The following is a 57,671-nucleotide window of genomic DNA, read 5'->3' as shown; positions in this document are numbered from 1 at the left end:
ACCACGCCGACCGCACCTTTTTTGCGTGCAGCGCTCATCCATTGCTGGATTTGGCTGGTATCCACCTTGTGCTGGCTGGCATCCGGGTAGGCGAGACCGTATTTCACTTCGCCGACGGTGTTGTAGAGCGTCACGTCGGGACGTGCCAGGCGCCATGACAGGGCTGATGCGGCGCCCAGGTCATTGCTGAGCAACGCGGTGGCTGGCTGCAGTTCGTGCACGTGATCGATGATGAATTGATCCGGGGTTTTGTTGTAGACCACCGAGTGGGGCAGCGCAGCCGGCACCAAGGCCACGAGCAAGCCACTGCCGATCAGCGGTGCGGCCCACAGTTTCAAGGGGCGTGCGGCCTGCAGCAGGTTGGCGATGATCCAGCCGAACAGGAAGACAAACACCAGCATCAGGCTGAGGGTTTCCTCGCCGTGTTCGTACACTGGCTTCTTCAATTGGAACCAGGTCAGCGCCAGCACGGCCACGACACCCAGCGTCAGGTTCAACCAGCCGTTGATGCGCAGGGCGCGGCTGCGACCCTGCGCAAGTTTGTCGGCCAGGGTCGAGCCCATCAACAAAGCCAGCGGCAACAGGCACGGCATGATGTAGGAGGGCAACTTACCCTTGGCCAGGCTGAAAAACGCCAGGGGCATCAGCAGCCACAACAGCACAAAGCCTATTTGAGGGGCGCGTTTCGCCTGCCAAGCTTGCTTGAGCGTCGATGGCAGCAGGGCAACCCAGGGCAGCGAGAACGCAACCAGCAACGGCAGGTAGTACCAGAACGGCTCAGCATGCTGGGCATCTTCGCCGGCAAAGCGTTGGATATGCTCGTGCCAGAAGAAAAAGTTCCAGTAATCAGGCTCTTGCACGTGCACCGCCAGGGCCCACGGCAGGCTCACTACAATCGCCACGACAACTGCGACCAAGCCATAAGCCAGCAGCTCGCGAAAGCGTTTTTGCCAAACCGCGTAGGGCAGGGCGATCAGCACCGGCAGCAGCCAGGCCAGAAAGCCCTTGGTCATAAAGCCCATACCACAGGCAAACCCCAGCAACGCCCAGGCAGCCAGGCGACCGTTGCGGGTGGTGCTGTCAAAGCAAAACCACAGCGCGACACCGGTCAGGTTGACCCAGAAGGTGAACTGCGGATCGAGGTTGGCATAACCGCCCAGTGCCGCAATGCTGACAAAGCTCATGTACAGCACGGTGCTGATCAGGCTTTTGTGCGGGTCATTCCACAAACGGCGCGATACCAGGTACACCAGCACGATGCTCAAACCGGTGCTCAAGGCCGAGGCGAAACGCACGCCGAACAGGTTCTGCCCGAAGATCGCCTGGCCCAGCGCAATCATCCAGTAACCCGCCGCTGGTTTTTCAAAGTAGCGAATGCCCATGAAGTGCGGCGACGCCCATTTGCCGGTCAGCAGCATTTCCTGGCTGATCTGTGCGTAGCGGGTTTCATCCGGAATCCACAGGCCATGGGTGGCCAGTGGCAACAGGTAAAACACGCCAAAAGCCATCAGGAGCAGGGGCAACGCCCAACGGCGGATCATGCTTGCTGCACTCCCAGCCAGCCCTCGCGGCCAGGTAAGGCGCCACGTACCAGGTGTTGTTGGGGGAGCGTGGTCACATCCGCGGGCAACAGGTCGCCCAAGGGTTTGAAGTCGATGCCGCGCTGCCCTGCCTGGGCGAGCAGTTGGCGAAAATCGTTGGCCATCAGAATCCCTTCCACTTCTGCGTGGATCGTGTAGACGTTCAGCTTCGACGCGGCAAAACGGTCTAGGATGAACCCATTGAAGTCTTTGGCAGCCACCACCGGCCCGACGACTTCGTCGAAGGTCGGCAGGTCTACCGGAATTTGTGGGGTGCCCGCGCTGCCATCGGCCAAGGTTGGACGAAACAGGCGGCTGCCCCGGCAATCGCTGTTGTAGCGAAAGTTAAACCCTTGCTTGGCTTGCACCACGCGCTCATCGGCACGCCAGCCGGCAGCGGCTGAACAGTCGATGGGTTCACCGAGAATGTCGTTTAGGGTGTCAACGCCCCGGCGGATCTGCTCCACCAACTGCGCTTCGCTCCAGCGCCCGGCGTTGGCCTGCCAGCCGTGGTGATCCCAGGCGTGCAAACCGACCTCATGCCCGGCAGCCTTGGCCTGGCGCATCAAATGCCCCAGGTCACGACCAATCGGCTTACCCGGCCACGCCGTGCCGGCCAGCAGGATATCCAGGCCATACAAACCCACTGCGTTGGAGCGCAGCATCTTCCACAGGAACTGCGGGCGGATGAGGCGCCACAAGTGGCGCCCCATGTTGTCCGGCCCGACACTGAAGAAAAACGTCGCCTTAACCGAGGCGGAGTCCAGGGTTTCGAGCAACCGCGGCACACCTTCACGGGTGCCACGGTAGGTGTCGACGTCGATGCGTAGACCTGCCTGCATCAGCGCTTGTCCGCGATTTCGAGCATGGCTTCACGCAAGAAGAAGTCCAGCGTGTTGCCAATGGTTTCGCTCATCTCTACGGTCGGCTCCCAGTTCAACAGGCGCTTGGCGTTGTCGATGCTTGGCTTGCGGTGGGCCACATCCTGGTAACCGGTGCCGTAGAACGCCTTGCTCTCAACATCGCGAAAGCCCGCGAACGGCGGGAAGTTGCCGCGCAGCGGGTGGGCTTCGAACTGACGCAGCAGCTCTTCGCCCAATTGACGGATGCTCGCCTCGTTTTCAGGGTTGCCGATGTTGATGATCTGGCCGTCGCACACACCGTTGTCGTTATCGATGATGCGCGCCAGGGCTTCGATACCGTCGGCGATGTCGGTGAAGCAGCGCTTCTGCTCGCCACCGTCAAACAGGCGGATTGGCGTGCCTTCCACCAGGTTGAGGATCAACTGGGTAATGGCGCGGGAGCTGCCGATGCGCGCCGAATCCAGGCGGTCCAGGCGCGGGCCCATCCAGTTGAACGGACGGAACAGGGTGAATTTCAGGCCTTTGTCGCCGTAGGCCCAGATCACGCGGTCCAGCAGTTGCTTGGAGACCGAGTAGATCCAGCGTTGCTTGTTGACCGGGCCGACCACCAGGTTGGAGGTGTCTTCATCGAAGTACTGGTCTTGGCACATGCCATAGACTTCGGAGGTCGACGGGAAGATCACGCGCTTGTTGTATTTGACGCAGTAGCGCACCAGCTTGAGGTTTTCTTCGAAGTCCAACTCGAACACGCGCAGTGGGTTGCGGGTGTATTCGATCGGCGTGGCGATCGCTACCAGCGGCAGCACCACGTCGCACTTCTTGATGTGGTACTCGATCCACTCGGTGTGGATGCTGATGTCGCCTTCCACGTAGTGGAAGTTGGGGTGGCTGCGCAGGCGTTCGATGGCGTCGGAGCCGATGTCCAGGCCGTAGACTTCGTAACGGTCGTCACGCAGCAGGCGCTCGGACAGGTGGTTACCGATAAAGCCGTTCACCCCCAGGATCAGCACGCGGGTACGGCGTGGCTTGCGGCCAGACTCGGCGCCGCGCAGCACCGAGCCGTCCACCAGGCCCAGTTCATTGGCCAGGGAAGGCCCGGCCAGGTACAGGCCGTTGTCGTTGCGCTGGCCGAACTTGATTTCCAGGGAGTCTTCACCGCAAGCGATGCGCAGCGGGTTGACGCTGATTACGCGGCCTGGTGCCAGGCCGTCGTTGCCCTTGATGACTTCAGCTTGCCACACGATCAGCTTGTGCTCGCCCACGGCGCAGAAGGCGCCCGGATAGGGTTGGGTCACCGCGCGCACGAGGTTGAACAGCTCCTCGGCCGGTTTTTTCCACTCCAGCTTGCCATCGGCAGCGGTACGACGACCAAAACAGCTGGCTTGGCTTTCGTCCTGGGCGGTCTCGCTCAGCTTGCCGGCGGCCAGTTGCGGCAGCGCATCACGCAGCAGGTGGGTGGCGGCGTCACGCAGTTTGGCGTGCAGGCTCAGGCCGGTGTCGCTGCGCTCGATGATGACCTTCTGCTGGGCCAGGATCGCACCCGCGTCGGCACGCTTGACCATGCGGTGCAGAGTCACGCCGGTCTCGGTCTCGCCGTTGACCAGCACCCAGTTGGCTGGGGCGCGGCCACGGTATTTGGGCAGCAGCGAGCCGTGCAGGTTGAACGCGCCTTTGCGGGCGGTGGCCAACACGGGCTCGCTCAGCAGGTTGCGGTAGTAGAAGGAGAAGAGATAGTCCGGGTTGAGCTTGGCGATACGCTCGACCCACAGCGGGTGGTTGGCGTCTTCCGGGGCGTGCACCGGGATGCCGTTGCGGGCGCAGAGCTGGGCGACGGAGCCGTAGAAGTTGTTTTCCTTGGGGTCGTCGGCATGGGTGAACACGGCAGCAATTTCGTAACCGGTGGCGAGCAATGCTTCAATCCCAGCACACCCAATATCGTGGTACGCGAATACAACAGCTTTTGAACTCATGATTGGACCTGATCAGCAGAAGTGGAAATATGGGAAGACGCGAGGCCGTCGACGACGACCGCTGGTGTCGGTGGCGGCGGTGTGTTGCGCAGCACTTTTTCGATAAAGAACCGTGGGCGGGCGCGCACGTCGCTGTACATGCGGCCCAGGTATTCACCCAACAGGCCCATGCCGATGAACTGGCCACCGGTAAACACGAACAACACCGCAAACAACACGAACATGCCGTCGCCGGCCCATTCGGCGCCAAAGGCCAGGCGCAAAATGATCAACGCAAAGGCAAACAGCATGCCCAGGGCCGCCAGGCTAAAACCGACGATGGAAAGCAGACGCAGCGGGGTGGTGGTCATGCACGTCAGCAGGTCGAACATCAGGCTGATCAGGCGCATGGCGCTGTACTTGGACTCACCGTGCTCGCGCTCGGCGTGGTGCACCAGAATCTCAGTGGTGTGGCGCGCAAAGCCGTTAGCGAGGATCGGAATAAACGTGCTGCGCTCACGGCAGGCGAGCATGGCGTCGACGATGGTGCGCCGGTATGCGCGCAGCATGCAGCCGTAGTCGGTCATGGCCACGCCGGTGGAGCGTTGCACGGCCAGGTTGATCAGGCGCGACGGCCAGCGGCGAAAGGCCGAGTCCTGGCGGTTGTTGCGCACGGTGGCAACCACGTCATAACCGAGGGCGGCCTGTTCGACCAGACGCGGGATTTCTTCCGGCGGGTTTTGCAGGTCGGCGTCGAGGGTAATCACCACCTCGCCCCGGCACTGCTCAAACCCGGCCATGATCGCTGCGTGCTGGCCATAGTTGCGGTTGAGGATCACCGCGACCACCTTGCTGCCGTCCTGCGATGCAGCGTCTTCGAGCATTTGCGCCGAGTTGTCGCGGCTACCGTCATCCACCAGGATGATTTCGTATTCGTAGGCCAATTGCTTGCAGGCTGCGGTCGTTCGGCGCAGCAGTTCAGGCAGGCTTTCTTGTTCGTTGTAGACCGGGATAACGATCGACACGCAATGAATAGGGTAGGGTTTCAAAGATTCATGACCTCGGGGGTTAAAGCAACTTGGCGCTTGAAGACAGCAACAATCATGGGGCGAATGTCTAGACCGCAGACTTTATCAACGGTGCCAAAGATAAAGCATAATCAACAGGTTAGCCGGTGTAGCGCGGTTTGCTCTGAAGTTGTGTATTAAGACTAAGCGCAAAAATGTAGAACGAATATGAAAGGCGGATGAAAAACTCGTTTATTTGACCGGTAGACAGCCAGTGTTCAGCTAAGTAATCAGGGTGTTGAGTAAGGCTCTCGTTCGCACCCTGCGCAATACCATTTATTGAAGAATCTTCTCTGCAATGCGCCTCAAGTGCCGGTAAAGTAAGCCGTCTCTTGCCAGGGTACTCGGATGAATAGCGTGCAGCTTTTACGCGGCCAGTTGCGGCCAGTGTTGATGGGTTTGTTGATGAGCGTGGCGTGTGTCACCACTGTGCGCGCCGACGAGGGCGTGGCGCTGACCAGCATCGACCAGGTGCCCGATGGCGTTGAAGTGCGTGGCAAGCAGATCGCGGCCTATACCTGGGACGATCACCAAGGCAAGAACCTGCTGGTGTTGGCCGAGCAGGTCAGCGAGCGTGACGACGACGGCACCCAGTCGGCGTTTGTGTATGCGGCGCAGTACCTGATCGACGGCAACCGCCCTAAACGCGTGTGGATGCTTTATGACGATGTGCAGCATTGCGAATTCGACGCAGCGCTGCGCTTTGACATGGCTGCAACCAAGGTCACCGACCTGACCGGCGATGGCATCACACAGGCGACTGTAGGTTATTCGCGCACTTGTACCAGCGATGTCAGCCCCAACGAATTCAAATTGATCATGCACGTGGGCAAGTCCGAAAAGTTTCGCCTTCGCGGCGTCGACCGCTACGGCGCGAGCTGGTGGGACGAGGATGCCGGCGCACTGCGCGGCATGCCCCTGCCCAAGGATTGCAGCGTCGCCGCGCAGCAGGCGCTGGTCAGCCAATACAAGGAGCAGGGCACCGAGCTGCCGCTGCCGGGTTGTTATGGCGACGAGAAGGATTTTGCCAAGGCGCCGCCAGCGTACCTGACGTTTATGCGTCAGCACTGGTTCGCCCTTATGCAGAAACAGGACAGTGAATGGGGCCAGGCCCAGTCCCAGCCGCAAGAGCCTACCGAGGACGACGACACCGCCCCATGATTTGGTGCCAGGGCCGATCCTGCGTTAGACTCGGCCTTCGCCAACTCACTAAATACTTTGAATAAACAACGGCTTGTTTAAGGTATTTAATCCAAAGGCTGATTCAACTTGACCGAGTCTATCCGCAACCCGCTGACCCTTTATCTCACCCGCCTGGCGCCCTCCAGCCAACTGACCATGCGCTACGTGCTGCAAGACGCCGCCGACCGCCTGGGCTTCGAAGACATCAACCTCGAAGACATCAACTGGCACCTGTTGCAGCCCGAACACGTCATAGCCCTGGTCGCCGCCTTGCGCGAAGACGGCTATGCGCCGAATACTTCATCGCTGTATGTGAACGCGGTACGCGGGGTGATGAATGAGGCCTGGCGCATGAGCCTGATCACCCAGGAACACTTGCTGCGCATGCGCACGGTCAAGCCGGCGCCCGGCACCCGGCTGGGCCAGGGCCGCAACCTGCGGCGTACACTGATTCGAGAGATGATGGACGTCTGCGCCGCCGACCCTCGCCCCCAGGGCCTGCGGGATGCGGCACTGATCGGCATCCTCTATGGCTCGGGCATGCGCAAGTCGGAGTCGGTCAACCTCGATCTGGCGCAGCTCAACTTTGCCGAGCGCAGCCTGCGGGTGATCGGCAAGGGCAACAAAGAACTGCTCAAGTACGCGCCAGACTGGGCGTTTGCGAAGTTGCAGGCGTGGCTGGATTTTCGTCGCGAGCAGCTCAAGGAGGGTGAGCAGGACGATGCATTCCTGTTCAACCGCATTCGCCGGGGGAGCCACATCACCCGAGAGCGCATCACAAAACACGCGATTTATTACATCGCTCGCCAGCGTGGCGAACAGGTCGGCGTGAAGATCATGCCCCATGACTTTCGCCGCTCGTTTATCACGCGGGTGATCGAGGAACATGACCTGTCGATTGCGCAGAAGCTGGCGCACCACACCAATATCCAAACCACTGCCAGTTATGACGTGCGCGACGACAATGAGCGCAGGCGGGCGGTTGATCGGTTTGACCTATAGACGAAGATCAAACGGTGGGAGCGGGCCCGCACCAGGCTTGCTCAGGAGGAGGGCGGGGCGCTCGCCAAGTGCGCCGGCAAGCGCTGCAGGGTCCACATCACCGTCAGCATGGCGGCGAGTGCACACAGGGCAATGCCAATCAGCATCGGCGCTGGGGTGTGATCGGCGTAGATCCCTACCAGCGCCATGGACCCCGCAGCCGTAATCATCTGGATCGCCCCCAGCAACGCCGATGCAGAACCCGCCACCGCGCCGTGATCCTCAAGGGACAGCACCCCGGCCGCCGGCAGCAACAGGCCGAGAAAACCGAAGCCGATAAACAGCAAGGTCATCATCACCGCAAGGCTGTCGACCCACAGTGTGGTGAGTGCCAGCAACGCCATGACTGCAGCCACAGCCACTACCGACCAACGAATCAGCGATGGCAGGCCAAAACGCGCGCTCAGGCGGGCAGTGAGCTGGCTCATGGTGAAAAACGACGCTGCATTGAGCGCAAATCCCAGGCTGAACTGGGTCGGCGTCAGGCCGTAATGCTCGATGTACACGAAGGGCGCACTGCCGATGAACACGAAGAACGTCGCCAGGCCAAACCCGCTGACCACCGCCAGGCCATTAAACACGGGGTCGCGCAACAATGCGCCATAACTGCCGAAGGCGCTGCCCAAGGTCTTGCCCAGGCGCCGTTCGGCCGGGTGGGTTTCCGGCAGTTGCACGGCGGTCATCACCAGGCACGCCAGCGACACCACGGCCAGCACCGCGAATACTTCGCGCCAGCTCCACAGCGAAATCACCAGGCTACCGGCCAACGGAGCGAGAATCGGTGAGACGCTCATCACCAGCATCAGCAGGGCCATCAAGCGCGCGGCTTCATGGCCGGTGTACAGGTCGCGCACAATCGCGCGGGGAATCACCATGCCGGCACAGGCACCGAAGGCCTGCAAGGCACGAAAGCCGATCAGCGCTTCAATAGTCGGGGCCAGCGCACAGCCAATGCTGCCAATCGCAAAAATCACCAGCCCGGCGTAGATCGGCGGCTTGCGCCCAAACACGTCGCTGATCGGGCCATAGAACAGCTGGCACACGCCGATGATGATGAAGAACACGATCAAGCTCATCTGTACTGCGGCCGGCGACGCATTCAGGCTGGTGCCGAGCGTGGGCAGGGCGGGCAGGTAGATGTCGATGGCGAAGGGGCCAACGGCCGTGATCAAGCCCAGCAGCAGGGCGAGGTGGACGATACTTCGAGACATGGGCAGTTCCGGGTGGAGCAAAGGTCGGTCAGCTTAAGGGATCTGCGCAAATCCGCAAAGTTGGGCTTCAATAACAAGCAATGGATGCCGATAACGCTGTAAGCAGAGGCGTTTGCGGTAGGGCTCTCAACCGGCGACCCAGGCACGGGGATAACAGCATGACGATCAAATTGCGCTTGATACTGTTGATTGCGACCGGGCTGATCACCGCATTGATCATGAGCTTGGCCAGTTATGTGGGAAACACCCGGATGGGCCATGCCGTACAGGCCAATGAGGTCAGCATGACGGTGCTGCGAAACCACATGGAAGCCGACATGATGCACGACGCACTGCGCGCCGACGTGCTGTCGGCCATGTTGGTGGGCCTGGGGAAAAGCACCAGCACTCCGGCCGAGGTCAACAGTTCGCTGCAGGAGCATGCCGAGCATTTTCGCCAGGTGCTGGCAGACAACCTCAAGCTGCCATTGGACCCAACCCTCAAGGCCTCTTTGGAAAAAATCCGCCCGAGCCTCGACACTTATATCAGCACGGGTGAGCGCATCGTCGCCCAGGCTCTGGATAATCCCGAGGCCGCACGCGAGCAATTGCAGACATTCAATGTCGCGTTCAGCCAGCTTGAAGACCAAATGGCGAGCCTGAGCGAGCTGATCGAGGACGATACCCAAAAAACCAGTACCGGCACTCGGCAGACCATCAGCACCGCCAACGTCACCCTGGGTGCGGTATTGATCGCCAGCCTGTTGTTGCTGTTGGCCCAGGGCCGCTGGGTGTTGCTGAGCATCATGGGGCCACTGCAAACCGCCAGCCGCATTGCCGCCAGTATCGCCCGTGGCAACTTGAGCGAACCGATTGTCGCGCCTCGTCGCAACGACGAAGCCAGTGCGTTGATTCGCAGCCTCGCCACCATGCAGCGCGATTTGCGCGGCATGATCGAAGTGGTGCGCAGCAACGCCCATGGCGTCAACGGCAAGAGCGAACAACTGAGCCATGGCTGCCATGAAGTCGCCGACAGCAGTCAGCAACAAAGCGCTGCCGCCAGCACCATGGCGGCGGCAGCGAGTGAAATGACCGCCAGCATCGAAGAGATTACTCGGCATGCCGGCCGCGCCTTGGACATGGCCAATCAGGCCGAGGCGCTGGCCAAGGAGGGTGGTCGGGTGATACATCAGGTCGTCGACGACATGGATGGCATCGCTCGCTCAGCGCAGCAGTCGGCTCAGGTTATTCGTACGCTGGACAAAGAGTCCGAGGCGATTTTCAGCATCATCCAGGTGATCAAAGGCATCGCCGACCAGACCAACCTGTTGGCCCTGAACGCCGCGATCGAAGCCGCCCGCGCCGGCGAGCAGGGACGCGGCTTTGCCGTAGTGGCGGATGAAGTCCGCAGCCTGGCGGGCCGTACCAGCGCATCGACCCAGGAAATTGCCAGCATGGTCGCACGCATCCAGCAAAACACCCGGGAAGCGGTGACCAGCATGGAGGAGGGGGTTGCTCAGGTCGACAAAGGCATGGCAGTGACCGCAGAAGTCGAACGGGCAATCCGCGAGATTCTCCAGGCCACGCTCAAGACCACGGAACTGGTGAATGACATTTCCCGCACCATCGGCGAGCAGAGCCTGGCCAGCAATGAAATTGCCCACCAAGTGGAGATGATTGCCGGGATGTCGCAAAGCAATAGCCGGGTGATCGCGACCACAGCGTCAACGACGGACGAGTTGTCGTCGTTGGCGGGGGAGCTGTCGCAATCGGTGGATCGGTTTCGCCTTTGATATAACTAAACTAAATGACTATTTAGTTTAGTTATAATTACATTATATATATAGAGGCAGGTCAGGGCGACTTGTTGTCAGGCTCGTCGCCACCCAAAAAGCGCTTATTGACCGAATAACCCACCACACGCCACTGGTTATCGTCATCACGTAATACGATGTTCTCCATCGCAGGCCCGGTGCTAAACGTCGTCACGCACTCGACAACCGCATAGCTGCCGGCCGGCACATCCGGCATCTGCGTGGTAAACCCGATATTGGCGCTGGTACGTTCGACATAGTCGCCAAGGCCCAGGCGTATGGCCTTGATGCCATTGGTCCACATCAATTCAGACGTTGTCGCTTGAAGCAGCGGACTGGAGGTTGACCAGGTTTGATTGACACGACCTGTATCCAGTAACTGCAGAAACTCAACCGTGGCATTGAACACCTGGCGTTGTTGTTCTTCGGTAGAAGGTTCAGATGCGATGGTTTTGGGCGGCGTTTTATTGAAGCTGACATCGCAGCCTGTGAGCAGCACGGATAAAAGCGCAGCGCAGATAATGTGCTTCATGCAAAACCTCAGGCGGTGGCGGCGTCCATGCAGCGAGTAAAGATGAGGTTTGCCAAAGGCGCCATTGGGCATGGCATCAAGGCGAGGGAGTGAGGTTTGAAATCTACTGTGGACTGACCCTGAATGCGCAATACGGTATTACGCATAATGTATATTATGTTAAACGAGGTGCTATGTCAGATATGTTCATAAGCTACGTAAGTCACTGATTCGACCAATTCGTATTTGACGTCTACTCTCTCAACGGGCCATGTGTTTCGTGTTCATGGCGAGTCCTTGAATGAGGTAGCTGTCGATGAAACTGATCCAGTGCAGGTTCTCTTCAGGTCAACGACTACCGCTGCTTGTACAAGCTGGTGATGCGACGCCGTTGCCCATACTCATTCCGTTCATCTACGTCCAACTCAAACTCAAGCACCGGGCTTACAACACGGCTGCGGCGCACCTGCGCGCGATCCAGGCTTTCTACGCCTATGCCAAAAGCCGAGATCTGGATATCGATGAGGCCATCTTGGCCTGCCACTTTGAGGCGATTCTGGCTTTGCTGGACGGTTACGCTATTTGGCTCCAAAGTGGCCGTCATGCCGATAATCTGATCGCCCGAATCGGCAAAGCTGGCACTGTACTTTTTCAGCAGATCAGTTCACGAACACGTGACCAGTACCTGCGCCTGCTGAAGACACACGCAACGGTGTCCATCCATTTGACGATGAACCGGATGAAAAGCAAGGAAGGTCGTTAAAGCGACGTTACGTCGCCGGGGAGATTGAGCGACTGATCGTCCCGAGGATCCGTGGGCACGCGGCATTGACAGAAAATGTCGGGGGACAAGTTCGTATCGTACTTAGAACCAGCGAAACGCTTGCGATCGCTTTCGACGGCCAATTTCGTTTCGGTGGACGTGAGGCGAATGTGTTTCGTGCGGTCCCGCGTCGGGTCACCCTCGGGGATATCAATCACGCATTAGGTGACGATGAAAAATATACGTCCATTTTTTCGCGTCGTTCATTAACCGAATCCGATGGAACTCCGATTAGGCTAACAAGCCACCAACCTAGACACTGGCGGAACACAATTTACCACTTGACCGGTATGAGCGATGTTCAGCAAGCATTGGCTCTGGGGCGAAAACGCCTCGACCAGAATGTTTATTACCAACACACGAGCATTGAAGAAAACACCGCTGCCCATCATGAGTTTCTGGCGTTCAATAGCTATCACGAGCGCCTCGACTTTCTACATACAGCCATAAGAGGTAAGCGAATTCATGGCGCTTTGACCGATAGTTACCATGCTTTGCTATCAGATAAAGGTACAACAACTGCGGAAGCATTCCTCACCGTACACGCCACGGCGCTGCATGTGACCCCTTTCGGAGGTTGTATCCACGATTTCTCCCAGGCCCCCTGCCCTAAGCATCTTCAATGCTGGAATGGCTGCTCGCATCTACATCTGATGGGCACTCCATCGGAGCGGGTCAACCTTGAAAAACAAGCCAAGAATCTGACGCAGGCAATATCCATCATGCGCGACGCAGGCACCGGGGAGGCAGGCAGCGATGTATGGCTAGCAGACCAGGAAAACAAGCTCAAGAATTTAAAATCTGTCCTTGCACGCGATACCAATGGAGGTGTGCAACGCGTGTTTCCAAACGGGCGTCCAATCACGGTTGTGGACTCGGACAAACGACACAGTTCGGTATCAGATGACTAGGGGCAACTATGGCACGACGACAGACATTGAGGGGCGGCACTCTTGACGAAGCAATAGACGCTCTCCTCGCCCAGATGATTAGCTCAGGAGTGGAGATCGTTCCCATTTCCCGACCGGAGGTGCAGCGCCGGTTGGGCCTGACAAGCCGAGCTACGCTAGGAGGTGACCGTGGAGAAAGAATTGAGGCCGCCCGTATTGTTCAAATGAGAGAAAGCGGGAGGGATCCGGATGGTGCCCGCCGGCGCAGGAGTCTAGAAGAGCGTATTGCAAGTCTTCAAGCGGAGAACGCTGCGTTGGCAAGACAGCGAGACAAGCTTTTCGAGGCTCTGTCAGTAATAGCACACAACTGCCTTATGAACGGTTTGGACGTAGAATCAGTAATGGCACCGTTGAGAGACACCCGATAATCAGGCTGAGTAGTCTTCGTATCGACTACAGATTGCGGCATGGTAACCTGCCCACAGTGCTAGACAGGACTGTCTCAGCTCTGACGACTACACATTACGGTACACATATCCTAACTACTTCGTCCCACACGCAAAGCGTTGACATGTGCGCCAACCGCTCGTAGAGTTTGGCTGGTAGCCCTTGAGGCACTTGAGCTTTATCTTCCCTAGAGGGATCTGCAAAGCCCGGTAACGACCGGGCTTTTGCCTTTCTGATGTGTTGCTCTGAACTCTCATAAGACGTTCCCTCGTATTCACCCTTTTATCGCCGTTGTGTTTTTAGCCAGACGCGGCTTGCTCAGGGCTCCTCGTACTCGATATCAGTTTAAGGCAACGAGGTATTTACAAAACGCAGGGCGGTTCAAACTGATCATTCGAGCAACCATCCAGACAGCGGCTTGCAACATGCCGGCTAGGTGGGCGGCAACTCAGCTGGCAGATCCCTGGCTCGCTCGCGGTCAGCAACGCTCACTACGCAGCGCTCGATGAACTGAAGCTCTTGGGTTAGCTCAATGGCGCGCTTTTCCAGCGCCTTTAACCCGACCTGATGTTCTTGTTGCACCTCTTCCGGTGCCCTGGCGAGTCCTGCCAATTTCCTGCGGCCCTTCTCGATTTTTTCATTCACCTCTGCAAGGTACCTTTCTCCGGACTCCCTCTTTTTGTACATGAAGAGCTGGCATTCCAGAAAGCGGATGGCATCGTAGATTTTCAGGACCTCACCACTTGTCTTGGAGTGTACAAAGTTTAGGCTTCCTTCATCAAAGGCGTGGTGCTCCTGGTTTTGGCCACCCCAGTTCACTAGGTCATTCTTGATGAAATTGAAATGAGAAAGGTCGTAGTCAATGAAGGGCTCCACCAGCTTGAAGGTGTGCTCCAGGCTCACCTGCAGGTACATACTCTTCTTGAGCTGCGATTTGTTGAAGTTCGCGGTGACCTGGACGCCGTTCTCAATGCAGAACTCCAGCACCATGGACTCGAACCAGATCCGGCAATACAGCAATGCTTGCCGAACGTCGAAAACCGACAGCGCCACGTGCACCTTTTTCTGAAAACCACCTGCGTGATCAATGACCACGATACCTTTGTTCGTGTAGCTGAGCACATGGTTTGCGTGCTGGTCGCATTGAGGATGACGGTCAGCGATGATGCAGAAGCGCTCCCAGAAGAGGCGATCATGGGTGGTCACCACCATCTGGATCCGACGCAGGTAAGTGTCATTGAAAAACAGATCAATGATGTTGGATCGGTGATCCGTGTCGATCGCATTGACGACGTCATCAAAGACGATGAGGGGAAAGTTGTTTTTCTCAGCCATTGCCAGAAGAATCGATAAGCCCAATGCCCTCAGATGCCCCTCGCTGAGCACAGCAAACGCATCCAGCTGAGATCCGTCCACATTGGTGATCTTGATCCGGTAGCTCTCCGTGAGCTTTTCAAAGGCCAGGGCCTCTATCTGCTCATGGTCATCGTCATGGTTATTGATCGCTCGGTAATACTCGGAAGCCTTGGCTTCGATCCCTGTAATGCGCGCCTTCTCGAGATCTAGCTTGTAATCCAGCAGGTCGCCATACAGCGTTCGGTATTCAGCCTCAAGATCCTTGAGCAACTGGTTGAAGTGACTGTTATCCACCGAATCGTTGAGCAAAACTGATCTCTGCCCTATCAAGGCAAGCATCCTGTTATTGGCGGTTTTGAACTCGGTTTCTGCACGGGTTTTGATGTCGAACTTTCGCTTCAACGATTCATCTATCTTCTTGAGGTGTTCGATTAGCTCATCGAGACGGGCCGCTTGAACTTCTGCCTGGTCAACCGCCCGCCGCTTACGCTCGCAGGCGCGCAGATAGGTCTCGATTTGGGCTGTACTGTCAGCACAGAGCGCGATGAAAGCATTGAGGACAGACGCCGCCACTGTCGAGCGATCAGTGGCCGTATGGAATTCTGCGAGCACCGCTTCCAACGCGTCCATCGCCAGTGGGCAAGGTACATCAGCGTAAACATTACCTTTCACGGAACTGATCCCAGTAGCGATCCTTGAAGCACACAGGACAACTTGAGCATCATTTTTCAGCTTGGATTGCTTCAGGGCCTCCAATGCTCCGAGCGCTTTGATCTGGTCGCGAGCCCTTTCAAACGGGTTCACCGTGACCTGATCAAGTGGCGTCAAACAGGCAGGACAGGTTTGCTCAGACTGTTGTTCAATGGCTTCCAAGGCTTCAAAAACCGCGCGATAGTTAACGTCACTGGCCCTTTGTAGAAAAATTGTCTCGATCTGGGTTCTGCGGTTGAGCAACCGCTTGGCGATGGCAGAAGTACGTGCAACGCCTTTCACAGGAATGACCACTGGTGCTTTGGCTGCTCGCAGTCGCTCGGCCCCACGGATGTGCATGTCTATCGTTTTGCGCAGCCGCTGTACCTTTGGTCGAATTTCAAAATCCTGATCGGGCCGCAGCCCCAAGAGCTGACATATCTCCGAAACCGCGGCTTGAAGATCTGCCCTGTGCTTGCTCCTCTGTTGACCTAGTTCTGTTCGAGCGCGTTCAAGGTTGGTCAGTGCCTCGGCTTGGTCGGCACGCATAAATGCTTTGAGCGTAAAACTTTCAGGGCGGACGAAACGAGAGATGACTTCTTGAAGCTCTTCCAATCCGAACAAGGTGGCCAAGACATCACTTTCGCCACTGCCTGTGTCCTTGGAGCCCAGGAGCGAAAACTCCTGAAGGCGATTGCGATCAATGAAACAGCTCGACCAACTGATACTGGGCGCAATTTTGAGCTTATTCGTTCCCCAGAGAGCGAGCTGAGGCTTGGTTTCTCCTCGTGCGATGTACTGCTTCACCTTGGTCTTGCGCCTAGCGGCTTCCTTGATGTCCCCAGTGGTGCAAATTTCGATGGCTTCGCAGAGTGATGATTTACCGCCACCATTGGGCGCGTAGAAAATGTTTTTCAGCCTACTGAATCGAATGAACGTTCCTTTATCGTCGGCGCCAAACTCCCCAAAGCCACGGAAATTCTTGACGCGAAGGTAATCCAACGCTCTCAAGCCCGAGGGTGGTATTCGATCCAGTTCAGACCTTTTATCAAGCACTTTCTTGAAGCGAGCAGCGACACGTTGGTAGTTGCGCCCCAGCAGCTGATCCGACGCCGTGGTGATGTGTGATTTGATGTGATCGGAGTAGCGGCCCTTGCTTTGGTTAGCCTGGTATATACACCAGAGAAGCACCAGGTAAGCATCAGTGCGCCCCTCAAGGTTCTGCCTTGCAAAACTTAAAAGGTACTGGCTCATCGCGCCTCCTCCCTGATGGGCATCAGCGTAACCGGACTGACATCAAGAAGCCATTACCAGGCGCTATGGAAAGGCCGGAGCTCGGAACACTCTCGGCAGTCTCGTACAAGATAGGTATGCGCCCAACCTGCCTCTCAGCCCCAGATACAGAGTCCGGTTTAGAGGGCTGTATACTCCTCAAAAAATTCGCATCGAGAAACGCCTCTTTACGCCTTCAGCGCCATTTTTGATTATGCCGAGGAAGCACCATGCCAGTTGACTGGCCTTTCTACGCCTTGACGTACGGTTCGTGCAGTAAAGACAGCCGGAGGCAGTAACTGCACAATTTCGGATATGGGGCAAGGCCCTCGATTACAGCCTTAAACGCTGGGTAGCGCTGACGCGCTACCTGAAAAATTGCGGCGAGCAGGCTTCTGTATGTATTGAGCTCTCGCGCTCGTAAGCACCTGCATCTGATCTCGGAAAAGGGACGAAGCAAATACTGGTTAAGGATAGCGATGGGGGTAGAGGTGTTTCATGCAGATTTCTGTCAGCTCCTGAGCATAACTCACTAAAAACCCGAGCAAGTCCTCCAAATTATAAGTAGATATAAAACTGAAATGTGGATTTTCGTGCCCTACCAGAAACACAAGTTCTTCCTTACTATCTTTAAATCTATTGAAAAACATACCTGCCCTGACAGTAAGAGCGTCTTTATCCTTGTCATTAACAGCTGCCTCAGTGAGCGCTCTGCGGATAACTTCATCCTTGTTTTCCACCCTCCCAGCATTATGCACTATCAGATGACGCAGCTTTGAAATCAAGCTAATTTCAAACGGAGCGTGGACGGCGCACTTATTACTAACTTCTATGTCTCGAAGCTCCTTGAACGCGTTCCTAAAGCTGACCAATATACTGCGCGGCTTATTTTTCTTATATTTAACTTGCTCAACATGCCATTCATAATTTTGCGTAGCAGGATCGACATTCCAAGCAGGCTTGAACTCTGAGGGCACCCAGAAATCAGGATCAGCAAATCCGACCGCAGCATAGATAGACTCCAGAAAGTCTTCAAAGCCCTCATAGGCTTCAGCGAGCACCCACTGATAGTGACGATTTCGATGCAAGTGAGCGGCTGATATCTGGTCACTCAAAAACAAGTGCTTCGCTCCGTAAGCAGTTGCATTCCCTGTACGGAGACTGTAGTAAAACATGTTGTTCATTGAGCGAGGTAATTCTTCACCCTCAAAGCTGTCGACGCGATCCTTTTCATCGCGCAACGCCCTCAACTCACTACTAAATCGCTGATTGATAGCCCGCCTAAGCTGACTGGCATCAATCATCTTATTCTTATATGCATTCAACGCATCTAATACTTTTTGAGCTTTCTCCATGAGACTAACCCCTTCCTCCATTCAAGGAACCCAATGATTACCCGGATATCTGTTCAACTTAAATACATCACGGCAGCCAGCCCCAAGCCCTCGCCAATATGTAGAACATCCAGCTGCACGCCTTTGCCCATCAAGTGAAACCAGCTCTAGGCGCGCTTAAACCGATGGTTAAAATGGCGTTGGAGTTGATCAGCCTCTTCCCAGCCTAGGGCCTTCATGGCGAGAATTTCATCGCTAATCAGCATAGTCGTTTCAACGCCTCCCACAATAATAGCGGCCCTAACCGTCTTCACCCGCTTTGCTCGACTCTCATCCTCGTCAAAGGTTGCAATGATCATCTCCCCCAAAGCACTTCTGGTGCCCTCATCGAGCTCAGATGTAGCAAGCTCAGCGACCCTCCGCACCAAACTCTTGTGGCGTGAGCTCCATACCTCTGCCCCATGAAGGACACTCATGACTGAACGGATCAGGTTGCACGAAAGCTCAGGTATTCTCATGCGTCGAGAAGGTGAAATAGCAGCATGGAGAATATCTATATCGAGGGAATCTGATTCGAGGTATGCCTGAATCATTGGCTGCAACCGTAATGTAGCCCCGCGCTCCCTGGCACTGACCCCAAGCTGCAGGACCGCAAGTGTTTCCTCGGCTGGAAAGTCGTGCTTCATCACCCAGTTTGCAGTCTGCTCAATAACTGCAAGCTGCTGCGCAGGCGAACCAAGGTCCTGTACTCGATACACAAACCGACGTCGGCCGGGAGCATTCGGCTCACTTTCGAAGAATTCGAGGATGCGCGGATAGAGCTCTTCATAATCTTCACGCCGTCTAAAACTCAGTGCTAGGCCAACGTCAACACTATCTATTACGCGGTCCGCCTTCGCGGCAGCAAGAAATTTTTGCGCAAGCGCGGGTTGGCCGAGCGACACGAGCATCTTCGCCAAACGATGAGCATCCGAGAAAGAAGCATTATCGAGTAGTTTGTGAATAGCTGCGGCCAAGAGTTTGCGTTTCGATTTCACATCTTCTAACAGATCGTCATCAGCAAGCACGTCCCTGAGTAAACGGACCACAAACCTTCGCTCCGCCACGATCTCTGAATCGCACGCCTCGCAAAAATAGATTGTACGATTGACAACGCTCTCATCCTCATTTTCGATAATTGCTTGAGCGACCAGAGAATGGCCGACCTTTAATCGAGAGACTCCATTTTTTGTCTTTTGAACTGCCACTAACCCAAAGAAGCTCTCGTCTTTCCAGAACGCCACCCCATCGGGTCGAATGCGTTCGAACAACGATAGTGGAGCCGATTGGTCATAGCGGCCAGAAATGCAAAGGCCCAAAAATCCATCGAATGTCAATTTACTGCGCAGAGGCCGGAGAATGTTAGCGGCAAATTCATTCAACGAACCGCCTTGCAAAGTTAGCGACAAGGCCAACAGTTGCCCATGTTCCATAAACCTTGCGACTTGTCCATTACCCACCTGCGGGGCAGTATTTTGATCTGCGCCGACAAGGCGGCGCAGATCTCCAACAAGCTCATCTGAGAGCGGCCCCAGCCGTACAGGATGGACCGCGAGCATGGTCACTTCTGACTTCTGGGAGAGGATCACAGGCCGACTCGTTCCAACGACACACAATCCAGGCCTAATATGACGCTCCAGCGCTTCAACGAACTCACGATGGCGCCATACATCATCGATTACCAGTAGCAGTGGTTTGCTGGAGAGTGCCAGTAAACTAAGAATCGTTTTCCAGTTCGCATCCTCCACCTCACCGGGTACGACAACTTCTAGCACAAGGTGTGTTCCTGCTCGATGAGCATCCCAAGCAATACGACGAACCAGCGCGCTTTTCCCGGTGCCTGAATTTCCCTCAACGACAACCATTCCGCCCGAGATCTGAACGTCGATCAACGCTTGCCGGACTCCTGAAACTTCAGATCTTGATACATCTAGATCGTTGGCGACTGCTGCCCATAAACTTTGCACCGCACCATGAAGAAATGCAGTTCGCATCGAACTTGTCAATTCGAGAAAGTGCTGAGCCGGCAACAACCGACAAGCTGCTCCATCCTTACCTGGATGCCCATCTGGCAGCCCCACTAGGTTCTCGACCACATCTGAGAGCTGAAAGGTCGCCCGCGGCACCAGCGCCGCCTGCAACCTTGCAACACTGGAGCGAACGTGCTCGGGGGGTACCCCAAATCTCACGAGATTCCAAGACGCTTGGGCATTTAGGTCTGCTATCGCATCTTCATGGAGAATAATCTCGAACGTTGCATGCTCCAAAACTTTGACCAGGCACTTAAGCACCTGGTCCTCGTCCAAGCCTTCTCTGTATTGCGTCGAAATCAGCGGTTTAATCGCCTGCGCATGGTCCTTAACGAAAACTCGTCGAAAAATCTGAAATGCACTCTCCTCATAAGGAGCACTTGTGCAAACTAGGCGAAAACTAGGGGAGTCCTCACCATGGCTCCCTCGAGCGGTGGCTGTGATGAGGTCCCGTGCAAAACCAGCAATTACATCTTTAAGCTTCGAGTAGCTGAAACTGCCAGGCTGGTGATCTTTTGCCTGAGTCAAGACCTCACGATTTCCAACAAACCTGAGGTCAATGTCCTGAGCTCCTTCGTACCGCAGCTCAACAAGACCCTTTTCGCCCGTGAGCAGCCAAGTAAGCCTGACCAGCGCGTAGGCCTTCTGGAACGTAAATCCCTTTTCGGCAATGGCGCCCCCTGTCCGAGGTTTTGTATTTAGATCCTTGCCATCCACTGACCACGCTGAACGCATGCTTCTTCCTTAGGAATATCTGTAAGTCAGCAATCCACCCCCGCCAAGCAGGTTTCTCGCCCTCAGTGGCGCTAACAATACAGGAATATGTGCCAGCCAACGATAAAGCCTTGGTCTCAGCTGCTTTCAACCACAACCAATACACTTGACCAATTCACAGGCATGCCTACCTTCTCGCTTGATTTGTTCTCACGAGGCAAGACGCCTAAGGCCAAGACATAACGGACATCGCCGCCCAACATTCGGCACTGGCCCGCCAATACAACCGCTACCGACGCGTGGCCTGCATAAGCATCGCTGCCATAACTTTCACAAACCAAGACCATTTGCCAGAAGCGCTCAAACCTACCCTCTGATCGTCAAAGGCGCATTTGGCTGCTTAGCACTCATGTTAGTGGCATCCCACTGAGTACTTCGCATCGTCCATCTCGCCGCCCCAGCGGAAGACAAACATGAAAAACGCCTTCAATAAAACCAAACGAGAACGGATCAATTAATTCGCAGTATATAAAATGGAGTACGGCCCATTGATTGTCGCTAAAAAACAGAAAAATTGAGCTGAAGGAGCACCAAGCAATTATTTGCTTGGCGCTTTTCTAAAAGTTAAACGCCTCTCTTATTTTTCATTTTCTCCCACTCCTCGTCGTCAACCACATTCAAAATACTAGTAGTGGACGAGTAAGGATGAAACTCAGGCAGGTTACTGACTATTTGGCCATCTTCAAAGAAATGATGGGCTACAGAAGGAAATAGCTCGGGATTTACCGGATGCAGAGCGTTGGGGTTATGAAACATTGAAAGCCCCTCGGCCCAACCTTCATTGCATTCACTTGTAACGCGATAAGAAAATACCTTAGGAGCTGAAGCATTCTCATTGTGATCATAACAAAAGCCCTTGCGGATCAGTATGACATTGTCAGCGCCAAAGCCTGCCTGCGCCCCCATTCTATTGAATTTTGAGATCGTACCACTATTAGAAAACAACACTGCACTTACATATTCAGCGCCTTCTTGTAAGAAATAACCCGACGGAATTTTTTTTGCTGCGTGCTTATGGTTTTCAATGATTACAGGATCTATGATCAATGTTCCGTTTTCGTCGTAGTGGAAATTATGACGTACACCGTAAAGATAATTTGGCAGGGCAGTTGAACTCCAAAGCATCGATTGCTGGTCGTGGAAATCCGCAATCGCAAAAATTAAAGGATTGCCTGCGACATGCTCATGCTTCCAATATTCCTTCTTGAGCTTCGAGTAAAGAGGACTGCCAAATTTTATCGGCATCTCATTCATTGTCTTTTCTAAAATCTGCTCATGGGTCATTGGCTCTGAGGAGCGGCTTGCCTCTTCCGCGCTTAGAGGCTTAGCACGACCTACGATAGTAGCTTCCACACAGACTTTTTGACCATATTTTTCCAAGTTAAAGTCTGGTGCATAGAAAGATCGATTAAACTCGAATCCCTCTTCAATAAAGTATGCATTCAGATAGAGCTCCCAAATTCGCGCATCGAATCCTGCGGACTGAAACTGCTCGATGAAATTCCCGTCTATATCTATGAAATGAGGCATCATTTCGTCAATGATACCCTTGGCAGCGGTAAAACCTGGTGCTTCGCTAAGCTTTCTAAAGAATGGATGTATTTTTTCGTCGGAAACTACTATCTCGAATAAATCGAGAGCTTTCCCTTTGTCCCGTTGAGGGAACTCGGTTTTTCCAGAGTTGGTGATCTCGATAATTTTATTAATCAAGGCTTTTTCGGCTTCACCTTTACTCTCAAGGCATGAGCCGACATCGAAAGCTCTATATCGGCCAATTTCATCGCGCCCTAAGGTTACCCATGCATATTCATCATCAATATCGTGGAGTAATACGCCGAGAACTGTCTCATCTGGGTTGGCGAACCAACCGATTTCATTGCTGAACAACGCTGCGTTGGGCTTGCGAGACGGCCCGACTAGAGCGCTGAATCTCTTTTTATCAATGGTATTGACTTCGACTTGATCGTTCACATAGCACTCCCTGTGTTTTTAGCTGAATTCGAATTATAGCCACTGGCCACTGAAGTGCAGCATTCGACCTATGTTCTAAATGCCTTCGCCCCAGCATCCTCCCTATGCCCAATTAAAGCCCTCCACACCCACGCCGCCCACCATAGCGGCGTGAGTAATTCTGGCCCCCGCAAAACCTGAGGCGCCCCCATGCGCCCGCAATCCCCCGCAACAACCCCGACACTGCCGGGGCAATCCATGACCTACCAAGACCTCAACACCGGCCTGCAAATATCCTCGCCACCCTCAGCCTTTACACCTGGCTCGCAAAACGCCATGCCGAAAGTGCCGTTTTGTTGCGGGCTCTCAGTTTTTTAGAAAGCGCAGCGCTTGTCTGAAGGACAGCAGAAAAGAGAGTAAGGCAAATATTTCCTGAGCTGTAGCTGGAGCAAGCCGCAGCCCTTCGGACTAAAAAAATTCGCTATTGGCGAATATTTTTGACTTATCGCGAAGCCTCGGTTAGCCTGCATCTGCGGTAAGGAGATCATCTCGCTGTTGTGAGGGCTTCGGTCCAGTGGAGGCTTGCCTCTAAACCCTTTCCCAAGCGCTTCGGCACCCGGCAGCACAGGGATCCGGAGACGTGGGGATACTGCTTCCGTGCGAGTCGGAAGCAGGTGCTCAGAAGGGGGGAAAAGCGTCGTTTGCTCCAATTTTCTATCCAGTTGCATGCGAGACCTTCTCAACGTCTGAGAGGGGCAACTGAGGTAAAGCCCATGAAAATTGAAAAACCCGCCAAACGACGTTCGGTTGTTAGAAAACGAAAGATTGTTAAGTGGTTAAGGCTGATGATGTGGACTGTAAGGTGGATCGAATTTTTGTTTCCTCTGATCGACAAACACTGGCCAAAACTAATGGAAAATCTTCGTGAGCTCTTCTAATGCCTAACCCCCGCTGTTGTCACTTACTAATGAGGATGCTGTGATGCTGAACCAGGCATTACGCTTGATTCGAACCTACCACGATCTGTCGCAAACAGAGCTGAGTAAGGAACTGGGAATCTCGAATTCCCACCTTTCCGAGCTAGAGTCAGGCAAAAAACAACCGACTATCGAATTGCTAGGAAAATACAGCAATCGATTTGATATTCCGTTATCATCAATACTGTTCTTTTCTGAAAATCTCGACGCGCCTAAGCCGTCAGACAAATTGCGCGTGGGCGTAGCTAAAAAAGTAATTCATCTTCTCGAATGGATTGAAAATAAAAATGAAGCCAAAGCGAGTAAAAAAGGCTAAGCAAGAGAAAAAGTCCTATGAGATATCACAAAGCGCGTTGTACAAAACCACTTCACGATCGAAGTTAGCAGCTATTCTCTCTCTCAGCATCCATGACCTTCTATGTAGCATAGGAGATTACAAACGCTTTGAGATGACTCCCAAACCTGATCCTTTCAAAATTGGCAAGCCATCTAAAACTCGCTGGGTGCAAAAGCCTAAAGGAAAACTACTAGCTATTCACGAGCGCATTCTGAAGTTACTACGTTGTGTCAAAGTACCTGAGTACATGCAATCAGCTTTAAAGGGAACGTCATATAAGAGGAATGCTGAACAGCACTTGAGTGGCTGTATGGTGGCGACGCTAGATATTAGCAATTTTTTTCGATCAACTAAAAAGTCTCATGTGTTTAATTTTTTCAGGGATCGGCTTGAGTGCCCAGGCGACATAGCCAATTTTTATGCCGAACTCGTTACTTGCGATGACTGCATCCCGACGGGGAGCCCCTTAAGCCCCCTACTGTCGTTTTATTCTAACAAGCCATTATTTGACGAACTGAGTGTCTTGGCGAAAAACTCCAACCTACAATTCACTTGCTATGTTGACGACCTGACATTTTCGGGCTCTCACATAACCCACGATTTTCTATGGGAAGTCCAAAAAATAGTGAAAAAACATGGACATGTGACAGCTACCAAGAAAACACGTCTTTTCGGGGCAGAGGTTCCTAAGCATATTACTGGCACGGTGGTTGCTGAGGGGGTATTGAGAGTTCCCAATGCTAGGTTTAGAAAAATTAGATTAATTAAACTGGCCCTCGAAGGAAAGCGCGATAGCTTTGGCCTTACCAAAACTCAGATGGAGTACAAATTGAGTGGATTACTAGGTGAAGCAGCATACCTTGATAACGATTTCAAATCGTTGGCTGATAGGTACAATACGACCATTAGAGAAATTAATTTGGCGTCACTTGGAGACGGTAAGTATCGACCATCTCTTAAGGCTACAGACTTGATTGACGATAAATTCATACCTCCATGGGAAACGGAACAAAGCTCTAGCAAGTCTTAAGTAGCTTTTCGTTAGCAAGGCATGCTTTAAAAGCTAAAAATGCTTAGGCTGAACATCGTTGCGCCGTTTCAGAAAGTACAATTATTAACCTGCACTTCTAAAATATTCAGCTTGGCAAGGCAAACACTTCCCACCGATCGACATTGTTAATGGTGTTCAATTAAAGTACTCTCCGTAGTGACTATCTCCATTTTGACCTGTTCTCTTTCCTCTAGATCACAATACAAAACCGCCTCAGCATCCGTATAAGTACTTGAGATTCTAGGTGCTTTCACCATATGATCAAGCAAATTTATTTCTGCGCGAGTTTCATTTTTAATGAGTAATACGCTGAACCTTCTCATCTAAATCCTCAGCTGAGTAACCATCATACTAATCGAGAGTCCCTCGACAGAGCATTGATGGAGTCCTTCGACCAATGATTGTACTGTCTATCAAACGGTTGAGATTCCGGAGAAAAATAATCACTTCCTCATTAAAATTAACGTCCAGCATAAATATGGTGTCCTCGCACTTTTCTGCAATTTTGCGACACTGTGAGTCGGCCCAAGCTTCTTAGAAACTTCTTTGCCTTGAACTGAGTCCAGTAAAGTCAGGTTTATGAACGTCAATCGATGAACGCCCGCATTCGTTTCGAGGACTTTGAGTCAGCAATCTCCGGCCCGTGAGTGGCTTATGAACATATGACATCACCCACTTGTTAAATTGTGTATTAGGCTACACATGCTTGCAGCAACCTCTGGCTCCCCTTTGACCATCACCGCCAGACTTTACCGATCTCAGCCACCACCTGCCTCGTTGCGTCTTCGATCGTTCCTTCATTACGGCACAAAACCCAACCCTGACCTGCAACAGCCTGTTCGAACATCTCGGTACACGTGACATGTTCTGCGTACCTTTGTATCACCGTGCCGCCCAGCCCCCGTGATCGTGTGGCTGCCCGCGTCCAGGAAACATCCGGATCCGTGATAACGCCCACGTGCAGGTCAGGTATTTGCACGCCCCGTTCCTTGTTCAACTGCAGGATCTCTGCAAACGGGATTGCGTGGCGAAATGCGGCATCAGACGGATACCAGCGATCAATCAAGATGATGCTGTCTAGCGGCTGCTTCGTCAGCACATGCTCGGAAATCCAACGGCGGCTTTCAGCAAATCGTTGGCACACCACCCATTCCAGTTCCCTAGAAGGATTCCTGACGAGGTCATTAACCAGAGCCATGGTTTCACCCCGGTCAGGGTCGCTTTTTCTCTCACACAGCCGCACGACTTTCTTGTTGTCTGCCCTCAGTGCGCCCGTGACCGTCTCTAGCAACGTGGTCTTGCCGGTGCCCTTAGGCCCATCGAAAGAGATAAACAGCGGACGATTCATTATTCACATAGCGATTTAGACATTGGTGAGCACTCTAACCGCATTTACCCCGTGAAGGTTCGACGTTTCGCTGTGGGCTTGTGGCTACGCCGCCACGACGCCACTATGTGCCCATGCTGGTTTTGAACACTAAGGTGCCCGCCGTTGACGTCTACCAATAACCCACTGGAAATACTGATCACTAAAGCCGCCCACGAATTCATGAAGGAGTTTGAAGATGCCAGGGCTTTGTTCAAGGATGAAGATGCCCATAACAACCTGACGCATGCAGGCGAATTTGGTAGTTATCGCGAGCGGATCGTGGCGTCGCTCATCAACAAATTCTTGCCCAAGCATTTTTCCATCGGTGATGGCTTTGCGGTCAACACGGCGTCAACCCGAACCAAACAGATTGATCTGGTGGTGTATGACGCGGAAAACACGCCGACACTGGAGTCTGCGGGCGCCAGGTTTTTCCCGTACGAAACCGTGGTCGCGTTAGGTGAGGTGAAGTCGACTTTGGACTTTGGGAGCTTGAGGAAAGCCATTGATGTGATGCGCGACAACAAACGCATCAGGGAGTGTACGCCGAACAACCCCTTCCCCATCAGGCCTGCCGGCTTGTCTGAGTCGATCATTCATCACCTGACGACGGTCGCCCCTGACGAGTTCAACAAGTGGCTGGACTTTACCCACCTGGAACAAGCATTGAGTGATTTCAAAGGTGGCGTGGCGCCAAGCACGCCTGCGCAAACCCAAGACTATAAAAGCCTGGTGTTCAATCCGAAGTATTTTGAAGAGTTGAACGTGGTGTCCTTCCTGGTCTGCGACCAAATCACTGGTTTTCACACCATGAACAACTGGCGCCTCAGCCAGATGCTGTACGACCGTGATACCACCAGCGAACATATCGGCTTCAACCTCATTCTCAGCATTCAAGACGGTTTGATCCTGCATTCCAATACATTGGCCGGCGGCTCAGGGCTCACACCGTTTCCCAAGCACCGCAACTACAAATCGGTGATCTCCATATTTAAGACTGAACCCGGTGATGTTTCACACGTCGTGACCTTTGTATCCATGCTCTTACACGCGATCTCCCGCACCGCGATCTTCGAGTTCTCGCCCCTGCCCTATCTGGCTGAGCTCAACGAAACGGTGAAGACGTCGAAAAACTTCAAGCCCCTGTATCACTAATTGCGCGCCCAAACCTCGGAATCTGCAACCCCAGGCTTTCACGCAACGTCGTCCCTTCATACGCCGTGCGATACACCCCTCGCGCTTGCAGCAAGGGAATGACTTGCTGCGTGAACCGCTTGAACTGTTCCGGGTGCCCGATGTAAATGTTGAAACCATCCACGGCCCGTGCTTCAAACCAATCCGCCATTTTCTGTGCGACGGTGTCGGCCGTGCCAACAAATGCGCCCGGTCGCAACTGCCTCCCGAACTCAACCGCCTGGCGCAAGGTAAAGCCTTTCTCCCGCGCCTGGTCGGCGATGCGTTTGGCGGCAGTGAAAAAGCTACTGCGTGCTGCTTCCAGGCTTTCTTGGGGGAACGGCGCATCGAGGTCGTATTGGCTGAAATCGTGCCAACCGAAATTACGCCCAAACTCCTTCAGCGCGAGTTCAAAGCTATGGTCGGCCTGATGGTAATGCTGCTCGATTTCACGGGCGTGGGCGTCTGTATCACCTACGTAGATTTCAGCGCCGGGCATGACGAGTAATTGCTCCGGGTGACGACCATGCTTCACCGCCCTGCCCTTTATATCCTGGTAAAAAGCCTGGCCCTGTTCGATGCTGGCCGCGTGGGTGAAGATCACATCTGCCGTGGCGGCGCCAAGATCACGGCCTTGCTCCGAGTCGCCGGCCTGGAATATCACCGGCTGGCCTTGAGGTGAGCGTTGGATGTTTAGCGGGCCCACCACCGAAAAGTGCTCGCCGCTGTGATTCAAACTGTGCAGTTTGCTTGAGTCGAGAAACTGGCCCGTGGCTCTGTCACGAACGAAAGCGTCGTCTTCGTAGGAATTCCACAGCCCCTGCACCACCTGAACGTGTTCAGCCGCGCGGCCGTAGCGGGTGTCGTAATCATAGTGCTCATCGCGACTGTAATTACCCGCAGTGCCCGCATCGCCGCTGGTGACGACGTTCCAGCCGGCGCGGCCTTTGCTGATCAGATCCAGGGAGGCCAGTCGCCGTGCGACGTTATACGGCGAGTTGTAGGACGTGGTCAGCGTGCCCACCAGGCCCAAATGCCGCGTGCTCACCGCCAGTGCCGATAACAGTGTCAGCGGCTCCAGGCGATTGAGGTAGTGGGAGGGCGAACCCGGTGTAATGAACTGGCTGTCGACAATAAACATCAGGTCGAACAACGCCGCCTCGGCCTGACGTGCAATGTCGATGTACCAGTCGATATTCACGCTGGCATCGGCCGGTAATTGAGGGTCAAGCCACAGGTTATGGCGACCTGGCCCGCCGCAGCCCATGGTCAAGGCGCCGAGTTTCAGCTGTCTTTTGCTCATGTGTCAGGTATTCCTTGCAGCGCGTTCAGGGCTGTTGTTTGGCGACGGCGGGTTGTAACGAGGCCGAGAAAGAGGCGTCGAACAGGCTGGCTGCCGGGTAAGACTTGACCAGGCCCTGGCCTGCAAAGAAGTCCACGGTCTTTTGCGCCTCCACCGGCGACTGGGCTGTCAGTGGCTCAACCGTTGTGCGTGCCCTGGCAAACCAGGCGCGGGCAATGTCGGCGTCGGCCCGGGTGCGCTTGGCCCACGCATCTGCGTAGGCGTCGGTGTTGCTTGGGCTTTGGGCGGTCCACTCGCGGGCTTTCTTCAAGCGTTGGAGAAAATCGCTGATCTGTGCGCGCTTGGCGTCCACAGCCTTGGTGTTGGCGGCAATGTAACTTTGGGCCGGAATCAACCCCTCAGCGGTCGCCAGCACACGAGCACCCTGTCGCTCTTGCTGCGTAACGTAGGGTTCCCAAGTGGCGATGACGTCAACCGAACCGCCTTCCAGTGCGTGGGAAGCGTCCAGTGCGCTGAGGTAGCGCAGCTCCAGTGAATCCCGTGGCACGCCAGCTTTGTCGAGGGCGGTGAACAGCAGTTGCTGGCTCCAGGAGCCCTTCCATACGGCGGCGCGCTTGCCCTTGAGGTCGGCGAGGCTATGGATCGACGATTCTTTTTTCACCAGGATGGCCACGCCCTCCAGGTTTTGCCGGGTGACGGCAATCACCTTGATCGGAGCGCCCAATGCGCCCAGGAACAACACCGGCGCATCCCCCAACAAACCGATATCCAGGCTGTTGGCGTTCAGTGCTTCGGCCACCGGCGAGCCGGCGGTGAATTGCTTCCATTCAAGGGTATAAGGCAGATCGTTCAACACCCCCGCCGCTTCCATTACCGCCTGGGCGTTGTAGCTTTGGTCGCCCACCACCAGGGTTTGCGCCTGCGCCGTCAGGCACAGCAAGGTAGCGGCTATGCCGGTCGCCAGTTTCGTCAGGTAACGCACGTTCGTCTCCAGATGTCTTGATAGACAGTTCAGGTCGATCCGCGCGCGCGGTCTCGGCAGTATTCATGAGGGGGTCACCATGAAGGGCTGAGCGCTGGATGTAAAATACTAATAATGCATAACCTAATTCAGTAATAATGCGCTATATGCATTTAGTGCGTGAGCTGTGCCCTATTGAGGTGCACCCGTATGTGCATTACGCATAGCCCATTCTCAAACGTCATAATCCTGCGTTTTCCTACATGGTAGTCTCACAGGTCTACCAATAGGCATTGATCGTATGCAGTCAATGGCCCCAACCAGGAAAGATCATGCCGAAAAAGTCTCACACAGCCCTGCGCCGTAATTTCCGTGAACTGCTTGCAACGCCAACGTGCGTTGAAACCGCTTCTGTCTTTGACCCGATGTCTGCACGCATTGCCGCCGACCTGGGTTTTGAGGTTGGCATCCTGGGAGGCTCCGTGGCCTCGCTTCAGGTACTGGCAGCGCCCGATTTCGCGCTTATCACGCTGAGTGAGTTTGTCGAGCAGGCCACCCGTATTGGCCGCGTCGCCCAACTGCCGTTCATTGCCGACGCCGACCACGGCTACGGCAATGCCTTGAACGTGATGCGCACTGTCGAAGAGCTTGAGCGCGCCGGCGTGGCCGCGTTGACTATTGAAGACACCCTGCTGCCTGCGCAATTCGGGCGTAAGTCCACCGATCTCATCTCTATCGATGAAGGCATCGGCAAAGTCCGCGCTGCGCTCGAAGCACGAGTTGATCCAGAACTGTCGATCATCGCCCGTACCAACGCCGGCGTGCTGCCGACCGAGGCGGTGATCGAACGCACCCAGGCGTATCAAAAAGCCGGTGCCGATGGCATCTGCATGGTTGGCGTGAGTGATTTTGATCACCTGGAAAAGATCGCTGAGCACCTCACGGTACCGCTGATGTTGGTGACCTACGGCAACCCCAAGCTGCATGACGCAGAGCGTCTGGCCAGCCTTGGCGTACGCGTGGTGGTAGCCGGTCACGGCGCTTACTTTGCGGCGATCAAGGCCACCTATGACAGCCTGCGCGCCCAGCGCCAGTTGACCCACAGCACCTCCAACCTCAGTGCCACTGAGCTGACCCACACCTACACGTTGCCGGAAAGCTATGTGGCGTGGGCTGAAGAGTTCATGGACGTCAAAGAGTAATCACGTCAACAGCTGGCTCACCGTTTGGTCAATCACGTAGCCAGGGCAGATCTTGGCGCTGGTAACGGTGAGCGCGGAAGATCGCGTTGTTTTCCCCCGGTAGGTAGCGACGGGACGCTTCATCCGGGTAGGTGGCGAAATGCGGGTTGATGTATTCCCACACCACGTCGCCAGCCGGTGTGACTTCGAACAAACGGCCGAAGTTGGCCTCGGTCACCAGCGTATTGCCGTTATGCAACCGCTGGGCGCCCCCCATGAACGGCGTGAAAAAGGCATAACCTGGCGTGTCGGCGTATTGCCATTCGATGCGCTGTGTCAGCGGGTCAATTTCGAGGATGCGCGAATGCGGCATGCTGATATGCGGACGGGAAATACCGTTATCAAACACCAGCACATTGCCGTTTTCCAGCTCGCTCGGGCAGTGCTGCTGCGCCACCAGGTCGTGGCCCAGACGCCACAACACCTCACCGCTGCCACGCTGCACAGCAATCACTGACGAGACACTTCGCAGGCTGAGAATGACCTTGCCATCGCGGCCTGGCGACACCGCATTGGTCATCGGCCAGTGGTAGCGCTCGAAGGTGTCATGCAGCGGGTAGTCCTCAGGGTTGAGGTGCTCCCAGCTGCGCCATTCCCACACGACTTGGCCTTGGCGATCGACCTCCTTGACTACGTCCGCGTAGATCACCCCTCCTGCGGCCTCGCTGCCGGGAACCCCGCCCACCACGCGGCTTGCCAACTGAGCACTCAACGGTTCGACGGTGGTGTACAGCAGGTTGCCATTGTCCAGCCATTGGGCGTCGTGATGGTGCAGCAGATCAGTGTGTTGCCACACTACTTCGCCTTCTGGGGTGACTTCGCTGAATGCGCCGCCGTGCCATACCGCCCAGCCTGGGAAGAGTTCAGGGGAATCGGGGTGATTGCCGTTGTAGCCGAGGTTGCCGTTGGGCAGGATCACAGCATCGCGACCAGGCCGCTGGGGCAACTTCCAGCGGTGTACGACTTCGCCCTCCAGGTCGATCAAAAACACGTTGCCATCGGCTGTTTGCGGAGCAAACAAGGTGTAGCCGCCGGCGCTGCGGGCGTGGTCTACGCCGATAAGACCGGTCTTCTGACGCTTGAGCGTGGTGCGGTGCATGGCTTTTCTCCAGGTGCAGGAACCCCTGCCGGGCGTAGGCCGGCAAGGCTGAAAACGAACAGTCAGTTAGGCGTTGGCAGTAAGGCGTTGAAGTGCGAGTCGAACATATGTTCGACGTCCAGCGGCTGTGGGATCACGCGCTCAGCGGCGAACATATCCGCAATGCGCTGTTGCAAGGCGATCACTGATGCGTCTATGGGGGCGTAGCTCAGGTTCTGGTGGGCCAGCATGTCGCGCACCAGTGGCACCGGTAGTCGAGTGGTCTGGGCAAACACTTCGGCCCAGGCATCCGGGTGTGCGGTGGCCCAGGTTTGCGCCCTTGCCAGTCGCGCCAGCAGGTCGCCAGCCTGCGCGGCGCGATCAGGATCCGCCAGGGCCTTGATACTGGCTACGGTGAAGTTCTGCCCGGCTTCCGGCCACGAGCTGCCGTCAACCAGTATGCGTGCCCCACGGGAAGTCGCCTGCCCGACAAAGGGGTACCACACCGACCACGCCTCCAGCCGGCCACTGGCGAAGGCGTTTTGCGCATCAATCGGGCTCGCGTAGGTAATGTTCACATCCCGCGATGTCAGCCCGGCCTGGCGTAACGCCGCCAACAACAGGTAATGCCCGCTGGTGCCTTTGGCGACCGCCACGCGCCTGCCCTTCAGGTCGGCAACTTGCTGGACGCTCGACCCTTCGGGCAGCAACAGCGCATTGTTGTTCTGTGCCCCCTTCGCCACGCCGATGATGCGCACATCAAACCCACCCGCCTGGGCAAAGATCGGCGGCGCGTTGCCCACTACGCCGACGTCGATTGCGCCTGCGCTCAGGGCTTCAAGTAACGTGGTGCCGGCTGTGAACGGGTGCCACACCAGCGCATCCGGCAGGTCCTTGTCCTCTCCTGCGGCGTGCAGCATGGCTTGGATCAACCCGCTTTGATCGCCCACATGCAGGGCCGCCGACACCGGTTGCACGACCAACGCCGTCGCCAGGCACGCCAGCACGAGCAGGCGCCGCAACAGGGGGTGCTTGGCAGCGTCAGGTTTTAGCGTCATTGTCGTGGCCTCATTTTTGCGTTGAACCCAGTATGTCGAGGCTCGCCGTGCCGCTCCATGCCAAACACCCCTCCTTTCCTGCCACGTCGGACAGCGCCACACGCACGGTCGTCGTACTCGCCTTTGACGACCTGCTGTTGCTCAACGCAGCCGGGCCACTGGAGGTGTTCGCAGCGATTCCGCGCCTGCTCGGGGGTGACTTTGTCGCGCAGCCACCTTATCGGCTGCTGCTCGCTTCACCGCTGGGCGGGCAGATCACTTCGGTCTCCGGCATCAGCGCCACCACGCTGTCGCTGGAACAGGTCGACCACCAGGCGCCGGTCATTGATACGTTGATTGTTGCGGGCGGCCCGGGCATGGCGGCGCTGGAAGCGAACGAGCAGGCCTGTGCCTGGCTAAGCCGGCGCGCGCCCCACATTCGCCGGCTGTGCTCGATCGGCACCGGTGCTTTCGCATTGGCCGCCGCCGGGCTGCTGGATGGGCGCAAGGTGGTGACTCATTGGAAATTCGCCGAGGAATTACAAGCACGCTACCCCAAGGTCATCTGCCAGACCGACGCGTTGTACCTGCATGACAACAATCTATGGACCTGTGGCGGAGCCACCGCCGGTATCGACCTGGCCCTTGGGTTGGTCGAGCACGATCTCGGCCCACAGGCCGCACTGGCACTGGCCCGCTATTTCACGGTGTTCCTGTGGCGCTCGGCACAACAACCGCAATTGAGTGCCTCGCTCAACGCCCAAACCACCGCCTTGCGCACCGACCCCGATGTGCGGCTGGCGCGCCTGCATGCCTGGATAGCGGGGAACCTCAATGGCGACCTACGGGTGGAGCAGTTGGCTGAGCAATTCGGCATGAGCCCGCGCCATTTTGCACGGGCCTATGTAGCTGCCACGGGTGAGACACCGGCTCAAGCGGTAGAGAGTTTGCGCCTGGAGGCGGCCTGTCGCGTACTGGCGACAACCAGTGAGCCCATCAAGCGGATTGCCGAAACGGTTGGCTTTGGGCGTGAGGAGCGCATGCGGCGCGTGTTTCAGAAAAAGCTGGGCACCAGCCCGCTGGGTTATCGCAATCAGATGAAGGCTGCGCCCGCTAACGTGACCCCGTTTGCGATGGGTATCGCACTGCAAGGCTTGGCGTACTAAGTTCAACCAAGCCACTCACTAAACAACAACGCCAACGAAAAAATCCGCCGCAATATCTGCGGCGGCAACCAAAGGATGTTGTCGAAGCAGAGCGGCTAAGACAAGCCCTACCCTACGCCCCTCGCCGATTAAAAAACGTGAAGTTTTATTAATCGAGTTTCATCCTCTGCCCCGCTGCAACCCCCGCAAACTGTGCTTAGAATCAGCCTCGGCAACCACGCCGAACACAATAAAAAACCGTAACGCCTCACTTACCAAACTCTGCCAAAAAACCTTTTGCACCTTTCAAACAGTGCGGTGTTTCTGTGCGCGCGTTCATTATCCTGGGGAAGCTAATTACATGATCAAACAGTCGAGCCTGTTAGCACTGGCCGTGTGTGCCGGTATCAGTCAGATGGCCTTTGCCGAGTCCGTGACGGACCAGGCCGATTCCAAGGGGTTTGTCGAGGGCAGCAGCCTCACCGGCTTGTTGCGTAACTACTACTTCGACCGCGATCGCCAAAGCAACAAGGCCGATAACCGCGATTGGACCCAAGGCGCGATGCTCAACTACGCCTCGGGCTTCACCCAGGGCACTATCGGTTTCGGGGTCGATGCCTACGCCTACGGCGGGCTGAAACTGGACGCCACCCATGAGGACGCGGGTACCGGCGATTTGCCCACCGACCGCCATGGCGACCCGCAAAATGCCTACGGTTCCGTGGGCGCTGCGGTGAAAATCAAGGTGTCCAAAACCGAACTGAAATTCGGTGATATGCAACCCACTGCCCCCGTCTTCGCTACGGGCGGTACACGCCTGCTGCCGCAGACCGCCACCGGTTTTGACTTGACCAGCAGCGAAATCGCCGGGCTGGACCTGGAAGCCGGGCACTTCACCAGCACCAACAGCGGCATGACCAGCAATCATGACCACGATATCTATGCGACCTACGCCAATATCCCCGCCAGCAGTGCGAGCTTTGTCGGCGGCAAATACACCTTCACGCCGTCGCTGAGCGCGACGCTGTATGCCGGTGAGCTGCAAGACATCTGGCGCCAGTACTACACCAACCTCAACTACGTGATCCCGCTGGCGCATGACCAATCCCTGGCGCTTGATGGCAACCTCTACCGCACCCTCGACACCGGCAGCGCCAAGGCCGGTGCGATCAACAACACCACGTACTCGTTGGCGGCGGCGTATTCGTTTATGCAGGCCCACACACTGACGTTGTCGTTCCAGAAAGTGCATGGCGACACGCCGTTTGACTACATTGGCACCGGCAACAACGGCGCGGGCGAAGGCGGCGATTCGGTGTTTTTGGCCAACTCGGTGCAATGGGGCGACTTCAACGGCCCGGGCGAGCAGTCGTGGGGGATTCGTTATGATTTGAATATGGCCAGCTATGGCGTGCCGGGGCTGAGTTTCATGGGCCGCTACATCAACGGTTCCGACATCGACGGCACCCACACACCGGAGCACAGCGCGTATGTCAACGACTACGGCTCGGATGGCGCGCACCACGAGACCGACCTGGAAGCCAAATACGTGATCCAGAGCGGCCCTGCAAAAAACCTGTCGCTGCGGGTGCGCGATGCCATCGTGTCGTCGAATGCCGACCAGGGCGATGGCAAGTTGAACGAGCTGCGGCTGATCGTCGATTACCCGTTTACCCTGCTGTAGCGGCCAGGGTGCGCCGGCCCTGCTGCTGGCCGGCGTATCCTGATCAGCCCATCCAACCTGCGGCAGTTTTGGGAATGACGTCCGACTCGTCCAGCTTCGACGCAAACATACTGACGGCTTCGACCGCATCACTGGTACTGGTGCGAATCTGCAAGATCACGGAGCCGGCCTGGTCCGCCAGGCTAACGCCTCTTTGTGCGCCTTCCTGGGTCGCTTGCATGCTGCTCACCGCGTCGCGGGTTTCAGAGAGGATCATACCGATCATCTCGGCAATTTCTGCCGTGGAGCGACTGGTACGCCCGGCCAGTTGCCGCACCTCGTCAGCCACCACCGCAAACCCACGCCCTTGATCCCCTGCCCTGGCTGCTTCGATGGCCGCATTGAGCGCCAGTAGGTTGGTCTGGTCGGCGATGCCGCGAATGGTATTGACGATGGCGGTGATTTGTTCAGAACGTTCGCCCAGCTGCCCTACTAGCCTTGCAGATTCGCCAATGTTGTCGGCAATGCGGCGCATCTCGGTGGCGGTCTCCTGGATCACTTGGGTGCCATGTTCGGCGAAGCGCTCGGTCTCGGAAGAAATATGGTAGGCCCGCGACGCGCCACGGGAATCTTCCTCGAACTTTTCTACACGCTCGGTGATGTCGCTGGCGAACTTGACGATCTTGATCAGCTTACCGTCGCCGTCATACACCGGGTTGTAACTGGCCTCCAGCCACACCACCCGGCCATGTTTGCCCAGGCGTTTGAATTGCCCGGTGAAGAACTCGCCGTTGTTCAAGCGGCGCCAGAAGTCGGCGTATTCGTGGCTGTTGATCAGCTCGTTTTCACAAAACAGACGGTGCTGTTTGCCTTTGATTTCGGCCAGGGCATAACCCATCACATTCAAGAAGTTGGCGTTGGCGTCCAGCACCACACCACTCAAGTCGAACTCGATCACCGCCATGGCGCGATCAAGGGCGGCCAACTTGCTGTGGATAGCGGCCTCTTGCTCGACCTTGTGGGTGACGTCGAGGGCATACTTGACCACTTTCAGCACCTGGCCTCGGTCATCGAGCACCGGGTTATAACTGGCTTCGAGCCAGAGGGTACGGCCTTTGGCGTCCACCCGCTTGAACGTGCCGGAGACAAACTTGCCCGCCTTGAGATCGGCCCAGAACTGGCTGTAGGCCGGGCTGTTGGTCAGCGCCGGTAGACAAAATTCACGGTGAGGCTTGCCGGCCAACTGATCAGCTGTATAGCCCAAGGTTGTCTGGAACTTATCGTTGGCCCGCAGCACCTTGCCGTTCAGGTCAAATTCGACCACAGCCATGGAGCGCTCCAGTGCGCCGATCAGTCCTTTGAATTCGGTGGTTTCGGCCGTCCTGGCAGCGAGTTGTGTTTTGAGTGCTTGATTGAACATGCCGTACCCTCAGCCGCGCGAAAAACCGTGTGTATTGATTCGCTATCGGCTGAGGAATACCTGACTTTACGCGGCGCGAGAGGATTATTTTCTGGCGTCAACTTGCCGGGCAAGCAGGGCTTTACGCCCAAGGGCGCAAGCCGTTAAGGAACGCCCCTACGCGAGTCCTCTCATTCGGCTCAGCGGCGAAACAGACGGTCCATCACCAGCAGGGCCACCGCGCCAATTGCAATCGCGGCGACTGGTTTCTCTTTGACGAACGCAGATACGCTGTCCAGTGCATCGCCATAGGTTTGAGTCAGCTGGCCGGCCGCTTGGCGTCCAGCCCCTTCGGCTTCCAGCTTCGAGTCCCCAAAAAGTTTTCCAACGACGCTCTGTGCCTTGCCTGCAACCTTTTCTGCTACACCTTCGACTTGTTCACTCTTCATACATCACCTTACTTTTGCGTGTAATGGGACAACCCAGGGTCAGCCTGAGCCGGCGGCTATCTGCACAGCATTAGGGGGATGACCGCTGGGATAGGTTCAAAATTTATGCTGAGAATGCTGACCGACATCAACAGGGGGGTGATTGTGAAAAAAAGCCAGCTTGCGGAAAAAACCTGCGTGACATGCGGCCTTGCTTTCACATGGAGAAAAAAATGGGCGCGCTGTTGGGATGAGGTTCGTTATTGTTCGCAGCGCTGCCGGCGCACCAAAAAATGAGCCCAAAAAAAGGGCCATCAACGACGAGGAACGTTTGAGCGGCGACTCTCGTCAGGCCTGATTCCCTCAACTGCTGAATTCAACTCACAAGGGCGCGTTCAATCGTGCGGCTAATCACCGAGCGTTTCTCACCGTAAAGTTGCGTCAAGACATTCCAGAGACTACGAAAATGACCGATGTAACTGTGGTAATTGGCGCTGGTTCGATTGGCCAAGCCATCGCCCGCCGTGTCAGCGCTGGCAAACATGTGGTACTCGCCGACCTGCGCGAAGACACCGCCAAGGCCGCCGCCAAGGTATTGAGCGATGCCGGTTTCGAGGTCTCCACGTCATCGGTTGACGTGTCGTCGCGCGCATCTGTGCAGGCACTCGTCGCGTTCTCGGCAAGCATCGGCGACATCACCGGCGTCATCCATGCCGCCGGTGTTTCACCGTCCCAGGCTGCACCTGCGACCATTTTACGGGTCGACCTGTATGGCACAGCCCTGGTCCTGGAGTTGTTCGGTGAAGTCATTGCCAAAGGAGGGTCCGCAATCGTCATCGCATCGCAGTCAGGCCATCGTTTGCCAGCCCTTACCGCAGAGCAGAATAAAGCCCTGGCGTTGACGCCGACTGAGGATTTGCTCGGGTTGCCGATGCTGCAACCCGACCGGGTAACCGACCCTCTGAATGCCTACCAGATCTCCAAACGTGGCAACTCCCTGCGCGTTGCTGCCCAGGCGGTGCGCTGGGGCAAGCGCGGCGCGCGGGTGAACACCATCAGCCCTGGCATCATCTTTACACCGTTGGCGCGGGATGAGTTGTCAGGGCCGCGTGGAGACGGTTACCGACGCATGATCGAATCCAGTGCCGCCAAACGCGGGGGCACGCCCGATGAAGTGGGCGCCGTAGCGGCATTGCTGATGGGGCCTGAAGGTACCTTCATCACCGGTAGCGATTTTCTCATGGACGGAGGCGTCACTGCCCATTACTGGTACGGTGAGTCACAACCGTAATCGTCCAGTGCGGGCACTTGACGCGTGGGCTCGCGGCGCCTATTTCAATTGGCCGCGTGCCCATTCACGTACAGCCTCGGCGAACATTCGCAGGGCCATCGGCGGGTGCCGGTTGGCCGGGTAATACAGGCACGCGCCTGGATAGTAAGGGCCCCAGTCGGGCAATAGATGAACCAGGCGACCGGCCCGCAGATGATCCTCGACCTGATGCTCCGGCAGCCACGCAATGCCGATACCGGCCAACGCCGCTTCCGTCATCAGGTTGATGTTGTCCATTGTCATTGGCCCATCGACGTCAATGCTGGCATTTCTTCCCTGGTAACCCAGGTCCCAGCGAAACAAGGTACCGCTGGCGAAGCGAAAGCGAATGCAGCGATGGTCCTTGAGGTCATGCGGTACAAGGGGGGCGGGATGCCGGTTGAGATAGTCGGGCGAGGCTAGCGCCGCAAAACGAATGTCCGGGCCGAATCGGATCGCGATCATGTCACGGGGCACATCATCGAACAGACGGATACCGGCATCGAACCCATCCGCCACGATATCGACCAGGCGACTGTCCGCGATGCATTCAATGTGGATCTGAGGGTTGTCGCGCAAAAAATCAGGCATCACGTGACGGATCAGCGGTTTGAACGATGATTCCGACGCGCTCAGCCGTAACGACCCGGAAGGCGTATTGCGCTCTGAGGTCACGTCGTTCACCGCGCATTCAAGATCGCCCAACAGCGGTTGCACGCGATTGAACAGCTGTTCCCCCGCCTCCGTCAGTGCTACCGAGCGAGTTGTGCGGTTGAACAAACGCAGCTCCAGGCGAGATTCCAGGCCCCGCATGGAATGGCTCAGCGCCGACGCCGACACGCCAAGAATCTTGGCGGCCCCGCTGAAGCTGCGTTGCTCGGCAATGGCGACGAAGGCCGTCAGCTCAGGAAGGCCAGCACGGATCATTAGTGAATTCCCCTCAGGTGTGCATGAGGCAATGTGCCAATTGTTGAGTGATGCACAGGAATTCAAAGTGTACCAATCAGTTACCTGGTTGCGAAGGAGACGAAACATGCAGAAACGTCATTTGGGTAAAAGCGGACTCCAAGTCTCAGCCATTGGCTTGGGTTGCATGGGCTAGAGCTTCGCTTACGGCTCGGCACTGGAACGCGAGGCAGCACCCGCTCACTTGCCAAAGAACGTCAACCGCTGAGGCTCAGTCGCTTCAACCGACTTTACGACCTTCAACCGGGTAGCCCGGATCCGTGAAACCATGGGTCGACGCGTGGCCCGGCACCACCAGGCTGTCGACCAACTGTTCATCATCCGGCCCCAGCGCCAGCCCTAACGCATCCATGTAGCTGTCCCAGTGAGCTTCGGTACGAGGGCCGGCGATCGCTGCACTGATCAGTTGATTTCTCAACACCCAGGCGATGGCAAACGCCACGGACGTAGTGCCCCGATCAGTAGCGTGCCGGGCGATGGTCTGCGCAATTTGCAGGGATTCGGGGCGCCATTCGGTCTGCTGGATACGCTTGTCGCCACGCCCTGCCCTCGTATCAGCCGGCGGCGGCGCGTCCACGGGGTACTTGCCACTGAGCACGCCACGGGCAAGCGGGCTGTAGGGAACAACGCCAATGCCGTAGTTGCCGGCGACCGGTAGCTGTTCGACCTCGGCGCTTCGATTGACGATGTTGTACAACGGCTGGCTGACCGTGGGCCGCTGGATGCCCAGCGAATCGGCAATACGGACCATTTCGGCGATTTTCCAGCCATGGAAATTGGACACCCCGTAATAGCGGATCTTGCCCTGACGAATCAGGTCGTCAATCGCTCGCAAGCCTTCTTCCATCGGCACATCACTGAGGGTGCGGTGGAAATACAGGATGTCGATATAGTCGGTATCCAGGCGTTTGAGGCTGGCCTCTACGTTCTGGATAATCCACTTGCGCGACTGCCCCTGCTGATTCGGGCCTGCATCAGTCGACGACGGATAACCGAACTTGGTGGCCACCACCCAGTTGTCACGCAGCGCTGCAATGGATCGGCCGACGACTTCCTCGGAACGCCCGGCATGGTAGGCGTCAGCCGTGTCGATAAAATTGATGCCGGCGGCACCGGCCTTATCGATGATGCGTTTACTGGTCGCTTCGTCGGTCTCGCCGCCAAACATCATGGCACCCAGGCACAACGGCGATACTTTCAGGGCACTGCGGCCCAGGTAACGGTAATTCATCATTAACCCTCTAAGGCGTTTGAAAGATGAATTGATCCTAGTGCCATTCCAGTCAGTGATTAAGGTGCAGGAAAAGGATACGGCTATGAGGCGGGCTCATGAATGCTTCAGGCCTTGTAGCGCAGTGCATCCACGACCAGGCTGAGTGCCCGCGATGACTGTCGCCGACTGGGGTAATAAATGTGCAAGCCCGGAAAGGTCGGGAACCACGGCTCCAGCACCCAGCAAAGACGCCCGGCGGCAACGTGATCTTTCACCAGGTCTTCAGGCAGATAAGCCACTCCACAGCCATCCAGTGCAGCCGCGAGCATCGGGTAGGTGCCATTGAACGTGAGTTGCCCCTGCACTCGCACTTGCATTTCGCGGGCCCCGTTTGCCAGTTCCCATGGGTAACAACCTCCATGGGTTGGGAGCCGCAGATTGATGCAGTTATGCGCAGCCAGGTCTTCCGGAGCCTGTGGCGTCGGGTGTGCGTGCAGATACGCCGGCGAGGCGACCATCGCCATGCGCAGATCAGGGCCGATCCGGACCGCAATCATGTCCTGGGCAACCTGATTGCCCAGGCGTACGCCAATGTCATAGCGCTCGGCAACAATATCGGTCAGGCCATAATCGGTGGCGATTTCGATGTTGATATCGGGAAACCGTGGCAAAAACTCGGCGAGACGCGGCCACAGCACCGAGTTCGCCGCGTAGTCGGTGGCTGATATACGCAGGGTCCCGCGAGGCGAATCACGCAGCTCGACCACTTCGGCAAGGCCCGCCTCGATCTCTTCGAAACGCGGCGCCAGCTTGTTGAACAGATGCTCGCCGGCTTCCGTCGGCGCCACGCTTCGCGTGGTACGCGTCAGCAGACGTACGCCGAGTCTGGTTTCCAGGGAGCGGATGGTATGACTCAGCGCTGATTGCGAAACGCCGAGTTGCGCGGCCGCGCGCGTAAAGCTGCGCTCCCGTGCGACGGCCACAAACGCCAGCAGGTCGGCATATCCTTCACGCGCCATTGATGAGCCTCATTCATAGAGTAATCGACCTAAAGCATATCCCAGATCATGCTGCACTAATGGCAGCCACGACGCTGTCAGGAATCCAGGTCGACACCAAAGCCAACGCGTCACTCTGAAGCCGTGATCTCAGCCCGCATGATTCGTACCTTGTCACCTGAACTTAACCCGTCGGGTGGGTTGGCAATGACCTGGTCGGCCTGCCTGACCCCGTCCGCGAATTCAAGGTAGGTGCCGTAGTCACGGGTCACCGTGACCGGCTTCAGCTGCACGGTGCCGGTGTCATCGACCGTCGCGATCTGCACGCCGGCCTTGCCAACGATCAGCGCGCTGGGAGGGAGGCTGAGCGCAGTGGGTGCAGGCGTACCTTCAAACAGCACAGAGGCAAACGATCCGGGCAGCAAGTCTCCACGCTGGTTTTCCACGCTCAGTTGAACGCGCATCGCGCCGGTTTCAACATCGACGGCCTGGGCCAGGGATCGCACCGTGGCATCGAATGTCTGTCCCGGGCGTTCCGGCACGCTGAGTGTGGCCCGGGTACCGACTTTTATCCACGCCAGTTGACGCTGCGGGACGCTGACATAGACGCGCAGGCGGCTCACATCGGAGACCACGAACAATTCGCTGCCAACGGTCATCCCGACATTGATCAATGCGCCGACATCGGTGTTACGGGCAGTCACGACCCCGTCAAACGGCGCGACAATCCGGGTATAACCCTGCAACGCCTGCAACCGATCGACGTTGGCTTGCGCTTCGTTGACTTGGGATCGCTTGGTGGCGAGGTCGCCGCGGCGCTCCTCGACTTCCTGAAGGGATACCGCTTCGCTCTCTCGCAGTTGCTCCCAGCGTTTGGCGGTGGTGCCGGCAAGGGACATTTCGCTGCGGGCAGTCGCCAGCGCTGCGCGCGCCTGGCGCAACTGCTGGTCCAGGTCGGGGGCATCGATCTGCGCCAACAGCTCGCCGGCTTTGACCCGTGATCCTATGTCCCGGTCCCACTGCTTCAAGTAGCCGCTGACCCGCGCATACAACGGCGCCCGCGACCAGGCTTCGATACGCCCTGGCAGTTGCAACGAGGCCGGCATGACCCGCTGGGGGACAACAAGTGCAACCGTGGCGATCCGTTTGCGCTCGGCCATCTGCTCCAACTGACCCGCTTGCGAATGGCGGCTTGCCCAGCCAACGATAAGGATGACGCCGGCCGTCGCCATTGCCCCAACGATCAGCACAAGGCGCCCAGATGGGCTGCGATCAGGGTGGGTTTTCACAGGCATCTCAGATTGCTCCAGGGACTAAGTGCGGCTTGGGTTCAGTACGAAAATCATTGCGGTGCGCCACGCTGAACAGCACCGGGACAAACAACAAGGTTGCGACGGTCGCAAACAACAGGCCGCCGATTACGGCGCGCCCCAATGGGGCGTTCTGCTCACCGCCCTCCCCCAGACCCAACGCCATGGGCAGCATGCCGAGGATCATTGCCAGTGCCGTCATCAATACCGGGCGCAGTCGAGCGATACCGGCTTCCAGCGCTGCGGCTGTCGCATCACCCAGCACGTGCAGGCGCTCGCGGGCAAAACTGATCACCAGCACGCTGTTGGCCGTGGCTACCCCCATGCACATGATCGCCCCGGTCAACGCAGGCACCGACAACGTGGTGCCCGTGGCGAAGAGCATCCAGGCGATCCCGGCAAGCGCGGCGGACAGGCCAGAGACGATGACCGCTGGATCCACCCAAGATTGAAAATTGACCACGATCAACAGGTAGATGAGCACGACGGCACCCAGCAAGCCGTACAACAGACCGGAGAACGCCCGTTCCATGGTCTGGACCTGGCCCATCAGGTTGACCGTGCTGCCGCGCGGCACTTCATCGGCCATCTGCGCAATGATCTGCCGGATGTCCTTGGCGACAGCACCGAGGTCGCGGTCTTGGGTGGCCGCATGGATCTGCACCATGGGTTGAACGTTGTACTGGCTGACCATGCCGCTGCCCGTTGTGCGCTTGAAATCCGCGACCGCGCCGAGGGTCGTGACGGTCGCGGCGCTGCCGTTGCCCACCGGCAGGTTCGCCAGGGCCGCCAACGAATCCAGCTTTGGCTGGGGCGTTTGCAAGACGATGGGGTAGCTCACGCCGTTGGTGGGGTTGAGCCAGTAGGTCGGTGCGACCTGGCTGCTGCCGGCCAGGTTGACCACCAGGCTGTTGGTGACATCGCGCGTGGTCAAGCCCAGCAATTGAGCCTGGGTACGATCCAGGTCGACGTTGAACACCGGCGCCTTGTTCGATTGCAGGATGCGCGCGTCGGCCAGGCCCGGCACCGTGCGGATCCGCTTGAGCAGTTGCTGCGCGTAGGCAAAGTTCGCGTCAACATTGTTGCCCCTGACCTGGATGTCGATGGGTGCCGGGGCACCAAAGTTGAGGATCTGGCTGACAATGTCCGCCGGGGGGAACGAAAACGTGCTGTCGGGGAATCGCTCAGGCAAGACTTCACGGAGCTTCTTCACATAGCCAGCGGTCGGCTGGTGGCCTGAGCGCAGCGCAATCTGGAAATCGCCGTCCTGGGAGCCCATGACCCCTGTATTGTTGTAGGTCAGGTTGATGTTGCTCGGTGGCAGGCCGATGTTATCGACCAAGGTGGTGATTTCCTCAGCCGGGATGATGCTGCGTATCGCCTCTTCTATTTGCGCAAACCGTGAGGCTGTCTCCTCCACGCGAGTGCCCACCGGTACGCGCACATGCATCAGGACCTGCCCGGAATCCACCGTCGGGAAAAAGTTGCTGCCAATGAAGGGCACCAGGCCAAACGAGAGTGTCACCACCGCCATGAAGCCCAGCAGGAATGCTTTACGGCGGCGCAACGCACCTTCGAGCACAGACTGATAGCGCTGGCGAAGCCGATCAAAACCGCGTTCGAACCCGCGCTGAAAACGTACCAGCGGATTGCGCGAAGCCGGTTGGCGTTCAGGATGGGCCTGATGCGGTTTCAGCAGGTACTTGGCCATGGTCGGCACCAACGTCCTGGACAGGATAAAGGAGCAGATCATGGCGAAGATCACGGCTTCAGCCATGGGGACGAACAGATACCGCGAAACCCCTTCAAGAAAGAACATCGGAACAAACGCGATGCAGATACACAGCAGCGACACGAATGCCGGCGTGACGATCTGGTGTGCGCCGTCCAGGATGGCCGTCTCGACGTCCTTGCCCTGCTCCAGGTGCCAGTTGACGTTTTCGATGGTCACCGTGGCGTCGTCCACCAGGATCCCGATGGCCAGCGCCAACCCTCCGAGCGTCATCAGGTTGAGGGTTTCACCCAGGGCCGCCAGGATGATCAGCGAACCCAGGATCGCCAAGGGAATTGACACCGCAATGATCACCGTCGAGCGCCAACTGCCGAGGAACAGCAAGATCATCACGCTGGTCAGCGCCGCAGCAATGGCCCCTTCGAGCACAACGCCCTTGATGGCGGCACGCACGAACAATGACTGATCGTTGATCGGCTGCACGACCAGCGCCTGCGGCCAGCCCGGCTTGAGCGCTGCGATCTGTGCCCGGATGCCATCGACAATGGCCAGCGTCGACGCCGAGCCATTCTTGAGCACCGACATCAGCACTGACCGGCTACCGTCGACATGCACGATATTGGTCTGCGGGGCATTGCCGTCATGCACATCGGCGACGTCGCGCAGATAGATCGTGCTGCCGTTCACCACTTTGACCGGCAGCAATCCCAACTCATCGATCGCCGAAGGCGCACCGTTGAGCTGCAGGGTGTATTCCAGCTCGCCGATCTTTTGGCTACCTATTGGCACCAGAATATTGTGGGCCGCCAACGCGGCAGATACGTCCTGGGCCGAGAGCCCCCGGGCCTGCAGCGCAGCAGGGTTCACGTCAATCTGAACCTGGCGTTGTTTGCCACCGTAAGGCAACGGCATCACAACGCCCGGCACAGTAATCAGGGGCGTTCGAACGGTGTTCATACCCAGGTCGAACAATTGCTGCTCCGACAACCCCTCCCCCGAAAGTGCCAGCTGCAGGATCGGCACCGTCGCCGCGTTGTAGTTGAGGATCACCGGCGGCTGGATACCGGCGGGCATCTGCCGCAGTGCAACCTGCGATGCCGCGGTGATCTGCGCGTTGGCTACGGCAATGTCGACGCCCGGCTGGAAGAAAATCTTCACGACGCCGACGCCAGGGTAGGTATTGGATTCTATGTGCTCGATGTCGTTGACTGACGCCGTCAGCAGCCGTTGAAAAACCGTAGAGATGCGCCCCGCCATCGGGTCGGGTGGCAACCCGGTGTACTGCCATGCCACCGCAATCACCGGTATCCGTATCTCCGGAAAAATATCGGTAGGCGTGCGCATGGCAGTCAGGGGGCCGACAATCAAAACGAGTAAGGCCATCACTACAAATGTAAGGGGGCGGCGCAAGGCCACCATCACGGTACGTATCAGCACTGATGACTCCGATAACAAATCGACGACAGGTGAATTCAGTTCAGAGATCGAGGGCTGCGCGGTTGGCGCTATCGTCTTGCGCGACAGCGGGTTCGGGAACGAAGCGCCAAAAAATCAGCTGGGCCCCCGCGTCGACCAAGCTGTTGAGCAGCTGCATCATCGGGTCGCTCTTGAACGAGCGGTTCATCCGGTCTTCACTTTCCCAGTAGCCGGTAAGCCACCAGAGGCCGACCTCCCGCGTGCTTTGGGTCAGTGTGTACTCCAGGCATCCTGCACTCAGTTGGAGTGTCTGGAGGCAAGACCTGGCGGTCTCTTCGAAGGTCGATTCGACGGCTTCGGACAGGCGAATTTCAAGGGTGTTGACACATTTGATCGCCATCGGCTGATCCTGCTTGATTGGCTCAGCGCGAATCTAGCGGTGACCCGGCAAAGCGACTACGTCACTCAGTCGATATACCCATGTGAGCGCGGCTCATGAATGAACTCATCGCCGCGTATCTGTTGACGTTGGCAGTGTGGGTACTCTGTCGCGGATACAATTTGAAATCATTGACAGCCTCTTCCACTGAGTCGGCTTTCACCACGTTGACCGCATCGCTGGAGGCCGATGACTTGGCCCATATATGAGTCGTTAAACCAAAGCAGTATGGAATACCCCGCGACACCGGCTATGGTAGTCATCTGTCATACGCTAAACCCGACAACAAAAAATCACCGTGAATTCCGCTACGGGTTTTATAGGTGATGGGAGCTCTCCATGACTCAGCCTATCGCGCAGACCAGCCCCGGCGAACTCGCGGCGTTCGTCAACGATCACTTCTGCGCTCGCGGTATTCAGCCTGATGCTGTGATCGCGCAATCCTGGTACCGCAGCGTGGTCGAGCATCGCCTCGACCCCGGCGCGGCCAGTCGCCAGAACGTACTCTGCGCCGAAGACATTCGTCGCCATCAGCAGCAGCACCAACAATACCTTGCGATTGCCAGCCAGGGCCTCAACGGTTTGGCCCGTCGCGTGGTGCCGGCCGGTTTTGCGGTGCTGCTCAGCGATGAGCACGGTGTGACCCTCGACGCCCGGCTGCCCAGCCAGGACCGGGCCTACACGCGCTCCGGCCTGGTGGTGGGCGCGCGCTGGGATGAATCCATCGTGGGCACCAACGGAATCGGCACCACGCTCGCCGCCGCGCAGCCCTTGATCATTCACCGTGCGGAACACTTCCTGGCGGCCAATGCGGGCCTGAGTTGCTCGGTGGCGCCGATATTCGACGCCCAGGGCCTGCTGCGCGGGTGCCTGAACGCCACGTGCCTCAATAGCGATGGCCCACGGGAAAGCCAATACCTGACGTTGCAACTGGTGATCATGTACGCGCGCCTGATCGAAAACGCGCACTTTCGTCAGATGTACCGCGACCGCCTCACACTCTCCCTTAAACCCATCGATGAGATCGCCGACCTGGCCAACGAGCAATTGCTGGCCCTGGACGAGAGCGGGCGGGTCATTGGTGCCAATCGTGCAGCGTTTGTGGCCGCAGATGAAGCGCGAGTACCGGCCCTGCTGGGGACGCCGATTGGCAGGCTGCTACCGGCCAGCGTGGATGAGCTGCTGCAATTCACCCAAGGCGGCGCCCGCGGCGTGCGTTTGCGTGCCCTACAGGGTGAAGCGTTGTTGGACGTGGGCCTGCGTATTCCGTCTATCCAGCATCGCCCTGCGGCGGTTGCCGCAGCGCCGCGCCCTACCCACCCGGACCTGCAGCAACTGGCCGGCGGCGACCCGACGTTGCAGCGCAGTGTCGAGCGCGTGCGCAAAATCATCGATAAAGGCATCTCGATCCTGATCACCGGCGAAACCGGCACCGGCAAGGAAGCCTTCGCCCGCGCGATCCATCAGGCCAGCAGCCAGCAGCGGGGGCCGTTCGTGGCGCTCAATTGCGCTGCGATTCCGGAAGCGCTGATTGAAAGTGAGTTGTTCGGCTACCGTGCCGGCAGCTTCACCGGTGCCAGCAAGAAGGGCATGAAAGGCAAACTGGAACAGGCAAACGGCGGTACCTTGTTCCTCGACGAAATCGGCGACATGCCGGCCCACCTGCAAACGCGCTTGCTACGCGTATTGGCCGAGCGTGAAATTTCCCCCTTGGGCGCCAAAGCGCCTGTGCCGCTCAACGTACAAGTGATCTCGGCCACTCACCAGAACCTGGAGACCATGATCCGTGAGAAGCACTTTCGCGAGGATCTGTACTACCGACTGGCCGGCATGAATCTGGCACTGCCCGCGTTGCGCCACCGCGAGGACCGCAGCCTGCTGCTCGACAGATTGCTTGCCGCCCAACCTGGCGCTGAGGGCGTACAGCTGACGCCTGAGGCCCGCGATTGCCTGCTGGGTTACGAATGGCCGGGCAATATTCGCCAACTGCTCAACAGCCTGCGCTATGCCGTGGCCCTGGCTGAGCACGGCAGCCTCGACAGGGACTGCCTGCCCACGGAGGTGTTGGTGGGTGCGCCCGCCCCTGCCGGCAACCTGGCCGATCAACTGGGCGATAACGAATCACGCCACCTGCAGGCAACCTTGCGCCAGCATCGCTGGAACATCAGTGCCGCCGCCGCGCAGCTGGGGATCTCGCGCTCCACGTTGTACCGCAAGATGAAAAAACACGCGGTCATCGCGCCGAACGATCAGCCTTGATCAGTGGCGAGAGCGCAAGCGCCCTCGCCCCAGGTTTTGCAGCTTCTATGGCTTCTAGATCTGGATATACACCACATGGGTATGGGTGTACTCGTACAGCCCATGCTTGCCATCTGCCCCGCCAATCCCCGACTTGCGGGTGCCCGCGTGGAAGCCTTGCATGGCCTCGAAGTTTTCACGGTTGATGTAGGTTTCGCCGAAGTCCAGGCGGTTGCTGGCCTGCATCGCGGCGCTCAGGCTGCGGGTGTACAGCGATGAGGTGAGCCCGTATTCACTGGCATTGGCCAGAGCAATGGCTTCGTCCAGGTCTTCGACAATCTGGATCGGCAGCACCGGCCCGAAAATCTCCTCGCGCATGATCTCCATGTCGCTGTTGCAGCCTGCCAGCACCGTCGGTTGGTAATGAAAGCCCTGCCCCTTGTCAGCCACCGCGCCGCCCGTGATCACCTGCGCACCCTGCCCTGTCGCGGTCTTGACCATGCGGGCGACCTTATCCAGCGCGGCCTGGTTGATCAGCGGCCCCATGTCCAGGTCCTGTTCGGCCAACGGGTCGCCATAGCGTGTAGCCGCCATCGACGCGGCAATCTGTTCGATAAACGAATCGGCGACCTTGCGCTGCACATAGACACGCTCGGCGCAGTTGCAGACCTGGCCAGTGTTGATGATGCGCGATGCGGTGATGGCCTTTGCAGCCAGGTCCAGGTCGGCATCCGCCAGTACTATCGCCGGGGCCTTGCCGCCCAGTTCCAGGTTGAGCTTGGTGATATTCGGCGCTGCCGCTGCCATGATCCTTGAACCCGTATCGACGCTGCCGGTGAAGCTGATCAGGTCGACACCGGCGTGGCTGGTCAAACTGTGGCCGACCGTCGCGCCCGTGCCGCTGACCACGTTGAACACCCCTGCTGGCAGGTCGGTTTCGGCCACCAGCCGTGCAAATTCAAAGCAGTTGATCGGGGTTTCTTCGCTGGGCTTGATCACGATGGTATTACCGGTGATCAGTGCCGGCGCCATCTTGCGGGCGATCAGGAAGAACGGGAAATTCCACGGCAACACGCCGGCGACCACGCCCAAGGGCTTGCGCAGCAGGAAGATGCTTTCGCCCACCCGGTCGCTGGTCAGCACTTCGCCTTCCAGGCGCCGCGCCCACTCGGCCATGTAGTCAAGGTAGTCGGCGGTAAAGTTCACTTCCACCCGGGCCAGCCCAAGCACCTTGCCTTGCTCGGCCGTGATGATGTGCGCCAGGCGCTCGGCGTTGTCGCGCACCTTGGTGGCAATCGCACGCAAGTAGCCGGCACGCTCGATGGCCGGGCGTGCGGCCCAGGCCTTTTGCGCCTGGCGTGCGGCGGCGATGGCAGCCTCGACCTGGTCGTGGCTGGCCTGTGGCACCCGCCCCAACAGTTTGGCATTGGCCGGGTTATGGACGTCGATAAGCTGCTCGCTGGGCACGAAGGCGTTGGCGATGAAATTCTGGTAGTCGTTCAATTCAGGCATGGTTGTGCTCTCGCAGACAAAGTCAAAACACGCGTGCCCGCCCTTGGGCCGGCCCGCACGGGGCCGTTACTGGGCGCTGAAGGTTTTCCAGACACCGCCTTCTTTTTTCAGGTCGTGGCTGCGTTTGATCAGGTATTGATGGATCTGGTCCACCTGCTCAGGGGTAAAGGCGTCGGCAAACGACGGCATGCCATCGGGTACGCGACCGCCAAACAGAATGCCGAGGAACATCTGGTGTTTTTCCTGGGTCAGCTTGCGCAGGTCCGGCAGCACGCCGCCGCTGACGGCATGGATGCCGTGGCACTGCGAGCAATAACCGTCATAAAGCTTGGCGCCGGCCTCGATCGACGCGGTGTCGGTGCTCAACGCCGGCGGCTCAGGGGTGTTGGCAGGCGGCGCGGGTTCACGCAGTTTCGCCGTGCCCCCGAGCTTGTAGGTCAGCACCTGGGAAAACGGCTGCACCCCGGCCCGCAGCGACAAGGCCCCGGCGAACGTTGAAAACGCGCCGCCCCAGCCGGCCATGAACGTGACGTATTGCTCACCGTCCACGCTGTAGGTGATCGGCGCCGCCATCACGCCGCTGGCGGCCGGTTGTTCCCAGAGCTTCTTGCCGGTGTCAGCGGCGTAGGCAATTACCCGCCCGTCGGCGCTGCCTTCGAATACCAGGTTGCCGGCGGTGCTCAGCGTGCCGCCGTTGAAGATGGTCACGTAGGGCACTTCCCAGGCAGCCTTTTGCTTGACCGGGTCCCAGGCGATCAACTTGCCCGACCAGCCCTTGGCCATTTCCAGCAGGCCCTCGGCGTTCTCGGGCATCATCCCCGTGCGCAGGCCCAGCTGGTACATGCTCTTGAACGGGTTGCGCTTGGGTGCTTCGGGTATGTGTTCGTAGTAGGCGGACATGATGTGCGCCGGGATATACACCAACCCGGTGTTGGGGTTGTAGGACATCGGCTGCCAGTCGTGGGCGCCCCAGAAAGCCGGCGTGACCAGCTTGCGCTTGCCGTCCTTCCAATAGGCGGCGTTTTCCTCGTCGAGAATCGGCCGCCCGGTTTTCATGTCCATACCCTTGGTCCAGCTCTGCGGCACGATGCCCTTGGCCGAGAGCAACTCGCCAGTGGCACGGTCGATCACATAAAAGAAGCCGTTCTTGGGCGCCTGCATCAGCACCTTGCGTTGCTTGCCGTCAATCGGCAGCTCGGCGAGGATCATGTGCTGGGTGGCGGTGTAGTCCCAGGCGTCGCCCGGTGTGGTCTGGTAATGCCAGGCATATTCGCCGGTGTCGGCGTTGACGGCGACGATTGAAGACAGGAACAAGTTGTCGCCCTTGGCCTGGCTGCGCCATTTGGGGTCCCACATCGACCCGTTGCCGACGCCGATGTACAGCAGGTTCAGCTCCGGGTCGTAGGCAAATGAGTCCCACGCGGTACCGCCACCGCCCTGTTCGACGAAGGCGTCGCCGTGCCAGGTCTTGGCGGCAATCTCCATGGCCTTGTCTTCTGGAGGCAGCTTGGGATCGCCGGGCACCGTGTAGAAGCGCCAGGCCTGCTTGCCGGATTCTGCGTCGTAGGCGGTGACGTAGCCACGCACACCAAATTCGGCGCCGCCGTTGCCGATCACCACCTTGCCGTTGACCACGCGAGGCGCGCCGGTGATGGTGTAGCTGCGCTTGTGGTCGGCCCGGGTATCCACCGACCAGGCCAGTTGGCCGGTCTTGGCGTCAATGGCCTCCAGGCGCCCGTCGAGCACGCCGACATACACCTTGCCCTTCCACACCGCCACCCCCCGGTTCACGGCGTCGCAACAGGCTTCGCCCGCGCGGTTGCGGTCGGATTTGGGGTCATATTTCCACAGCAACTTGCCGTCTCGCGCATCCAGGGCATACACCACGGAAAACGGCCCAGTGGTGTACATCACGCCATCCACCACGATGGGCGTGGCTTCCACACCACGATCCAGGTCGAGCTTGTAGCTCCACGCCAGGCCCAACTGGCCGACGTTCTGCGCGGTGATGTTAGTGAGCGGGCTGTAGCGCTGTTCATCATAGGTACGCCCGGTGCTCATCCAGTTACCGGGCTCCTTGTCGGCAGCGATAATGCGCTGGCCGTCGACGTTGGCCGGCACGTCTTGCGCCCAGGCCGGCGCAGTACTGAGGTGAATGGCCAATGCGACAAACAGGACGTTGAGCGGCTTCTTGCAAGCGGTGGCGAGGCTGGTCTGCGGCATGGAGAACTCCTGATTCTTATTAGTAGCGAAGCATTCGCGCTGCGCAACAGGAGCTCAGCAACCCCCATGCCATGTCCATGGCCGGCCTGAAGGTGCCTGTTTAAAGGGGTTTCGGGGGTGACTTAGGATTTTCGAGGGCGCGACAGTTGTCGCATGCGCTGCGACAACTGCGTCATCGTTGCTACACAATTTGGTTGCTGGCCCGGTTTGCCCCAGACGCGCTTTTCGAGGACCATGGGCGCCTTCTGTTTACCGCCAACAAGAGGCGCCCATGGCCAATCAAGACCTGTCCTACACCCCCGACCCGGATGCCGACTCCATTTCGTCCGACGTGATCGGCTTCAACGGCATCCTGGTCTCCACCCAGATCCCGACCCGTGCCGATGGCAGCCTGGAGCTGGGCGACGTGACGCTGCAAAGCGAATGCACCCTGCAAGCGCTGAAAGTTGCCCTGGAAAAAGCCGGCAGTTCGATGGACCGGGTAATGCACCTGACTATCTACCTCACCGACATGGCCGACCGCGCTGCATTCAACGAAGTCTACAAGCGCTTTTTTGCCAAGCCATGGCCGGTGCGTGCGGCGGTGGGCGTGGCCGCGCTGGCGGTAGAAGGCATGCGCGTCGAAGTGACTGCAATGGCCGCAAAAGCCTAAGCCCAACTCGTTCAAAAATGTGGGAGGGGGCTTGCTCCCGATAGCGGTGTGTCAGTCAGAACTGTAATAACTGACACGCCCTCATCGGGAGCAGGCCCCCTCCCACATTTGCACTTCATTGACACTTCAGATATTGCTACTCAAGCAGACAGCCCTGCGGTAGGTGCCCCCCCAGCGTTTCACAGCTACAATGCGCGCCTCAACCGTGACAAGCCTGACTAAAAAAACTATGTCCTTGCCCAAGCATCACCTTGAATTGCTCAGCCCTGCCCGCGATGTTGCCATCGCACGCGAGGCTATCTTGCATGGCGCCGACGCCATCTACATCGGTGGCCCAAGCTTTGGCGCCCGCCACAACGCTTGTAACGACGTGAGCGATATCGCGTCGCTGGTGGAATTCGCCCGCCGTTACCACGCGCGCGTGTTCACCACGATCAACACCATCTTGCATGACAACGAACTGGAACCGGCACGCAAGCTGATCCATCAGCTGTACGACGCCGGTGTCGACGCGTTGATCGTGCAAGACCTGGGTGTGATGGAGCTGGACATCCCGCCCATCGAGCTGCATGCCAGCACCCAGACCGATATCCGCACCCTGGGCCGCGCGAAGTTTCTCGACCAGGCCGGTTTCTCCCAGTTGGTATTGGCCCGTGAGCTGAACCTGCAAGAGATTCGCGCCATCGCCGATGAGACCGATGCCGCCATCGAGTTTTTCATCCACGGCGCCTTGTGCGTGGCGTTCTCCGGGCAGTGCAATATCTCCCACGCGCAGAATGGCCGCAGCGCCAACCGTGGCGATTGCTCCCAGGCTTGCCGCCTGCCGTACACTTTGAAAGATGACCAGGGCCGCGTCGTGGCCTTTGAAAAGCACCTGCTGTCGATGAAAGACAACAACCAGAGCGCCAACATTCGCGCACTGGTCGAAGCCGGCGTGCGTTCGTTCAAGATCGAAGGCCGCTACAAGGACATGGGCTATGTGAAGAACATCACTGCCTATTACCGCCAACGCCTCGATGAAGTGCTTGAAGACCGTCCGGACCTGGCCCGTGCGTCCAGCGGCCGTACCGCGCACTTCTTCCTGCCCGATCCGGAAAAAACCTTCCACCGGGGCAGCACCGACTATTTCGTCACCGACCGCAAGGTCGACATCGGCGCCTTCGACACCCCGACCTTCACCGGCCTGCCGGTGGGCGTGGTGGAAAAAGCCGGCAAGCGTGACTTGCAGGTGATTACCCATGAGCCGTTGTCCAACGGCGACGGGCTCAATGTGCTGGTCAAGCGCGAAGTGGTGGGCTTTCGGGCCAACATTGCCGAGCCTAAAGGCGAGTTTGAGGAAGACGGCGAGAAGCGCTACCGCTACCGCGTCGAGCCAAACGAAATGCCGGCCGGCTTGCACCAGTTGCGCCCCAACCACCCGCTGAACCGCAACCTGGACCATAACTGGCAACAGGCGTTGCTCAAAACCTCGTCCGAGCGTCGTATCGGCCTGACCTGGGCCGCACGCCTGCGTGAAGACCAGTTGGAAGTCACCGCCACCAGCGAAGAGGGCATCCACGCCAGCGTCACCCTGCCCGGCCCGTTCGGCGTGGCCAATAAGCCTGAGCAAGCGCTGGACACCTTGCGCGACCTGCTCGGCCAACTGGGCACCACCGAATACCACGCCACTGACATCCAACTGGATGCGCCGCAGGCGTTCTTCATTCCCAACTCGCAGCTCAAGGCCTTGCGCCGCGAAGTGATCGAAGCGTTGACCGTGGCCCGTGTGGCGGCTCACCCCCGTGGTGGCCGTAAAGCCGAAACCTCACCCGCGCCGGTGTACCCGGAAGCGCACCTGTCGTTCCTGGCCAACGTCTACAACCAAAAGGCCCGTGATTTTTATCACCGCCACGGTGTGAAGCTGATCGACGCCGCCTTCGAAGCCCATGAAGAAACCGGTGAAGTGCCGGTGATGATCACCAAGCACTGCCTGCGCTTCTCGTTCAACCTGTGCCCTAAACAGGCCAAGGGTGTGACGGGCGTGAAGACCAAGGTGGCGCCGATGCAGTTGATTCATGGCGATGAAGTGTTGACCTTGAAATTCGACTGTAAGCCCTGCGAAATGCATGTGGTGGGCAAGATCAAGGGGCATATCCTCGGCCTGCCGCAGCCTGGGAGCGCGGTGGAGCATTTCAACCCGGAAAATATTATTTTCCAGGGCACGCACTAACCCCCTCGGGGCTGGGCCACCACCAGCCCCGCTGCAACCCCGCAGCGGCGAGTAAAATCGCCGCCACGCCCAACCATTGCAGCCAGCCCAGGCGATGCCCGAAGGCAAACCAGTCCACAAAGATTGCCGCAATCGGGTAGATAAACGACAGTGCGCCGGTCAGGGCTGTCGGTAATTTCTGGATCGCGCCGTAGAGCAATACGTACATCAAACCGGTGTGCACCACACCGAGCGTCACCAGCGCCGCCCAGGCATTGGGCCCAGCGGGCAAGCTGTTCCAGAGCACCAAAGGCGCCAGCAGCGCAGCCCCGGTCGTGACCTGAATCAACGCCATCAAATGCGGCGGCACCGCCTTCAAACGCTTGATGATCAGCGCCGCAATCGCATACAAAAACGCCGCGCCCAACGCCAGCGCGATGCCTGCCAGGTAGCCCCCGCCACTCTGCTGATCGCCATGGGCCGTCATGATCGCCAACATGCCGAGGAATGCAACACTCAACCACGCCAACTTCTGCACGGTGATTTTTTCACCGAGAAACACCGCCGCCAGCATCACCAACATGAACGGCTGCACGTTGTACACCGCCGTACTGATGGCGATGGACGCATGGGCATAGGACTCAAACAGCAGCAACCAATTACCGACGATGGCCACACCGCTGAGCATTGCCAGCCCGAGCTTGGCCCAACTCAGCAGATCGAGCCGCAGGTAGCCCAGTAACGCGCACACCAGCAGCAGCGTCAACGCGCCGATCACGCAGCGCCAGAACACCACTTCGATCACCGACACACCCGACACCAGCACAAACCAGCCAATGGTGCCGGAGATCAGCATGGCGGCGACCATTTCCCACGAACCGCGACGAATTGATGTGTCCACGATGCACGCTCCTCAAATGAGGCCCAATTATGGCAATCTGCTCGGCAGTGGCTCCAGCGACTAAAAAAGGCAAAACCTGCGGATCACCTTTTCTTATTAGGCCAATACCATGATTGACACTATCGACCAGCAACTGATCGCTGCCTTGATGGATGACTCGCGTCTTTCCCTCAAGGCTCTGGCGGGCATTACCGGGCTGTCTTCGCCCAGCGTTGGCGAGCGCCTGCGTCGCCTGGAAGAACGCGGTGTGCTGACCCACTACACCGTCGCCATCGACCCCAAGCATTTCGGCTATTTGTTGCAAGCCATCGTGCGCATTCGGCCGTTGCCGGGGAAGTTGCAGGAGGTGGAGCGCCAGATTCAGGCGATCCCGGAGTTCACCGAATGCGACAAGGTCACCGGCGATGATTGTTTTATCGCGCGCTTGCATGTGCGCACCATGGAACAGCTGGACACGCTGCTCGACCGGCTCAATGCCTACGCCGAAACCAACACCGCCATCGTCAAGAAAACCCCGGTAAAACGACGGTTGCCGCCGTTGTCGGGGCAGTGATAGCGGTGATTCAGCGGGCTTCTCCGGGCTTGATACACCGCTATCGCAGGCAAGCCA

Annotated in this window: 41 protein-coding genes and 4 pseudogenes (1 of these 45 running past the window's edge); 18 read left to right on the top strand and 27 right to left on the bottom strand. The window is 57.5% G+C overall.

What is annotated here, in order from left to right; genetic code table 11:
- The 4 genes in view from arnT to arnC are tightly spaced (each overlapping or abutting the next) and all read right to left on the bottom strand, a layout consistent with a single transcriptional unit that may run on beyond the window.
- Positions 1-1,541 carry the 5' portion of a lipid IV(A) 4-amino-4-deoxy-L-arabinosyltransferase gene (gene arnT / locus ICY20_RS24960; RefSeq protein ID WP_159962072.1) on the bottom strand. 115 nt of this gene lie to the left of the window's left edge, so the window shows 1,541 of its 1,656 coding nt (coding positions 1-1,541); it begins with the start codon at positions 1,539-1,541; its stop codon lies beyond the left edge, outside the window.
- A complete protein-coding gene (gene arnD / locus ICY20_RS24955) occupies positions 1,538-2,422 on the bottom strand; it encodes a 4-deoxy-4-formamido-L-arabinose-phosphoundecaprenol deformylase (RefSeq protein WP_159962071.1) in 885 nt (294 codons plus the stop codon). The genes arnT and arnD overlap by 4 nt, the downstream gene beginning before the upstream one ends.
- Complete coding sequence (gene arnA, locus ICY20_RS24950; protein ID WP_159962070.1) at positions 2,422-4,413, bottom strand: bifunctional UDP-4-amino-4-deoxy-L-arabinose formyltransferase/UDP-glucuronic acid oxidase ArnA; 1,992 nt, start codon at positions 4,411-4,413, stop codon at positions 2,422-2,424. Before arnA ends, arnD begins: the two co-directional genes overlap by 1 nt.
- On the bottom strand, positions 4,410-5,441 hold the full coding sequence (gene arnC / locus ICY20_RS24945; protein ID WP_159962069.1) for an undecaprenyl-phosphate 4-deoxy-4-formamido-L-arabinose transferase: 1,032 nt from the start codon (positions 5,439-5,441) through the stop codon (positions 4,410-4,412). The genes arnA and arnC overlap by 4 nt, the downstream gene beginning before the upstream one ends.
- A 366-nt stretch (positions 5,442-5,807) precedes the next feature.
- Here arnC and ICY20_RS24940 point away from each other — a divergent pair, with 366 nt between their 5' ends.
- Positions 5,808-6,620 carry a M949_RS01915 family surface polysaccharide biosynthesis protein gene (locus ICY20_RS24940; protein WP_159962068.1) on the top strand — a complete coding sequence of 271 codons (813 nt, stop codon included), beginning with the start codon at positions 5,808-5,810 and terminating at the stop codon, positions 6,618-6,620.
- A gap of 108 nt (positions 6,621-6,728) precedes the next feature.
- Complete coding sequence (locus ICY20_RS24935) at positions 6,729-7,643, top strand: site-specific integrase (protein ID WP_159962067.1); 915 nt, start codon at positions 6,729-6,731, stop codon at positions 7,641-7,643.
- 41 nt (positions 7,644-7,684) lie between these two features.
- Here ICY20_RS24935 and ICY20_RS24930 read toward each other — a convergent pair whose 3' ends face one another.
- Positions 7,685-8,893 (bottom strand): multidrug effflux MFS transporter, encoded by a 1,209-nt coding sequence (locus ICY20_RS24930; protein ID WP_194938872.1) that lies wholly within the window; start codon positions 8,891-8,893, stop codon positions 7,685-7,687.
- Between the two features lie 80 nt (positions 8,894-8,973).
- On the opposite strand from ICY20_RS24930, the pseudogene ICY20_RS28510 reads away from it, so the two are divergent.
- Together ICY20_RS28510 and ICY20_RS28505 are read left to right on the top strand one after the other, a co-directional pair.
- Positions 8,974-9,807 (top strand): annotated as a pseudogene (locus ICY20_RS28510) (HAMP domain-containing protein); the annotation flags it as partial.
- Complete coding sequence (locus tag ICY20_RS28505; protein ID WP_407692640.1) at positions 9,802-10,665, top strand: methyl-accepting chemotaxis protein; 864 nt, start codon at positions 9,802-9,804, stop codon at positions 10,663-10,665. The pseudogene ICY20_RS28510 and the gene ICY20_RS28505, both read left to right, overlap by 6 nt.
- 61 nt (positions 10,666-10,726) lie before the next feature.
- On the opposite strand, the gene ICY20_RS24920 is transcribed toward ICY20_RS28505, so the two are convergent.
- Positions 10,727-11,218, bottom strand: a complete 492-nt coding sequence (locus tag ICY20_RS24920) for a DUF4019 domain-containing protein (RefSeq protein WP_194938870.1) — start codon at positions 11,216-11,218, stop codon at positions 10,727-10,729.
- Between the two features lie 295 nt (positions 11,219-11,513).
- Here ICY20_RS24920 and ICY20_RS24915 point away from each other — a divergent pair.
- A pseudogene (locus ICY20_RS24915) lies at positions 11,514-11,903 on the top strand (site-specific integrase); the annotation flags it as partial.
- A gap of 407 nt (positions 11,904-12,310) precedes the next feature.
- Positions 12,311-12,931, top strand: coding sequence for a hypothetical protein (locus tag ICY20_RS24910; protein ID WP_194938869.1), 621 nt, complete (start codon positions 12,311-12,313; stop codon positions 12,929-12,931).
- 858 nt (positions 12,932-13,789) lie between these two features.
- Here ICY20_RS24910 and ICY20_RS24905 read toward each other — a convergent pair.
- The 4 genes from ICY20_RS24905 to ICY20_RS24890 all read right to left on the bottom strand — a co-directional run bounded on the left by ICY20_RS24905 (position 13,790) and on the right by ICY20_RS24890 (position 22,823).
- Positions 13,790-16,657 (bottom strand): AAA family ATPase, encoded by a 2,868-nt coding sequence (locus tag ICY20_RS24905; RefSeq protein ID WP_194938868.1) that lies wholly within the window; start codon positions 16,655-16,657, stop codon positions 13,790-13,792.
- A 485-nt stretch (positions 16,658-17,142) separates the two neighbouring features.
- Positions 17,143-18,030: a hypothetical protein gene (locus ICY20_RS24900; RefSeq protein WP_194938867.1), complete on the bottom strand. Its 888-nt coding sequence runs from the start codon at positions 18,028-18,030 to the stop codon at positions 17,143-17,145.
- Between the two features lie 146 nt (positions 18,031-18,176).
- On the bottom strand, positions 18,177-20,813 hold the full coding sequence (locus ICY20_RS24895; protein WP_194938866.1) for an ATP-binding protein: 2,637 nt from the start codon (positions 20,811-20,813) through the stop codon (positions 18,177-18,179).
- Between the two features lie 603 nt (positions 20,814-21,416).
- Positions 21,417-22,823 carry a glycosaminoglycan attachment protein gene (locus tag ICY20_RS24890; RefSeq protein WP_194938865.1) on the bottom strand — a complete coding sequence of 469 codons (1,407 nt, stop codon included), beginning with the start codon at positions 22,821-22,823 and terminating at the stop codon, positions 21,417-21,419.
- Between the two features lie 960 nt (positions 22,824-23,783).
- On the opposite strand from ICY20_RS24890, the gene ICY20_RS24885 reads away from it, so the two are divergent.
- Both ICY20_RS24885 and ICY20_RS24880 read left to right on the top strand, forming a co-directional pair.
- Positions 23,784-24,095, top strand: a complete 312-nt coding sequence (locus tag ICY20_RS24885; protein ID WP_194938864.1) for a helix-turn-helix transcriptional regulator — start codon at positions 23,784-23,786, stop codon at positions 24,093-24,095.
- On the top strand, positions 24,067-25,146 hold the full coding sequence (locus tag ICY20_RS24880) for a reverse transcriptase family protein (RefSeq protein ID WP_194938863.1): 1,080 nt from the start codon (positions 24,067-24,069) through the stop codon (positions 25,144-25,146). The genes ICY20_RS24885 and ICY20_RS24880 overlap by 29 nt, the downstream gene beginning before the upstream one ends.
- A gap of 757 nt (positions 25,147-25,903) precedes the next feature.
- Here ICY20_RS24880 and ICY20_RS24875 read toward each other — a convergent pair.
- Positions 25,904-26,515 carry a dTMP kinase gene (locus ICY20_RS24875; RefSeq protein WP_194938862.1) on the bottom strand — a complete coding sequence of 204 codons (612 nt, stop codon included), beginning with the start codon at positions 26,513-26,515 and terminating at the stop codon, positions 25,904-25,906.
- A 144-nt stretch (positions 26,516-26,659) separates the two neighbouring features.
- On the opposite strand from ICY20_RS24875, the gene ICY20_RS24870 reads away from it, so the two are divergent.
- Positions 26,660-27,691 carry a DUF6602 domain-containing protein gene (locus ICY20_RS24870; RefSeq protein WP_194938861.1) on the top strand — a complete coding sequence of 344 codons (1,032 nt, stop codon included), beginning with the start codon at positions 26,660-26,662 and terminating at the stop codon, positions 27,689-27,691.
- Here the strand turns inward: ICY20_RS24870 and ICY20_RS24865 are convergent.
- On the bottom strand, positions 27,672-29,012 hold the full coding sequence (locus ICY20_RS24865) for an LLM class flavin-dependent oxidoreductase (RefSeq protein ID WP_159957518.1): 1,341 nt from the start codon (positions 29,010-29,012) through the stop codon (positions 27,672-27,674). The two genes, ICY20_RS24870 and ICY20_RS24865, sit on opposite strands and share 20 nt — an antisense overlap.
- Positions 29,013-29,037: 25 nt before the next feature.
- Positions 29,038-29,994: an ABC transporter substrate-binding protein gene (locus tag ICY20_RS24860; protein ID WP_194938860.1), complete on the bottom strand. Its 957-nt coding sequence runs from the start codon at positions 29,992-29,994 to the stop codon at positions 29,038-29,040.
- Between the two features lie 311 nt (positions 29,995-30,305).
- On the opposite strand from ICY20_RS24860, the gene ICY20_RS24855 reads away from it, so the two are divergent.
- A complete protein-coding gene (locus ICY20_RS24855) occupies positions 30,306-31,175 on the top strand; it encodes an isocitrate lyase/PEP mutase family protein (RefSeq protein ID WP_159957514.1) in 870 nt (289 codons plus the stop codon).
- Between the two features lie 28 nt (positions 31,176-31,203).
- Here ICY20_RS24855 and ICY20_RS24850 read toward each other — a convergent pair whose 3' ends face one another.
- Together ICY20_RS24850 and ICY20_RS24845 are read right to left on the bottom strand one after the other, a co-directional pair.
- Positions 31,204-32,313, bottom strand: a complete 1,110-nt coding sequence (locus ICY20_RS24850; RefSeq protein ID WP_194938859.1) for an aryl-sulfate sulfotransferase — start codon at positions 32,311-32,313, stop codon at positions 31,204-31,206.
- Between the two features lie 62 nt (positions 32,314-32,375).
- Positions 32,376-33,350, bottom strand: a complete 975-nt coding sequence (locus tag ICY20_RS24845) for an ABC transporter substrate-binding protein (RefSeq protein WP_194938858.1) — start codon at positions 33,348-33,350, stop codon at positions 32,376-32,378.
- A 47-nt stretch (positions 33,351-33,397) separates the two neighbouring features.
- On the opposite strand from ICY20_RS24845, the gene ICY20_RS24840 reads away from it, so the two are divergent.
- Both ICY20_RS24840 and ICY20_RS24835 read left to right on the top strand, forming a co-directional pair.
- Positions 33,398-34,495, top strand: a complete 1,098-nt coding sequence (locus ICY20_RS24840) for a GlxA family transcriptional regulator (RefSeq protein ID WP_324187964.1) — start codon at positions 33,398-33,400, stop codon at positions 34,493-34,495.
- A 340-nt stretch (positions 34,496-34,835) separates the two neighbouring features.
- Positions 34,836-36,158, top strand: a complete 1,323-nt coding sequence (locus ICY20_RS24835; RefSeq protein WP_159957506.1) for an OprD family porin — start codon at positions 34,836-34,838, stop codon at positions 36,156-36,158.
- Between the two features lie 43 nt (positions 36,159-36,201).
- Here ICY20_RS24835 and ICY20_RS28500 read toward each other — a convergent pair.
- From ICY20_RS28500 to ICY20_RS24825, 3 genes and pseudogenes are all read right to left on the bottom strand, one after another.
- A pseudogene (locus tag ICY20_RS28500) lies at positions 36,202-36,678 on the bottom strand (methyl-accepting chemotaxis protein); the annotation flags it as partial.
- A 111-nt stretch (positions 36,679-36,789) separates the two neighbouring features.
- Positions 36,790-37,467, bottom strand: a pseudogene (locus tag ICY20_RS28495) (PAS domain-containing protein); the annotation flags it as partial.
- 269 nt (positions 37,468-37,736) lie between these two features.
- A complete protein-coding gene (locus tag ICY20_RS24825) occupies positions 37,737-37,985 on the bottom strand; it encodes a CsbD family protein (protein WP_105521589.1) in 249 nt (82 codons plus the stop codon).
- Positions 37,986-38,129: 144 nt separating this feature from the next.
- Here ICY20_RS24825 and ICY20_RS24820 point away from each other — a divergent pair, with 144 nt between their 5' ends.
- Together ICY20_RS24820 and ICY20_RS24815 are read left to right on the top strand one after the other, a co-directional pair.
- Positions 38,130-38,261 carry a DUF2256 domain-containing protein gene (locus tag ICY20_RS24820; RefSeq protein WP_194938896.1) on the top strand — a complete coding sequence of 44 codons (132 nt, stop codon included), beginning with the start codon at positions 38,130-38,132 and terminating at the stop codon, positions 38,259-38,261.
- Positions 38,262-38,430: 169 nt separating this feature from the next.
- Positions 38,431-39,255, top strand: coding sequence for an SDR family oxidoreductase (locus tag ICY20_RS24815; RefSeq protein ID WP_159957502.1), 825 nt, complete (start codon positions 38,431-38,433; stop codon positions 39,253-39,255).
- Positions 39,256-39,294: 39 nt separating this feature from the next.
- Here ICY20_RS24815 and ICY20_RS24810 read toward each other — a convergent pair whose 3' ends face one another.
- The 6 genes from ICY20_RS24810 to ICY20_RS24780 all read right to left on the bottom strand — a co-directional run bounded on the left by ICY20_RS24810 (position 39,295) and on the right by ICY20_RS24780 (position 47,308).
- Complete coding sequence (locus ICY20_RS24810; protein ID WP_159957500.1) at positions 39,295-40,200, bottom strand: LysR family transcriptional regulator; 906 nt, start codon at positions 40,198-40,200, stop codon at positions 39,295-39,297.
- Positions 40,201-40,459: 259 nt separating this feature from the next.
- The gene (locus ICY20_RS24800) at positions 40,460-41,470 is read right to left on the bottom strand and encodes an aldo/keto reductase (protein WP_159957498.1); all 1,011 of its coding nucleotides are present in this window, start codon (positions 41,468-41,470) and stop codon (positions 40,460-40,462) included.
- Positions 41,471-41,577: 107 nt separating this feature from the next.
- The gene (locus ICY20_RS24795) at positions 41,578-42,471 is read right to left on the bottom strand and encodes a LysR family transcriptional regulator (RefSeq protein WP_159957496.1); all 894 of its coding nucleotides are present in this window, start codon (positions 42,469-42,471) and stop codon (positions 41,578-41,580) included.
- A 110-nt stretch (positions 42,472-42,581) separates the two neighbouring features.
- On the bottom strand, positions 42,582-43,745 hold the full coding sequence (locus ICY20_RS24790) for an efflux RND transporter periplasmic adaptor subunit (RefSeq protein ID WP_194938856.1): 1,164 nt from the start codon (positions 43,743-43,745) through the stop codon (positions 42,582-42,584).
- A gap of 1 nt (position 43,746) precedes the next feature.
- Positions 43,747-46,911, bottom strand: a complete 3,165-nt coding sequence (locus tag ICY20_RS24785; protein WP_194938895.1) for an efflux RND transporter permease subunit — start codon at positions 46,909-46,911, stop codon at positions 43,747-43,749.
- A 58-nt stretch (positions 46,912-46,969) separates the two neighbouring features.
- The gene (locus ICY20_RS24780) at positions 46,970-47,308 is read right to left on the bottom strand and encodes an antibiotic biosynthesis monooxygenase family protein (RefSeq protein WP_194938855.1); all 339 of its coding nucleotides are present in this window, start codon (positions 47,306-47,308) and stop codon (positions 46,970-46,972) included.
- A gap of 378 nt (positions 47,309-47,686) precedes the next feature.
- Here ICY20_RS24780 and ICY20_RS24775 point away from each other — a divergent pair, with 378 nt between their 5' ends.
- Positions 47,687-49,606: a sigma-54-dependent Fis family transcriptional regulator gene (locus ICY20_RS24775; protein ID WP_194938854.1), complete on the top strand. Its 1,920-nt coding sequence runs from the start codon at positions 47,687-47,689 to the stop codon at positions 49,604-49,606.
- A 54-nt stretch (positions 49,607-49,660) separates the two neighbouring features.
- Here the strand turns inward: ICY20_RS24775 and aldA are convergent, their stop codons facing one another.
- On the bottom strand, positions 49,661-51,097 hold the full coding sequence (aldA, locus tag ICY20_RS24770; RefSeq protein ID WP_194938853.1) for an aldehyde dehydrogenase: 1,437 nt from the start codon (positions 51,095-51,097) through the stop codon (positions 49,661-49,663).
- 66 nt (positions 51,098-51,163) lie between these two features.
- Positions 51,164-53,320 carry a PQQ-dependent dehydrogenase, methanol/ethanol family gene (locus ICY20_RS24765; RefSeq protein ID WP_194938852.1) on the bottom strand — a complete coding sequence of 719 codons (2,157 nt, stop codon included), beginning with the start codon at positions 53,318-53,320 and terminating at the stop codon, positions 51,164-51,166.
- Between the two features lie 271 nt (positions 53,321-53,591).
- Here ICY20_RS24765 and ICY20_RS24760 point away from each other — a divergent pair, with 271 nt between their 5' ends.
- Together ICY20_RS24760 and ICY20_RS24755 are read left to right on the top strand one after the other, a co-directional pair.
- On the top strand, positions 53,592-53,972 hold the full coding sequence (locus tag ICY20_RS24760) for a RidA family protein (protein ID WP_159957484.1): 381 nt from the start codon (positions 53,592-53,594) through the stop codon (positions 53,970-53,972).
- Between the two features lie 229 nt (positions 53,973-54,201).
- Positions 54,202-56,181 carry a peptidase U32 family protein gene (locus ICY20_RS24755; protein ID WP_194938851.1) on the top strand — a complete coding sequence of 660 codons (1,980 nt, stop codon included), beginning with the start codon at positions 54,202-54,204 and terminating at the stop codon, positions 56,179-56,181.
- Here ICY20_RS24755 and ICY20_RS24750 read toward each other — a convergent pair.
- The gene (locus ICY20_RS24750; protein ID WP_194938850.1) at positions 56,159-57,061 is read right to left on the bottom strand and encodes a DMT family transporter; all 903 of its coding nucleotides are present in this window, start codon (positions 57,059-57,061) and stop codon (positions 56,159-56,161) included. The genes ICY20_RS24755 and ICY20_RS24750 overlap by 23 nt on opposite strands.
- A gap of 109 nt (positions 57,062-57,170) precedes the next feature.
- Between ICY20_RS24750 and ICY20_RS24745 the strand changes: the two genes are divergently transcribed.
- Positions 57,171-57,614, top strand: a complete 444-nt coding sequence (locus ICY20_RS24745; protein WP_159957478.1) for an Lrp/AsnC family transcriptional regulator — start codon at positions 57,171-57,173, stop codon at positions 57,612-57,614.
- Positions 57,615-57,671 lie beyond the last annotated feature (57 nt).

It is taken from the genome of Pseudomonas pisciculturae (genome assembly GCF_015461805.1).
In the GTDB taxonomy this organism is placed as follows: Bacteria; Pseudomonadota; Gammaproteobacteria; order Pseudomonadales; family Pseudomonadaceae; genus Aquipseudomonas; species Aquipseudomonas pisciculturae.
The sequence above is the reverse complement of the archived record's forward strand: the minus strand, read 5'-3'. Positions and strand labels throughout refer to the sequence as shown.

Coding starts and splice junctions, on each gene's coding strand:
- ICY20_RS24920 (WP_194938870.1), bottom strand. CDS start 11,218: ATGAAGCACATTATCTGCGCTGCGCTTTTATCCGTGCTGCTCACAGGC.
- ICY20_RS24810 (WP_159957500.1), bottom strand. CDS start 40,200: ATGATCCGTGCTGGCCTTCCTGAGCTGACGGCCTTCGTCGCCATTGCC.
- ICY20_RS24880 (WP_194938863.1), top strand. CDS start 24,067: ATGAAGCCAAAGCGAGTAAAAAAGGCTAAGCAAGAGAAAAAGTCCTAT.
- ICY20_RS24940 (WP_159962068.1), top strand. CDS start 5,808: ATGAATAGCGTGCAGCTTTTACGCGGCCAGTTGCGGCCAGTGTTGATG.
- ICY20_RS24825 (WP_105521589.1), bottom strand. CDS start 37,985: ATGAAGAGTGAACAAGTCGAAGGTGTAGCAGAAAAGGTTGCAGGCAAG.
- ICY20_RS24850 (WP_194938859.1), bottom strand. CDS start 32,313: ATGCACCGCACCACGCTCAAGCGTCAGAAGACCGGTCTTATCGGCGTA.
- ICY20_RS24845 (WP_194938858.1), bottom strand. CDS start 33,350: ATGACGCTAAAACCTGACGCTGCCAAGCACCCCCTGTTGCGGCGCCTG.
- aldA (WP_194938853.1), bottom strand. CDS start 51,097: ATGCCTGAATTGAACGACTACCAGAATTTCATCGCCAACGCCTTCGTG.
- ICY20_RS24790 (WP_194938856.1), bottom strand. CDS start 43,745: ATGCCTGTGAAAACCCACCCTGATCGCAGCCCATCTGGGCGCCTTGTG.
- ICY20_RS24865 (WP_159957518.1), bottom strand. CDS start 29,012: ATGAGCAAAAGACAGCTGAAACTCGGCGCCTTGACCATGGGCTGCGGC.
- ICY20_RS24775 (WP_194938854.1), top strand. CDS start 47,687: ATGACTCAGCCTATCGCGCAGACCAGCCCCGGCGAACTCGCGGCGTTC.
- ICY20_RS24910 (WP_194938869.1), top strand. CDS start 12,311: ATGAGCGATGTTCAGCAAGCATTGGCTCTGGGGCGAAAACGCCTCGAC.
- ICY20_RS24800 (WP_159957498.1), bottom strand. CDS start 41,470: ATGAATTACCGTTACCTGGGCCGCAGTGCCCTGAAAGTATCGCCGTTG.
- ICY20_RS24760 (WP_159957484.1), top strand. CDS start 53,592: ATGGCCAATCAAGACCTGTCCTACACCCCCGACCCGGATGCCGACTCC.
- ICY20_RS24785 (WP_194938895.1), bottom strand. CDS start 46,911: ATGGTGGCCTTGCGCCGCCCCCTTACATTTGTAGTGATGGCCTTACTC.
- ICY20_RS24780 (WP_194938855.1), bottom strand. CDS start 47,308: ATGGCGATCAAATGTGTCAACACCCTTGAAATTCGCCTGTCCGAAGCC.
- ICY20_RS24885 (WP_194938864.1), top strand. CDS start 23,784: ATGCTGAACCAGGCATTACGCTTGATTCGAACCTACCACGATCTGTCG.
- ICY20_RS24795 (WP_159957496.1), bottom strand. CDS start 42,471: ATGGCGCGTGAAGGATATGCCGACCTGCTGGCGTTTGTGGCCGTCGCA.
- ICY20_RS24930 (WP_194938872.1), bottom strand. CDS start 8,893: ATGTCTCGAAGTATCGTCCACCTCGCCCTGCTGCTGGGCTTGATCACG.
- arnA (WP_159962070.1), bottom strand. CDS start 4,413: ATGAGTTCAAAAGCTGTTGTATTCGCGTACCACGATATTGGGTGTGCT.
- ICY20_RS24895 (WP_194938866.1), bottom strand. CDS start 20,813: ATGCGTTCAGCGTGGTCAGTGGATGGCAAGGATCTAAATACAAAACCT.
- ICY20_RS28505 (WP_407692640.1), top strand. CDS start 9,802: ATGCAGCGCGATTTGCGCGGCATGATCGAAGTGGTGCGCAGCAACGCC.
- ICY20_RS24905 (WP_194938868.1), bottom strand. CDS start 16,657: ATGAGCCAGTACCTTTTAAGTTTTGCAAGGCAGAACCTTGAGGGGCGC.
- ICY20_RS24765 (WP_194938852.1), bottom strand. CDS start 53,320: ATGCCGCAGACCAGCCTCGCCACCGCTTGCAAGAAGCCGCTCAACGTC.
- ICY20_RS24835 (WP_159957506.1), top strand. CDS start 34,836: ATGATCAAACAGTCGAGCCTGTTAGCACTGGCCGTGTGTGCCGGTATC.
- ICY20_RS24755 (WP_194938851.1), top strand. CDS start 54,202: ATGTCCTTGCCCAAGCATCACCTTGAATTGCTCAGCCCTGCCCGCGAT.
- ICY20_RS24875 (WP_194938862.1), bottom strand. CDS start 26,515: ATGAATCGTCCGCTGTTTATCTCTTTCGATGGGCCTAAGGGCACCGGC.
- ICY20_RS24855 (WP_159957514.1), top strand. CDS start 30,306: ATGCCGAAAAAGTCTCACACAGCCCTGCGCCGTAATTTCCGTGAACTG.
- ICY20_RS24900 (WP_194938867.1), bottom strand. CDS start 18,030: ATGGAGAAAGCTCAAAAAGTATTAGATGCGTTGAATGCATATAAGAAT.
- ICY20_RS24745 (WP_159957478.1), top strand. CDS start 57,171: ATGATTGACACTATCGACCAGCAACTGATCGCTGCCTTGATGGATGAC.
- ICY20_RS24815 (WP_159957502.1), top strand. CDS start 38,431: ATGACCGATGTAACTGTGGTAATTGGCGCTGGTTCGATTGGCCAAGCC.
- arnD (WP_159962071.1), bottom strand. CDS start 2,422: ATGCAGGCAGGTCTACGCATCGACGTCGACACCTACCGTGGCACCCGT.